We start from the raw sequence: 57,671 nt of genomic DNA on the forward strand, positions 1-57,671 counted from the left end.
ATCAACGAGCTTCGAAAATCAACAATGTTCTTTAACATAGCTTATTTTTAAAAGTTTACTAAATTTTACTCCAATTAATCCCATGTGTAAAGTGTGAATTAATAAATTAATCAGTTAATTCGAAATCAAACTGGAACATATTGTTCATTAATAAAACGTAGATTCTGTATTATCATTGACTTTATAACTAGAGTAGAAACTAGGACAATATCAATTTCACTGCCCCGTTTTGGTGGTGTTGAACCATATTTCGAAAGTGTTTCCTCATCTATTAACTAATAACGTTGATTCAAATTTATCTATTTCTGGGGGGAGTTTAATGCTTAAAAAAATCATATCTGCTTTGTTAACATGCTCAGTTATTCTGGCTGGAAACATCCCTAATTCCATTTTAGAACCAGAGGAGGCTGAAGCTTCCTCCTACAATAAGTTGGCACAGCGCCCTTTTATGGGCTGGAGCAGCTGGAGTTCCATCCGCAAGCAGCCAACTGAGGAAAAAATGAAAGCTGCTGCTGATATAATGGCAGCAAAATTTAAATCGCACGGTTATCAATATGTCAATCTTGATGATTACTACCAGCTCGATTGGACAACAAAAGTGGACAAGTATGGAAGATGGGTGGTAGATCCAAAGAAATTCCCACACGGTATGAAAGCATTGGGGGATTATATCCACAAAAAAGGATTAAAATTTGGCCTGTATGTCACTCTTGGTATTCCGAAAGGAGCCATCGATCAAAACACGCCGATTGAAGGGACAACCTACCACGCAAAAGATATCGTTGACCTAAGCAAGGGGCAAAAAGTTAGTTTTAATTTCGACAATATGTATACTATCGATTTTTCAAAACCTGGGGCACAGGAATATATCGATTCTTGGGCAAAACTATTTGCTTCCTATGGCATCGATTATTTAAAAATTGATGGGGTCCGCAACCAAGACATTGCTGATATTGAGGCATGGGCTAAAGCTTTAAAGAAAACAGGCAGACCGATTCATGTGGAATTATCCAATAACTTGGATATCAAACATATATCTTCCTGGCGGCTATTATCCAATGGCTGGCGGACAGATCACGATGTGGAAGCCTACGGAACGCTTACACACACCAATTGGAAAAAGGTATCCAGAAGATTTGATGATGTTGCAGAGTGGCAGTTTCATGCTGGGCCTGGCGGTTGGAATGACTTGGATTCACTAAATGTAGCGAATGGAAGTAAGGATGGGCTTACAGAAGAGGAAAAACGTTCCTATGTATCTTTATGGGCGATTGCGGCATCCCATTTTGTGATCGGGAGCGACCTTACTAAACTCGACACATATGGTATCAGCCTGCTTACGAATGATGAAATTATTGGCGCGAACCAAAGCGGAATACCAGGGAAACGCTTATTCAAAACAGCCAACACTCAAGTATTCTATCAAAAGCTGCCGGATGGTTCTTACAATATTGGTCTCTTTAATACCGGGGTATCTCCACAAGATGTAAGCGTCAAATGGGCAGATTTAGACATTGAAGGCACGGCTGAAGTGCATGACATGTGGTCCCATCAAGATTTAGGAAGCATGGATTCTGGTTTCACCACACAGCTTTCTTCCCATGATTCCCGTATGATCCATGTGATACCTGCTTTATCGCTAACGGTTTCTCCTAAAAGTGGAGCAAGCGAAATTAATCCTTCTAATGTTTCATTGAATTGGAATGCTCAGAAAGGGACGAACCGCTACCATGTGCTCGTAGCAACTGACTCTAGCTTTAATCATATAGTCTCTGATCAAACTGTTTCTACGTCACCCATCATTTTAGATGCACTTAAGACGGATAAACGCTATTATTGGAAAGTGTCTTCTGTATCAAGCGGGAAAGAAAAACAAATCGGAATCTATTCTTTTTCTACAAAAGTAACAACTATACCTGCCGCACCTGACTGGGTTATGGCAAACAGGAAGTACAAAGATTCTGTGTCACTTACCTGGAATCCGACATCTAGTACATCAACGTATACGGTTTATCGAAAGAAAGTGAATCGTTTTGGACTGGGCAGCAATTATACGCCAATAGCAACTAATCTACCTAACCCTTCCTTTATCGATAAAACAGCCAAGGATGACGAGGGTATCAACTATAAGTATATGGTAACCGCAAAGAATGCAATGGGTGAAGGCGTAAAGTCTATTGAGGTTCAAACCGACCATCAATCCTCATTGCAATTGTTAGTCCCTCTGATTATATTATTAACTCTGGTTATCTTAATAAAAATATTTAATATGGCAAGGGATAAATTCAAATTATCTAGAAGGTCTGTCACTATTGGCGCTCAGATTGATTAACGGTGGCACTTATAAGTACGGTTTAAATAATAGAATTATATTATAGGAGTCAACATCTATCCTGGATTGAGCAATCGTTCCATCGAAAGTTGTGTTTTATCAGCATCATTAATGGACTTAAAAAAGGCAGCTTGCCGTAAAGGGTAAGCTGCCTTTTTGGGAAAATGGCTATTTATTAACACTATTTATTTGGAGCAACAAGTACACGCATGCTATCTTCTAATCGATGAGCAATATTTTGATGAGTTTTTCTAATTTGTTTTAAATAGTTGTCTGTGACAGCTTCCCAAGCATTCAATGCTCCATTTGTATATTCAATGAATGACTCGCTATTTCGTTCAACAAGCTTCTCTGCTCTTTCCACTAAATCAAAGGCTGTGTTAATTGGAGTTAAATAAAGCTCCTCTAATTTACTAGCTGCTTCACTTACTTGATCTTTTAAAGATTCAGTCACTTCTTGAGTAGATTCATTTGTTGTAATGATAGAGTTTTGGGGTAAACCTTTACGCAAATCACTATTAAATTTTGTCGCTTGCTCAAAGAGACCTTTTAATGTTTTGCGGTATACCCCATTGAACTTTGTTGTTTCCTTAATCGCTTTTAAGTAAAGTTCTTGTCGTTGTGCTCTATATTCTCTTGTACGAGATACTGCAACTTCAAATTGATCCCAAAAAGTTTCAATAAATGAATCTGTAACATAGCTTGTTTCTTTTTGCTGATCTACATTTTGAATTTCAACTTTTGGAACCTCCACTTTTTTTACTTCCTTTTTTACGACTTCTTCTTTTTGAATCACCTTTTGAACCATCTTCGTTCCTCCTCATTTACTTTGTATATTTCTCTATTTTATCCCCACTATGAAACGGAGGTATGTAGAGTTCGAGAAAACTAGGTCATTACTAAGCTTTAATAAAATTACTATATATGTATTTTACATATATAAGTCTTATTTAGTCAATTGCATATAACATTAATATGCATAAAATTTATTATTATATGACTATTCAGGAAAATCATTATAAAAAGCTACTTCTATGGTTGGTTTAACAAAAGCTGTCACTGGCAGTTGGATCAAATTTATTACAACTATTAAAGTAAAAATATGATTGACATAGATTTAAGGCTCATTTTATACTTTATTTGTTAACCTGTTCATAAATTTAGTTAACACAAAAATAAGGAGGTATATTATGTTTCAATCACGCAATCAATTAAAAATGTGGATTTTAAGTGCTTTATTCGCTGCCATTATCGGGATTTTGGCTCAGGTTACAATCCCATTGCCACTTGTTCCGATTACAGGACAAACTCTTGCAGTTGGTTTAGCAGCAACCATTTTAGGCTCTAGATATGGGTCTCTTTCTGTTATTTTATATGCCTTCATTGGCGCTGTAGGCATTCCCGTTTTTAGTGGAATGTCAGGAGGGTTTGGTGTGATCGTTGGTCCTACAGGAGGTTATATTATTGGATTCATCCCAGCAGCATTTTTAACTGGTTTTATCTTAGAAAAAACCAGCTTCACTGTCATAAAAGGTATGATTGCAAATACGACCGGAATGCTAGTTACCTTGGCAATTGGAAGCGCTTGGCTAAAATTTGCGGCTGATATGACTTGGCAGGCTGCATTTTCTTCAGGATTTCTTCCATTTATAGTCGTTGGTTTAATTAAAGCATTTTTAGCATCATGGATTGGTATTACTGTCTATAAAAGACTTGTATCAGCAAAGCTATTATCTTCATCTCAACAAGTATCTAGTTAGTTTCATCTTATTTAAAAATAAAAGAGCGATTCTTGAATAAGAATCGCTTAAACTTTGTAAACATTTAAAATTTGAAAGACTTCGCAATTACTTCCCATTGTTCCTCATCAGTTAGTTCATTGTAATCCACTTTCATCTTAAAAAATGACTTCCCACATGATTTTATCAATCTACCTAAGGCATAAATTGGTACGATTTTTCCACCTGTACACATACCAAATTCCCCTCTCATCAAATAGGATAATTGATTCTACACCTAACACCCAATATACTGATAATCAAACTATCATTTATCCATTGTATTTGATTCAATAATTTGGATAAGCTCCTCAATTATATCGTTTAACCTCATCCTGCTGGTATCTTTCCTAAGAATATTAGAAGTTTTTAAAAGCAGTATTTCCTCTTGCTCACTCATAAAAATGCCCCCATTCTTAATAAAATGACAATTTTTAGAATCAAATTACAGAATTTACTCATAGATGTAATTTACACTCATTATATCCTACCTATACTATATATGTAAATTACATATATATATAATCTAAAAATTAACATAGTATATGTAAAAAGGCAAATACCACTTGAAAAGGGTACTTGCCTTTTTTAAAACGCCAATCTATTGTTATCAGATTTGATTGATTCTTTCTTTAGCTTCCACATATTCTTGATAAAGTTTATTTACAAATTCTCCAGCACCAGTAACCTCATTAATAGCTCCAATTCCTTGTCCGGACCCCCATATATCCTTCCACGCTTTTGCCTTCGCTCCACCAGAAAAATTCATCTTAGATGGATCACTTTCTGGAAGCGCATCAGGATCTAAACCTGCTTTTCTGATGGAAGGCGCTAAGTAATTTCCATGGACACCGGTGAACAGATTACTATAAACAATATCATCAGACGTACTGTCAACGATTGCCTGCTTGTACTCATCAACTGCATTCGCTTCGTGAGTGGCAATAAAAGGGGATCCGATATAAGCAAAATCAGCCCCCATAGCCTGGGCGGCGAGGACCGCGCTGCCTGTGGCAATTGAACCAGACAAAGCAAGTGGACCGTTGAACCATTGACGGATTTCTTGTATCAAGGCAAACGGGCTCTTAACACCAGCATGACCGCCGGCTCCTGTAGCAACGGCAATCAGCCCATCTGCCCCTTTTTCGATCGCCTTATGAGCGAATTTGTTATTAATCACGTCATGCATAACAATGCCACCGTAGCTATGTATCGCGGCATTAACATCCTCACGTGCCCCTAAGGAAGTAATAATAAGGGGAACTTTATACTTCTTACACAATTCCACATCATGTTCTAGCCGATCATTCGACTTATGGACGATTTGATTAATCGCAAACGGGGCAGCAGGCCGCTCCGGATTTTGAGCATTGTAGGATGCTAGCTCCTCTGTGATTTCCGCCAGCCATTCATCGAGCATGGATGCGGGTCTGGCATTCAGGGCAGGCATAGATCCAACAATTCCTGCCTTACATTGCGCAATAATAAGTTTCGGATTACTAATGATAAAAAGTGGAGCGCCAATTACAGGAATACGCAACCCTTTAAGTATTGATGGAATATTTGACATATTCTTTTATCCCCCATTCGAAAATTAATTGTTAGTTTTGCTTTCTTCTATTCGTAATACTGATGTAGTACTGTACTGACCATCGGTTATGATTAATGCATTTAGCTGTCCGCCGAAGGCACAGCCGCCATCGATACCGATCACTCGGTTTGGACCAAAATAAACATTGTTTTGATTATGAATTCTTCTAGTTGGGGTATGACCGAAAATGATAGTTTCATGGCCATTGTATTCATAAATAAATTCATCTCGAAGATTGAGAAACTCGATCTTGGATGTTTTTTCCAATCCTTTTTTCGGATTGATTCCCGCATGAACAAAGATTAGGTCTAGTTCCTTTTTAAATAAAGGCAGTGACTGGAGGAAAGAAATTTGTTCTGGAAAATAATCGTAAATAGTCTTTCGTATTTCATTTTCTTTTTTACTGTCATGCAGCAATTGTGAGTATTCAATTGTGGCCATTCCGATTTTTTCTAAACAGCTATTAATAGTTGCCATTCCACCAATCTTGCCATAATAAAAAATAATTTCTTTATCGTCCAGCCAACGTAAGAACAAATCGTCATGGTTACCAAGTAAAGCGGTTGCACCATGCCGACACCATTCCCTTATCCTATCTACTACATCAATACTATCAGGTCCTGAGTCAACATAGTCTCCTAGAAAAATAATCTCTTCTGGTTTAGCGTTTGTCTTTTGCAACAACTGATCAAGTTCCGCTGCACAACCATGAATATCTGAGATCACGATTTTCCTCAAATTTTCACCTCTCTTTTATTGCTTATTCAAAAAAAGACTGATTGATGAATTCTTCTTGTTTTTTTATTTCAACATAATAGTCAGGAATTCCTTTTAATTTTTTATTTTTAATGAAAATTCAGTAAATCTTTCCAAATATAACGACAAAAACTTTCCAATCTTTGTTTTTCGATAGAAGAATTGCTCATAAATGCTCAACATAAGGCAGGAACTATCACATTTCATAAGAAAGTGACGATGAAAACTCAGCATACATAAACAGGAAAGTATAGAAATGATATTGAATTATACTCCTACAGGGAAAATACCCTTGTTACAAATCGGAAAGGTTGTGAGTTTATGAGACTTCTGGATGTACAACCTAAGAAAAACTTCAGCTACATCTTCGTTCAATTTCCAGGAATGAACATGAATGTCCCTTTACTCTCGAGTGATGAAGGAAAGGCGGTGAAAGAAGATGTTGCTTTATGTATCCAACTAAATAGCAAAGAAAAGGTTCATGATATGTACTATGTACGAACCCATAGTATAAGACCCTTTGACTTTGAAGAAATTGGTGCTAAAGCATTTTTTCGAGTCATCAAGAAAAAAGAAGTTTCTCCTGACTCACACGCGAATGAATCCGAAGATTTCGCCATGTGCATAACAGATGAAGTCTCTGTAGTGCAAAAGAAAACAGTAAACGGATATCAGTTCGTCTTAGTAGTAAATAAGCGCGAAATCGGACTTGTCGCCACGATTGAAGAAGAAGTTTTACAATCAAACAAAGAATCATTTCATCGAAAAGAGAAAGTGGAAGAACGTTTCGCAGTTAATGTTAATCGTAAGAAAAATAAGCTGTACTTTGGAGAATGGGCCAAAAAGAAGATATTCTCGGGAGGCAATGTCTTTCAGGCTGAGGTAGTTAATGAGCCAATCCGAATACTTTTAGAGGGCGTTAAAGGAAAAGTTAAAGTCTTTTCTCCTGCCGCATTAGATTTTCTCGGTCCAGGTGATCGGAGCCATACCATTTTTATCATGAGGAGGTGTTGATAGGGCTGTCCATTATGGAATAAAAACTTCATATTAGTAAAAAATCGAAACACAAGGATTCATAGGATAATCCTTTTCGATTATAAGAAAATAGTAAATCCATTTAATATAGAGACTTAACCAAGCGGTTAAGTCTTTTTTACTGGAATGATTTTTTATTATTACACTTGAAGCCGTCTATACCATTGGGCAGCAGCCTCTACTTCATCAAGGGTTAATTGATGTCCTCTATTTTCCCAATGAAGTTCGACATTCGCATTTGCCTTTTCTAATAATGATTGTAGTTCAGACGATTCTAATGGCGAACAGATGGGGTCATTGGTTCCAGCTGCAATAAATACAGACTTCCCTGACAAATCAGGCAGGTCGATCCCTTTTCTTGGCACCATCGGATGATGAAGAATCGCACCTTTAATAGCATTTTGAAAATGGAATAAAAGACTAGCAGCGATATTGGCTCCATTTGAATAGCCGATGGCAATTATATTATCCCGATTAAAACCATATTTTTCAGCGGCTTCATCCAGAAATTCATTTAACTCTTTTGTTCGAAAAACAAGGTCCTCTTCATCAAATACACCTTCCGCTAATCTTCTAAAGAATCGAGGCATTCCATTCTCTAATACATTTCCACGGACACTTAACACAGAAGCTTCATCATCGATTCTTCCGGCTAGAGGCAGCAAATCTAATTCATTGCCACCAGTGCCGTGAAGCAATAACAATGTAGGTTTAGTTGGGTCTTGCCCCTTATTAAATATATGTTTCATTACAAATCTCCCTCCAGATAACGAACTTGTTATAAACTATTTAGGTCTTTCGATTTCAAAAATGTCACCAATTTTAGCGTAATGATTTCCTGCTAATCGGCTAACGGCAGCAAGTCCCCTAGGGTCTATTCTTCCTTTTTCATAAAGGTCATTTTGGATATGAAATTGAACCACTTTCCCGATAATAAAATCACACCCCGGTGAATCGATACCTCCCAATTCTAAGGAATGCTCGAGTGAACATTCCATTCGAATTTTCGCTTCCTTTACACCTGGTACAGAAATCTTAAGACTGTCTACCGGGGTTAATTGTGCTAAATCAATTTCACTCTGATCAGGCGGGAGACTCGCTGCTGTTTTGTTTATTTTTTCAACATTTTGTTCATCCACGATATGAACGACAAACTCTTTGGACTCAAGAATGTTTCTCGCTGTATCCTTCTGTCTCCCTTGTGCCCGTTGAACAGATAAAGAAATCATCGGGGGATTGGATGATACAATATTAAAATAACTGAAGGGCGCCCCATTTAACACACCGTCTTTCGACCTAGTGGTAACGAAAGCAATGGGTCTAGGTATGATGCTTCCTATTAAAAATTTATAATTTTCCCTTTCGGACATTGAGGCCGGATCAATCGAAAGCATTGAAATCATCCCTTCGTAAAATCAGTCTAGTTTTCTTACTTCAATCGGCAGCAACCCTTGTTCAATTTGTGCCCGATGTTGTTCGTACTGGGCAGGGAGCATTAATTTTTCCCCCATTGTGGCTTGTGATTCATCATGTGCAAATCCTGGTGGGTCTGTCGCGATTTCAAACAAAATTTCACCGTGCTCTCTAAAGTAAATGGCATTAAAGTAATTACGGTCCTGAACAGGAGTGACTCCATATCCATTCGCTTTCACATACTTTTGCCATTCTAATTGATCCTGGTTATCTATAGCTCTCCAGGCAATATGATGGACGGTGCCAACTCCCATTTTCCCGCGTCCAATCGGTGTTAGTTTGAGGTCGATAATATTTCCAATTTCAGCGGTGGAGCGATAGCGGACAAAATCTCCCTCTTTAGCCACTAATTCAAGACCCATTACTTTTTCTAACAATTCAGCTGTTTTGTCAGGCTGGGCAGATAATAAGGTTGCCCCTCCAAACCCTTTTATAGCCACATCAGGGGTTACCTCTCCGATAATCCATGGATTAATGTCCCCTTCTTCTCTTTCCACAATCTCCAAGTGCAGTCCATGCGGGTCATCAAATTCCAAATACTGTTCGCCAAAACGCTCTATTTTTGTGTATGAAACCTTAAATTTTTCCAATCTCTTTTCCCAGAACTCCATGGACCCTTTTGGTACAACATAAGACGTAACCCCTACTTGGCCGTCTCCAATTACTCCTTTATATGCGTCAGGCCAAGGGAAGAATGTAATAATAGTTCCTGGTTTGCCGCCTTCATTACCAAAATAAAGGTGATAGGTACCAGGATCATCAAAATTGACTGTTTGCTTCACTAATCGTAAACCTAAAACGCCTGCATAAAAATCTACATTTTCCTGGGGATGCCCAACGATTGCAGTGATATGGTGAATACCCATTGTTTTCTTACTCATTTATTATCACTCCTTTGAGTTTTGAATTTCCGTTATTCCTGATAACTTTATTTTGTTCTAGTCTAGATAATTACAATCTTTGTTTTTTTACTTTAAAATTAATATTCTTTAATTCGAGATATTTTAGAATAAAAATGCATCTAGAGCATATTGACCAGGTCCAGTTAATGCTACACCAATAGCCACTGCAAGCAATGTCAGATTATATTCATATCCATTGGCTGTTGCCCATAATCCATTGGCTGCATGTACTTTCAGAATTGCCATTACCATCGTTCCTGCAATTAGGAGACCTGCGAGTGGAGTTAATAGGCCTAAAGTAAATAAAATTCCACCAATAAGTTCGGCTAATCCAGCGAATAGTGCCATGGTTACTCCTGGTTTCATGCCAATGGATTCAAACCAGCCGCCAGTACCCTTTAAGCCATAACCACCAAACCATCCAAATAATTTCTGAGCACCGTGTCCTACGAATAATACACCAATAACTAAACGAATTATTAATAAACCAATATTTATCATTTTGAAATCCTCCATTTTTTATCTCGAATTCGAGATATTTATTTTTAAAAAAGAAAAAGTTTATATATTATTTTTCACTCTATTCAAAAGCTGCACCAAGGTTTCTGCCTCATCATCATTTAGTGCATCAAACATATGATCAACCAGCTCATGATATTTCGGCATGATTTCCTCCATCATTTGATTGCCTTCATGCGTTAATGTCACATGTATCACCCGCCGATCATCCGGACAGGCATTTCTGCACAATAAACCTTTCTGTTCCAACTTGTCAATAACATAGGTCATCGATCCACTTGAGATTAATATGCAATTCCCAATCTGTTGAATAGTTTGTTTCCCTTTTTGAAAAAGAACCTCTAAAACAGAAAAATCCGTAATACTTAGTTTGTTTTTTGTCATTTCTTCCTTAATACAATCATGAATCGTTTTTGAAGTTTGCATTAAAACAAGAAAAGGTATATTTGTGCACTTTCTTTTCATTTGTTTCACCTCCCAATTAATACCTTGAATTTAAATATCTTGAATCTGAGATAATAATAATATTTTTTTCCTTTCGTGTCAATACCTTTATTGAAAAAGAAGCTGCCCAATTAATATGAGCAGCTCAAGATTAAGTTCAGAAAGCACTAGAAATAAGTAGTATCATCAAATAAAATACATTCGAAATCCGATTAAGATCAGTAAAATATACCGATTAGGAAAACAAAAAGTCACAAACATCTTCTTTCAGGACAAACATAAGATGGAATAACGATTTTTTTGCCGAAAGGGTTGTTCTGCCATGACTAATTATAGGTCGAAACTAACTGCTTCACTATATGCGTTAATGTCCATTAGTTTTTGGGGGGTCTCTTTTGTATCGACGAAGGCGGTATTGGAAAAACTTGATCCTTATTCGTTACTCGTTATTCGTTTTGGGATTGGAGCTTTATTTTTGCTGTTGTTATTACTAATTCAGCGTACCCGGCTATTAGTATCTCTAAAATTCATCCCCCATTTAATTATTCTAGGTATTCTTGGAGTATTTGTTCATCAAGTGCTCCAGGCAACTGCATTGTTGACGATACATGCTTCTTCGGCTGGGTGGCTCATTTCACTTTCCCCCATCTTTACGGTCATCCTATCGATTCTCTTTTTGCATGAGAAGATGAGTATCACCAAGGCTATAGGAATGGTGATTGCTATCACAGGTGTGCTGCTAGTCACAACAACAAGAAGTGGACAAACCTTTCAATTTGCCCTAAACATCGGTTTTTTTCTCATGATTTTAAGCACCTTAAATTGGGCAGTTTATTCGGTACTTTTAAAATCTTTAAATATTCCCTATTCGCCACTTTTAGTGACATTTTATTCAAGTCTTCTAGGCTTAATCCTTACCACACCCTTTATCATCCGAACCAGGGGATGGGAAGCACTTTCACTATTGACCCATACCGAGTGGGCGCATTTGTTGTTTCTTGGAGTTTTCGTTTCTGGCATTGCCTATTGGTATTGGGGGAAGGCACTTGAAGTTTTAGAAGCTTCTAAGGTATCAATGTTTCTATATTTAGAGCCTGTCTCGACATTAATTGCTGCGGTTTTGCTTTTACAAGAAAAGGTTTTATTCATAAGTGCTACTGGAGGAATCATAATTATAATTGGAGTCATTGTCGTTAATGGTCAGCTTGTGCCTTTGTTGTTCAGCCTCTTCAAGAAATAACATCATTAGGGGGAGAGCTTTATGACTTTGACAAGTAGAATAAAGAATGTGCTAGATACCTTAAAAAGTCCTTCTAAAGCGGAGTTAAAAGAAGCTTTAATAAAACTAGATTTGAATGTTGATGATCTTGCTCAATTGCCGAAACCATCCAATGGAAAGCCATACAATCGGAAGCTTCTTTATAAAAATGAAGAAGTCGAGATGCTTGTAATGAATTGGTCTCAATTGGAATGTGCCCCACATGATCACGGCGGCTCCCACGGCTGGATACAAGTCCTCTCCGGTACCTCGCTAAATTCTGTTTATGAAATGACCGGGAGTGGTCTGCCTGCCGAATTATTCCATGAATACCATCATAAAGGGAAACATTTTTATGCACCGAAAAAAGCCGTTCATAAAATGAAAGCTTCCAACAATACAGATTTGGTCACTCTTCACCTTTATTCCCCTCCAATCACTGGGATGATTGTCTACGACTTACAAAGATGTGCCGCTTGCGTTGTATCAGACGATTGCGGAGCATGGTGGCCTAAAGAACAGTTTCAAAAAGTCAAAGAGATACAAATAAAAAAGGATATTGTTACGGAAGAAAGAAATCCTAATTAAATTACAGCTTTTTTAAAAAAGGAAGATCCAAAAAAGGATAATAACTACACCTTTTTGAGTCTTCCTTTCATACCTAACCTACTGGCAAAATAAATTTTATTAAGAAGTTTGCGGATGAACACGTCTTAATTTTCGTTTATTCCTTAAGATTCGCTTTTCCAGATAATAAGTTGGAATGATGATAGCTGCCCAAATGGCAAAGTAATTAAGGACTACTAAGAATGGGTTGCTGCTTCCGCCATGCCCTTCTTTTCCATGAAATTTTTCATCCCGAAAATCTTTGTTTGCCGTTCCTTGATTTGATGTTGAACTCCCTGTGGTACCAGTATTAGAAGACTGCTCACTTTGCTGCATTTGTTTCGGCGCGAATTCACCATTGCTAGGAATTGCTGTTGAGGCAAACCACTGAATTCCGCCTGCCAAAATCGCCAATGACAACACCACTGATGCAATAACACCTTTTCTGAATTTTCCTTCCTTTGTTTTAAAAGCCTTTTTACAAATACTCATGACCCATTGCCAGTGTACTCCAACATGAAGACCAACTAAAGCAAGTGTTGCATCAGCCGAGAAACCATGGAGTTCACGAATCGTATGATTACCTTCAATGGCAAGACTCGGTAAAACTACCCTCGAAATCAATATACCTGTAATGATAACCGCTGCCATTGAAATTAAGAGCAATACGTTTAACAAATAACTAAATCGTGTTTTATTTGGTAGTTTCGGGTCCATAATCTTTTTAGTTGTATTGATCACCCATTGATAGTTCAATCCGATGTGGACTAGAATGGCGACTCCGATTACCAAACCTGCGATCTCATGAAACCGTAAGCCGTCTAAAACTCTTGGATTCATCAGTAGCACAAAAGTGATGGCCAACAGCAAATCCAAGACGATTTTTGTATAATTCTTTTTCATAATAATTCCTCCAAATTCAAATACTAACCTAACTGATTCCCATTTTATTGGGATAACCATAAGAAAACCTTAAGTTCCCAAATTCATTTTTACATTTTTTATTTTCCACAATCTTAATCTGTTCCGTATTTACTTCTTCATCACAGATATAATCCGGTAAGTGACATTCATTGGGGTATTAAGCATATTAGCATGGAGCTACGTGACCGAAACCAGGTTGTTTGGATGATTTTGGTAACTTAGTACGAGTCTACATGACCGCAACCGGGATGTTTGGATGATTTGGGTAACGTAGAACGAGTCTACGTGACCACAACCGGTTTGTTTGGATGATTTGGGTAACGTAGAACGAATCTACGTGACCGCAACAGGTTCTTATGGAAGATTTGAGTAACGTAGAACGAGTCTACGTTACCGCAACCGGGTTATATAGAAGATTTGAGTAACGTAGAACGAATCTACGTGACCGAATCCGATTTGTTTGGATGATTTGAGTAACGTAGAGAAAGTATATGGGACCAAAACTAGGGTCAAAAAGAGTTTTGGGTAACCTAGAATCGGTCTATTTAAAAAAATAACAACAAGAATCTTTAACAAAGCCATTTTATAAAAAAAAGTGACTCCATTTCCCGCTAAGTGCGGAATGAAGTCACCCTTTTGTGAAATATTTTTTAATTTATTTTAATATACATCGCGTAAATAACGTCCTTGGGCTTTCATCTCATCCAGATAAGCTTGAGCCCCTTCTGGAGTCATCTCGCCTTCCTTCTCTATTACGGAAAGGAGTGCTTCATGAACATCTTTCGCCATATATTGCTTATCACCACAAACAAAGAAGTATGCACCATTTTCCAGCCATGCAAACAATTCCTTGCTATTTTCAAGCATTTTATGTTGTACATATACTTTCTTGTCAGAATCACGGGAGAACGCTGTATCTAGTCTTGTCAATACGCCATCTTTTTGATAATTTTCTAACTCCTCATGATAAAGGAAGTCTGAGACAGCATGCTGGTCCCCAAAAAACAGCCATGACCTTCCAGTTGCTTTATTTACTGCACGTTCTTCGATAAAGGAACGGAATGGAGCAATACCTGTCCCAGGGCCAACCATAATGATATCCTTCTCTTGAGTCGCTGGAAGATGGAAATGTTTATTGGGTTGAACAAATACGGAAAGAGTATCCCCTTCTTTTACACGCTCGGCCACTAAAACAGAACATACACCTTTCCGATCGCGACCATGAGCACTGTAACGGACTGCACCAATCGTTAAATGTACTTCATTAGGATGGGCGGCAATGCTGCTAGCAATGGAATAAAGACGCGGTGTCATTTTTCTTAATAGAGATACTGTATCTTGAGTAGAAGCTTTCCATGGACCGAAATCACGTAACATGTCAAGCAAATCACGACCGTTGGTATATTCCTTCAGTTGGTTAGCGTTTTCAACTAACAGCAGCTTTTTTAACTCTTCATTCTCTGTAAATTCCGCTGCCTGCTGCAGGATTTTTTTTGATAATAAAGTTATTTCAAAGTATGTTGTCAAAGCTTCTTTTAATGGGAGTGTTTCACCTTGTTTATTAATGGTTACAATGGTTTCATTATCCCAAGACATTTCTTCTATTAACGAAGCCACAAGTTCTGGGTCATTCATAGGGATAACGCCAAGTGCATCACCTGGGACATAGGAAAGTCCTGAACCATCTAATGATAGCTCAATATGCCTCGTTTCTTTACTAGAACCAGTTCCATTTAAATTTACATTTTTAAGCACTTTCGCTTGAAATGGATTTGTTCTTGAAAATGGTGTTGGTACAGTTTTGTTATCTTTTGGGTTTACTAGAGTAAGTTGCATCATCTTCACCTCAAAAAGTTGACATTAAAAAAATTCTTCCAATTCTTTGTTCGGTCCCCATTTGATAATTTAATTCAACCAGATGGGTCCTTCAACAGTATCTAATACATCTTCGAATAAAACAACTAATTTATTAACATTTCCAACAAAAAGCTATTATTCTTATTTTACACCAAGACTTTTTAATTGAGTGTGTCTTACATCACAATAGCCATATTTAGCCTTCCGCAAGTGTGTTTTCAATATCATAGTCCTTTTTCTTGTCCTCAAGCCAGGTTGTATATTCGGTATCTATTTTTTGCTCTAATAAAGTCTCTTTGATTTGAGCCTTGCTATTATCATAATTTGCTTCTATTGCAGCTTTTTTAGCCTCTACCTTAATTATATGGTAACCATATTCGGTCTTCACCGGGTCACTAATTTGGTTAACCGGGAGTGCAAAGGCAACATTATCAAATTCTGTTACCATTTCTCCTTTTGAAAAATAACCAAGCTCTCCGCCTTGATCCTTCGTACTAGCATCGGTGGAATACGCTTTTGCTAATTCTGCAAAATCACTGCCATTCGCAAGCTTCTGTTTTACTTCGTTTGCGGTCTTTTCATCTGCAACCAAGATATGGCTTGCTTTTACTTGCTCCGCTTGAACAAACGAATCTTTGTTCTCCTCAAAGTATGTTTTCATTTCTTCTTCCGTGATTTCGATTTCCGGTGTAAGTAATTCCTTTATCATCAGGTAATTTTTCATATCTTTTTTTAATGCTTTAAGAGTGGTATTGTTGCTTTCCAGTGCTTGGCTAAATGCTTCCTCTCCACCATACGAATCTTGTAATTTTTGAACCTGTTCTTCCAATTCACTATTAGAAATGGTTATTTTTTGTTTTTTGGCCTCAGCAGCAACAATTTTATCGGCGATTAATTGGTCAACCGTATCTGAACCATATTGTTTCACCATTTCATTATATAATTGATCTTTTGTTATGGCTTCCCCATTAATCGTTGCAATGGCATCGTCTTTTTTCAAAGCAAAACTAAGTATTATTGTCGTTGCTGCAATTAAGATCATGATAACTACTAAAAGCTTTTTCTTTTGTTTTAATATGAACATTCTTTTTAATTCTCCCTTTCTATTATCATATTTAAAATAAAAACCAGAGGTACGCTGGATTATCCTTTCTTGCTTACACGATTGATTATGCAGACCAAACCTTAACTTTTAATTAATTTAGTGTCCTTTTCGTATTTTCGCTTCTTATTCACCTAAAAAAACACAAATTCTTCTAAGAAACCCACATTTTTAGTTCAAAACAGAAATAAAGGAAGCCTATTTAGATAAGCTAAATAGGCTTCCTTTATTTAAACTAATTAAAATGTTAGACCATGTCCAAGTTTATAGATATTACCATCGCTATCTTTATACGCATATGCAAGTCCTTCAGGCATATATTTATCCTTATCATAGCCTGGAACATCATTTCGGGATACACATTCACCATTTTCATCCACGGCAATAACTGCTTCACTTGCAGGCAATGTTAACGGTAACACCCCAACAGGTCGAGTGTTCCCAGCCATTACTTCAACCTGCGCCTTATAGAAAGTATCGTATCCAGCGATCAAGGCGTCTGCCAGAGGTTCAACATTTCCAAGTATCCACGGCATTATTACATTAACGCTAATAATTACTTTGCCTCCACGAACATGAATACTGTCTGCTACTTCCTTTAGATGAGCCATATCACTCAAGGTAGTTTCTTGATACGTTGAACCGTCCAAAGCAGTTTCCGTTTTATCCTCGCAAATTTCAAGCTCTAATAGGCCAGGAGTTGCAGAGAAATATGCCCCGGACTTGGGATGTAAAAACATGATCGCTGTGTCGGCTTCCTCAAAGTTTTCGGTCAAAGTAATTTGTCCTAATTCTTGGCATTCTTTCCTTGCTATTTCGGTATAAGAAGCTGCCCGTTCTGGTTCTTTGTGGAAAACTTCCACGTAAACCTTCTTATTATCTACCTTTTCAGCTGTTAAAGGTAATGTTTGATTATTATTTTTAAGGACTGTTACTGACTTTTTATGAGTTTCATAGGCAGCATCCCAGTTTGCTTGATTACTTACTACTGAAGCAGCATTTTCTGTTGATACATAGGTACGATCATCAAATAATCCTAACGCAAACATTTCAGTAAGGAGTCGTTCATTCGCTTCATCAATACGTTTTTCACTGATCCAGCCATTTTCGATGGCTTTTTTAAGGTTTTCAATATCATTGGTATCAGAAACTAGATCTGTCCCCGCATTAACGGCTTTAGCAAAACGTTCTGCCTCACTTAATGTTTCAACGCCCCAGCTCATTTTATTTGTGACGCCGCTGTCGCTATTAATATAGCCTTTGAACCCTAATTTTTCTCTAAGGATATGCTGCAAGAAATAATGATTAAAAGTAAATCCGACCTCTTCGAATGGAATATCTACACCTTCGAATTCTTGAACCACACTTTTCTTGATACTAGGAATCGAATAATATGGCATCATGGAAGAAGTTCCATGTTCTACCGCTGCCCGGAACGGAGGCAGGTGATACTTTTCTAAGCTTCCTGGAGTTGGGTATAGATTCCATTTCCCTTCTTCATAATGTGGATCGAATCCATTTTCGCGTGGTCCACCGCCAGGAAAATGCTTGGTTGTCATAGCAATGCTATGATTTCCAAGAGCATTCCCTTGAAATCCATCAATAACACGGCCGATGGCTTCTGAGATAAATTCTGGGTCTTCACCAAAAGTACCATATATGCGCTGCCATCTCGGGTCTGTGACCGTATCAGCCATATACATATACCCTTTTCTGATTCCAACGGCATCCCACTCATCATGAGCTATTTCAGCAAATTGGCTGATAAGGGAAGCGTCCCCGCCATTTTTTATCTCACCTTGGGCGGCTGCAGCAAGTCCTAAAGTTCCTGGCCAAGTGGAAAAAATCCCTGCGGCATCATTCATACCAAAGATGAATTCTGTGTTTTCGTTTCTTGAATTGGATGCGATTAAACAAGGAATACCGAGACGTGTTCCTTCACAGACTTCATTCATGGTATTCACCCATTCTGCCATTTGAGCTGGGCTCCAATTGTCTCGAAGAATAAAGTGTCTTAGGTTCATGTTTTCAATGGTATGAGTTGTTCCCCATATTTTTGAAGCAGCAAAAATATTTTCGCCCTTCTCAACGATGCCTTCATCCAGCACGCCATCACGACTGGTCTTTCTCTTATCCTTTTGGGAAAGTCCCATTCCGCGAGTATTAATAAGCATCATACCGACTTTTTCATCGATGTTCATCAATGAGACTAGATTCTTTGCACGTTCTTGTGGACTTAATCGCCAATCCTTATAAGGCTCTAATTTCCCACTATTATTCAAATCTTTAAATTTTAAACCATCCACTTCAATGAGGTCCTTGACTCTGACTTCTAATTCTGGTTGTTTATGGTTATGTTCCAATTTAATGCCTCCTTAAATTGTCTGCGCTTTTATTTTTTATAGTAACAATATAAATGCGGTTTCACACCCAAAATTGCTAACTTTTATACAAAATTGACTGCTTTAATAAAATAAAAAAGCAGACGTACCTTTTCATTCGTCTGCTGTCTTATTATTTTTATATTTGGTGGCTGATATTCCTTTTATTTCCTTAAACACCTTGCAGAAATAATTGTAGCTGTTGAATCCAACCAAATAGCTAATTTCTGTGATGGATAGCTGGTTCTGTTCAAGGAGAAAAACCGCCTCCTCGACGCGCTTTTTTTGAATATAATCAATGACACTGATATTCATTTCATCTTTAAATTTTTTTGCTAAATAGGATCGATTATAGCCGATTTTTTCCGCTACTGTTTGCAAATTAATTGCCTCATGATAGTGCAGATGTATATAAATTAATGCTTCCTTTACAACTGAACTATGACCTTTAATAGCAAAATGCTTTACTGCATCACAATATTCTTCTATCATACTGAATTCTAACCCATCTAATTCGGACATTGTTACCGCTGACTCAATATTAATGGCAAATTTTTCCGAAATGGAATGTAAATAGGGAGGTTCGACCCCACCCTTAGCAGCAGCGAGCCTTAACATTGTATTCAACGAAAAGTTAATATTTTTTCTAGCACGCAATGGATTCCCTGGAACTCGATATAAAAATTCACCTGAATAGACGCGCAATCCCTTCATTGCTTGCTCTTTATCCCCTGTTTCGACAAAATGTAAAAATCGTTTTTCTGTCTCGTACCTTAGTTTAACGTCCGAACCACTAAGATCATGATCCTGAGGCTGGATATTCGATTGCTTATGCTCACTACGGTTTTTTAACGTAATAATTTGAGATTCAATAAGAGGGTTAACGAATATATTGACTAGCAAATTGCCGATTGCTAGGTAGGATTGTGCTAAATAGTCTAATGATTTATAAAACGTCTCCAACGGTTTAAACCAATTATTTTCAAGATGATTGTCCTTGATTACATTCCAGATTAAATGGTCAGTGACCTTCTCATTTAAAAAAGGCCCAACCAAAACCATTCCTTGAAACTGTTCTTCCTCACGTATGGCCACTGCCATATACGAAAGTTGAAAAGAATCTGTATGGAAACATAGACTATTTTTATTTTCCTTTTCTAATGCTTGTTGAAGTTCCACATACATTTTCTTTCGGGCTTCAACAATAATTAGGGGGTCATTATCATCAGATATGTGCAAAATCGTTTGAAATTGATCATCAACCGCATGTACATCTATATGAAAAGCATTTTTAATTAGCCAACATTTACTCAGCAGTTCATCCATGGGACTCACCTTTCAGATTCTCAACCTCGTCTAAATCTCGTCTATGATAACAAATTAACAACTAAACGAACAAGTTCTCAATAGATAATCTTACATCAAAATCTACTAGGCCATAATTGCTGGGAAAACTAAAAAACAACAAAAAAAGACACAATCCAAAACATAACAATACCTTCCTTCGGCTTTGTGATGCTTTAGTTTGTGGCATTCCTGTCACTATTATAATTATCTACTTATTTTTCAACGGGCTCTCCCGCTTTTCCCCAATGAGTTTTAGGTATCTCGGTTACTAAGACTCTAATATTCTCCTTAGGCGAATCCAATGTTTCTGAAACTGTGTTCGTAACATTGCGAATTAATTCAGCCACTTTTTCTTTTGGTCTACCTTCCAACATCTGCACATGAATAATCGGCATAAAACCCCTGCTCTCTTTACAATTTTTAATCCCCTACATTAAATGACACTTCAACGAAACCCTTAACCGGAAATTTATATTTTTCCCACTTATATTACTTTTTCCTCAAAACCTATGTCATTCCCTTTTTTCTTGAAAATAAATTTCCAAGAGCTTCAGGAAGAGCAATCATCGCTGGTAAAAAGACAGGAAGCAGGATAAAGCAAAGCACTACAAGGCCTGTTATGACAGCTATTGCCAATTCAAACAACAGTAGTATTCCGGAAGGCATGAGTGTAGCAAAGGTTCCGCCAAGTATAATGACTGCGGAAATGATTACCCCACCTGTCTGTCTGGAAGCCAAAACGATAGCCTCTTTTGGAGCTAATTGTGGATATTCCTTAAACCGCATCATTAGGAATATACTATAGTCCACTCCCAAGGCAACAATAATAATGAAGGAGAAGAATGGAACGAAGGATGATATACCTTCATACCCCAACAAATCTATGAAAATATAATTGATCATGAACATTGCTGAATAGTATGCTCCTAAGAGAGAGCCCGTTATGAAAATCGGTATCCAGAAAGATCTGATAACAAAGAACAACACAAGTAATACTCCGATAATAACGATCGCAGTTGTTTTATTCAGATCCCTGCTCAAAATATTATTCATATCATTCGTAGTGGCACTTGATCCTGAGACACCAAACTTTGCCTGTGAAAGGCCTGTGCCTTTAAGTCCATCAGAAACAGTTGCATTGATTTTATCAATCGTCCTTAAAGCTTCTTTCGAATAAGGATCAGCTTTCAAGATAATCATCAACTTCGTGACTTTTCGATCATTTGACATGAACACATCTAATGATTTTTTGAAGTCCTTGTTTGTCAAAGCTTCCTTCGGAATAAAGAATGTTTTATTTGATTTAAATTGCGTTAAGAAACCATTTGTCTGGCCTAGTCCATCAGAGATTTGCTCCAATCCGCCGTTCACATCGGACAGCTTTTGCCCAAAAGTACTGAATCCATTCAAGCCATCCACAAGCTGTTGCTGACCTGATTTCATTTGTCCAAGCCCATTGGTTACAGTATTCATATTTGTTACGATTGTGCCTATTCCAGAAGATGCTTTCCCGAGGCCGCTTTCCAGTTTTTTCAAACCAGTTGCCATTTGAGATAAACCGCTGCTCATTGTTACAAGATTTTTATTGGCTGTACCAAAACCAGAAGTAACGGCATTATAATTTTCATTTAATGCTTTTATTCCTTCAGGCGTGATTTGACTTATAGAGGATGATAATTGATCTATTGTTTGCTTCAATGCTTGGTAATTAGCATCATTCCCCGAATCTGCATAACTATTTCCTAAAGCAGCCACCATGGATTGCATTTGAGAAAGTGCACCTTTTACGCCAAGAAGAGCATTTGCTGCATCTTGGTAGTGGGTTCCCATTTCTTTGTAACCAGCCTGCATTTTTCCATAATTATCAGCTAGCACTGCTACACCACTACTCATCTTTGACAGGTTCGTTTCGATTGTCGCTATACCATTGCTAATCGTTTGTGAATTACTTGACCCATCATTGATACCAGTTTGGATTTGCTTTAATCCACTGGTTAAAGCAGCCATACCATCTTGAAGCTTTGCCGTACCATCGACCATTTGACTAACCTTTGAAAAATCTGCTGATCCAAGCTTTTCTTGAGCCAGCTTTAATCCATCATTTATTTGATCCACACCATTTTGAGTTTTTGAAATACCATCCGTTACGGACCCCATTTGACTGTCAACATAGAAATCCTCAATTTGCTCGCCCTGTGGTTGTGTTACCGATGAAACCTGATCAACGCCTTTAATACTTTTGAGTCTTTCAGTTAAGTTATCAATTACGGCAAGAGATTCATTATTATCAAGGGATTTATTATATTCAATCGCCACATTAGCAGGCATAGCCTGGCCTTTACCAAAATGATCGGCAATTATATTAAAGCCTTTAGAGGAAGGATATTTATTTCCAAGTTCTCCAATCGTATCAAAGTTAAGCTTATCCTCATGTAAATAAACCATCGGCCCTATGATCAAAAAGATTAAGACTACTGGTAAAAGAGGATGTTTTGTTGCAAAGGAAGATGTTTTCCCCCAGAATTTGTTTTCCTTATGACCCAATACATTTTTAGAAGGCCAGAAAAGTTTTTGGCCTAAAACTTTCATGATAAAAGGTGTTAAGGTCAAAATTTCCAGTAAAAGGATCGTTACACCGATTACCACCACAACTCCGGATTTATAAATTGGTGATTCAGCGAAAACAAGAGCAAGAAATGCAATAAAAACAGTTAATATACTATAAGCAATCGTTTTACCCGCCGTTTTATAGGTGTTCACAATGGATTCATCTATAGAGTGGCCATGGGATAATTCCTCCCTAAACCGATTAAAAAGAAGAATATTGTAATCAGTACCTATCCCAAAGAGAATAAGGATTAAGAGCATTTGCGTAAGACTTGTAATCGGAAATCCGGCTTTATCAATTAATTGAGCTGCAATTCCCATGGAACAAAGATAGGAAAAGGCTACAGCCACTAAAGATACAAAAGGAGTAACTACCGATCTAAACGCAATGACAAGTACCACTAAAATAAAAATAACTGTCAATGCAGCACTTTTCTCCACACCACCCTGAGATGCTTTCAGATAATCATTATTGATAAAGTCTTCACCGCTTAAGTAGTATTCCACAGGAACTTTACTGAGTTTGCTATCCAGTTCTTTTTTGATGTCATCTACTTCTCTTGATTTCTTATCAAGCTTAAAACTGACCATAAGAGTTGTGCCATCTTTGGAAACTAAAGAGCTTTTGGCATCCGGCATGCTAAAAGGATCGATCATATCTGTAATCCCTAGCACTTTGCTACTATCGCTAATGGCCTTCACAGCGTCACCAATTTTGTCCATTTCACCATCTGAAATTTTATCTTTATTGTAAAAAACGATAAGATCGTTGGTCCCTTTAGCTTTATCAATCTTCTTTAAAATTTTATCTGCGATAACTGAAGGGCTTTTACTATTTGCTCCTTGCTGCCCTTTTTGTCTTAATATTGCATTGATATCTGGCTGAATGACTGTAAGCACAATAGTTGCGATTAGCCATATAGAAAAAATAGCCCAACGGCCCTTTATAATCTTTCTCACCTTGTATCCTCCCAGCGATTTTGTTTAAATTATTTATTTGCCCGCACAACACCACTAGTTATTATTTAAACACTCTGTTGATTTAATGGCACAAAAAAAGTATATTAAATCTAATTGCAGGTAACAATATGCAATTTAAAAACATGTGTTATTAAATAGACATTTTTTTATAATTTGTTCAATAAAAGCCAGATAGAAGAGATTTGGTTTTTCAAAAAGGAGGAGCATAATGTGGTTGGCGTAAAAGGGAACAGACGAACATTGTATAGCAAAAAAGTCATTATTGATGCTTTTTTAATGCTGCTCCAAGTAAAAGACTTAAATAAAATTACGGTTACAGATATTTGCAAAAAAGCAGATATTAATCGAGGAACTTTTTACTCTTATTACAATGATCCGTTTGATTTAATGAGAAGTATCGAGGAAGAAATGATAGAGAAAATGATGAATACCATTAATATTTCAGGGGACGAATCCCTGCAAAATATGCTTAGTGAAATTTTTAATTTGATTTCTGAAAATAAAGAGCTTTGTAAGATTATTTTTAATGAAAAAAATAGCTCTCATGTACTAAGTACTATTTTGAATTCTGCTTATGATCGAACAATTGAAGAAAGAAGAAAACAGTTTCCAAATGCAAATGAGATTCAATTAGATTATTTTTTCACTTATATAACAGGTGGAACGATTGAAATAATAAGAAAATGGATAAATGAGGATATGAAAATTCCTACGGAGGAAGTTGTACATATCTTAGAAAGTCTGTATGCTCCTAATCTCAATACTTGTTAAAAAATCAAGAAACCGTCAAGATTGATCTCGACGGTTTAAACACATTTATTAAGGAATGTATAAAATTAATAAGCGGTCCAACCTGCATCCCCCGTAATAACTTTTTGTGAAAAGTAAATCCGCCAAATATTACTCGGCCTTGTTGGCTACCCCACCCGTTTCTCCATCTAGATTTCGGTCGCCTATCGACCCTATTGGCTACCCAAACGGATACTCCTACTGGATTTCGGTCGTCTATCGGTCCTGTTGGCTACCCAAATCGCCACTCCATCTGGATTTCGGTAGCCAAGCGACCAGAGTTTGGATGTTGGTTATGGTTAGGTCGTTTCCAAGCTTTTTTGTTGTACCTTTCCTAAAGCGGCCTTAGGCTCTACCGCGGAAGCTTGTTTACCCTTCTTGATAAAGAAGGAAAGAAGTAAACCGATGATGCCGATTCCAATTATGACGAGATAGGCGTCATTAATCCCCTGTATAGTGGCTTCTTTAATAAGCTGCCCTTGGTTCAAGCCTTTAGCAGCTGCAGTAGGAATCATATCCTGCAAATGTGATTTCGTACGGTCCGACATTACGGTAACAAGAAGCGAAGTCCCAACGGCACCTGCCACTTGCCGAACGGTATTGCTTATCGCCGTACCGTGTGCATTTAAACTCTGTGGCAGTTGATTCAAACCGGCAGTCTGTAAAGGCATCATCATCAAGGCCATCCCAATACGGCGTCCAGTAGACATGAGAACCAAATAGATATAACTTGTCGAGTCCGTCAAGTTTGTAAAGCCAAGCGTTGTAATTATGGTAATAATCATTCCGATGACAGTTAGCCATTTTGCGCCAAAGCGATCGAACAGTTTGCCAGTAACCGGCATAAGTAATCCCATTATTAGCGCGCCCGGCAGAAGGAGAAGACCGGACTCGATAGGCGAGTAACCACGGATATTCTGAAGATAAAGCGGAAGCAGCATCATATCTGCATACATCACCATGGTAACTGCGATATTGATAATGGTTGTTAATGAGAACATATTGTACTTGAATGCACGCAAGTCAAGCAGTGGATTTTTCGACTTCAGTGCCTTCCATGAAAAAAGTGCGAGCGCCAGGATACCTGTAGCAATCGTACTTAGTACCTCCTTGTCTGACCATCCAAGGCTACCAGCCCGGCTGAAACCATAGAGCAATGCACCGAAACCAATAGTAGAGAGTGCGACACTTAAAATATCAAGTCTTTTCTTAATTGGCTCTGATACATTTCGGAGATAAATGAATCCTAATACAATAACAAGGATCGCAATTGGGATCATTCCGTAAAACATTGTTTCCCATTTATAGTTTTCAAGAATGTAGCCGGCAAGTGTAGGCCCAATCGCTGGGGCGAAAATAATCGCAAGCCCGACCATCCCCATGGCTCCGCCTCTTTTGTCAGGAGGAAAGATTGTCAGAATAACATTCGTAAGCAGCGGCATAATGATTCCTGCACCGGCCGCCTGAATCATGCGTCCGGTCAATAATAAAGGAAATCCCGTTGCTAAGCTTGAAACGACAGTCCCCGCTAGAAAGATAAACATGGAAGCCTGGAAGAGCTGTCGTGTGCTAAACCGCTGCATTAAGTAGGCGGTAATGGGAATCAAGACACCGTTTACCAGCATGTAACCTGTAGTTAACCACTGGGCTGTTGAAGCTGAAATTTTAAACTCAACCATGAGCTCAGGAGTAGCGACGCTCATTACGGTTTGGTTTAAGGTTGCAATGAAAGCACCTAAAATCATAATGAACATAATAGGCCCTTTTTTTATCGAGTTTGTGACAATTTTATGATTATTGTTCAATTTTCTTCTATCCTTTCTAAGGTGAATATAGACTTTTTTTACAATGTGTTTAATAATTAACATTGTATAAATTACATTATAAGTGGAAAGTTAGTTCTGACAACCGTCAATTTCTGAGAAAGTGTATATTAGTTATCATTCTTTTCAGGTTTTGTCGTAAATATCGAAGATAATAGACGGAAATAAAATAATTGTAAATTTACCAATAGAAGGGTGCATTAATAGAGATGGACAATAAAAATCCACGAGTAGATCCTCGGATCATTCGTACGCGCCAATTAATCAAGGATGCCTTAATAGATTTGATGCAGGAGATGGACATTAATAAAATAACGGTTAATCGCATCGCAGAACGCGCTACCATTAACCGTGTTACGTTTTATCTTCATTACAATGATATTCAAGACATGCTGGAGAAAATGGCACAGGAAATGGCCGAGGATATTGAGAGTATCATGAGGAGTACGACAACTAACCAAAATTCCTCTGAAGAAATTGGGTGGTTAAAGCTTGTTGCCCTGCTTGAGTACATTTCCGAAAATGCAAAATTCTATAAAGTCGTTCTTGGGTCCAGACGAACGCCAATCTTTACAGAGCGTTTGTTATCTATACTTACTGAAACCATAACCGAGAAAATTGAGAATAACGCCATACTCACTGCTAATGGCATTCAAAGGGATATTGCAATTTGGCACGGATCGTCGGCTCTAATTGGCACGATTTCGGCTTGGTTACGTAAGGATATGCCGTATACACCGCAGTTTTTGGCTAAACAGCTGTATTTGCTTTTTAAATTAAATAAGGAGAATAGATAATCAACATAAAAAAGCAGGGAATGTCATTTTTTTATGGGGGAAGCTTTATTAAAATGAAGTTAACAATTCAATTTTAAAGGCACACTAAAAAACCCCTTCCCTAATAAAAAATTAGAAAAGGGGTTGAACGGTTTTAATTTGTCTGTTTAATCCGGTAAATGAAGTTACAACCTTACACAGTTTACTTTTAAAGTTGGTTGTTTCTGTATTGAAGTTTCGCCCTGGCACTATTTTATCAACCTTGGCTGGTATTGCTTACCTTTTCCCTGGATAAAGCCTTTTTAAACTGTTCGATTAATACAGGAACAATTTCAAATGCATCGCCTACAATTCCATAATGACAGTTTTGAAAAATAGGGGCTTCTTTGTCCTTATTGATGGCAATGATTAAACCAGAGTTTTTCATTCCGACAATATGTTGGATAGCACCTGAAATGCCAATCGCAAAATAGATTTTTGGCGTTACCGTCACACCGGTTTGCCCAACTTGATGAGGGTGCTCAATCCAACCTGCTTCCACCACATCCCTGCTGGCACCAACCGCTCCACCTAGTGCTTCCGCCAATTGGTGGATTAACTGAAATCCATCAAAGCTCCCCAAACCTTTTCCGCCGGCAACAATAATGTCCGCTTCGTCAATTCGTACTTTTTTAACAGTCGCCTTTACGATTTCCAAAACTTTTGTGCGGATATCTTCTTCCTTTAGGGATATCGTTTCCTCAACCACCTTGCCTTTTCTCCCTGACTCCGGGGTCAGCGCCTTCATGACTTTAGCGCGCACTGTTGCCATTTGCGGCCTGTATTTTTTACATAAAATGGTCGCCATAATATTTCCGCCAAAAGCCGGCCTGCTCGCCAATAGTAACCCAGTTTCTTCTTCTACATCTAGCTCCGTCGTATCCGCCGTCAACCCTGTGGGCATATCGGTGGCTACTGCGCTTGCCAAGTCTTTTCCCGTCGAGGTGGCCCCGAAGAGGATAATTTCTGGTTTATATTTATCCGTACATTCCAGCAGCGCCCTCATGAAAGATTCGGTGCGGTAGTGTTTAAAGATGGGTTGATCATAAACATATACGGTATCTGCTCCATATTCAAAAACGGTTTTTGTTAAATGTTTAACATTTTCTCCGATTAGAATACCCGCCAATTCCACTCCCCGTTTGTCTGCCAACTTTCTACCGGCACCTAGTAGTTCTAGAGATACAGAAGCTACCACTCCATCCTTCTGTTCAATGAATACCCAAACACCTTTGTAATCTTGAAAATCCACTTACATATCCCCCTTTGCTTCAAACAGTTCTTTCTTTTCAAGCAGGATAGAAAGCAATTGCTCTACTTGTGACGCTGGGTTGCCTTCAAAGAATGTTCCCCCTGCCGGTTTTTGTGGTGCCCATACTTTAGAGACAATCGTTGGGGAGCCCTTCAAACCAAGTTGTTTAATATCTACCCCTTCTAGGTCATCAACAGACCAGATATGGGGCTTATATCTGGCAGCTTTGATCATGTTTGGAAGCGGAGAGTACGGTACTTCATTAATTGTTTTTTCAACAGAAAACAAACACGGCAAAGTGGACTTTACGACTTCATAACCTTCCTCTAACTTGCGATGGACAATGGCATACCCTTCTTCATGATTGATTTCCTCTACTTTGTTCACCGAAGTCAGCGGTGGAATATCGAGCCTCCTTGCTATTCCAGGTCCGACTTGCCCGGTATCTCCATCGATGGACATTTTTCCGCAAATAATCAAATCTACTGGCATCGTTTTAGAAATTTTTTCTATTGCCTTTGTCACAGCATAGCTTGTTGCCAATGTATCTGCACCCGCAAACCGGCGGTCCGTTATCAAATAACCCTCATCGGCACCTATTTCAATGCATGTTTTAATCGCGTTAACCGCGGGAGGCGGCCCCATTGTAACAACGGATACGATTCCCCCATATTTTTCCTTTAGACGAACCGCTTCTTCCACAGCATGAGCATCATATGGATTCAATATCGCAGGCGCTGTCCTACGGTCCATCGTGTTTGTTTTTGGATTCATCTTGATAATTTTGGTGTCAGGTACTTGCTTGATGCAGGCTACAATATGTAGCATCAAACCCCTCCTTTTAAAAAAAAGCATATGGTCCTTTTCTTAACCGCAAAAAGACACTCTCCGAATGTTTCCGGGTAAATGGCCTTTTTACGCCCGTTTACAATTACTTTATTAAAAGAGATGGACTTACATTCGAATTTTCTGACAAAATATAAGTAAATGTTGGCAATGAAAAGCATTTGAATAAATGGATAAAATAAAAAGAATAATTTTTTTCGTAAATTTAAGGAGGAATTCACTTGAAATATACCGTTATTACTGGTGCTAGTTCAGGGATTGGATATGAAACCGCTCTAGCTTTTGCCTCTCGGGGAAAAAACTTAGTCTTAGTAGCTCGTAGAAATGTAGAACTGGAAAAATTAAAATCAGAGATTGTAAAAATAACCTCAAACTTAGATGTAGTCATTATCGCAACTGATTTATCTGTTACTAAAAATGTTTACGATCTATACGAAGGTCTTCGAGATTATCAAATTGAAACGTGGATTAATAATGCAGGCTTTGGTAATTTCGCTACAGTTGGAAATCAAAATTTAAATAAGATAGAGACCATGCTCCATCTAAATATTGAAGCACTAACGATTCTTTCCACTCTATATGTCCGTGATTATTTAAATGTTGAAGGGTCACAACTAATTAATGTTTCATCAGCAGGGGGATATCGGATTATTGAAGATTCCGTTACGTATTGTGCAACAAAGTTTTATGTAAGTGCATTTACAGAAGGGCTTGCACAGGAATTAAAAGGACTTGGTGCAAAGATGAAAGCAAAAGTCTTAGCTCCTGCTTCAACTGAAACAGAATTTGCAAAGCATGCCTTTGGTCTTGAAGAATTTAGTTTAAAAGGTGTATTGCCAAAGTATCATACTGCAAAAGAAATGGCTGCATTTATGCTTAAGCTCTATGACAGTGAAAAAATATTAGGATATGTAAGTGGCATTACATACGAGTTTGAACTGAAAGACCCTGTTTTTCCTTATGTTGCAATCAAAAAGAACTAATTTGGATAAATAATTAATTTAAAAAAGACTATCGGCAATCCCGAATTTTTTCGAATTTGCCGATAGTCTGAACTCCATTAATAATTAAAACGATTTTTTAATTCTTCCAGAGTCAGTTCACCCACTTTTTCAACTGGCTTATTGGAGGTTGAGAAATAGGGATTTGATGTCATAAAATTCTTTTCAACATAGTTAAAGTCTAAAATGTCTACAACCCCGTTTTTATTTAAGTCTTCCTTTAATCTATCTCCTGTATTTCCTGCATTATTTGCCACCAACTTTGCATCATAAATGTCAATGACATTATCCCCGTTTACATCGCCTGCTGCTGCTGTATCCGTATATAGGCTATAGTAAATTCCTTGTACTTTTCCATCAATGGTTCTACTTAATTGTAGCTTTTTGTTGTATTGGTAATGCCCTGGAATATTGACCACCAATGTATATTCATCCGTAACTGCAGGAATATCCGTAATCGTCATATAACCATTTTCTGAAATAGATGCACTATATTTTTTACCTTTTTTATCAACAAGATACGCTTTTACACCAATCTTCGAATAGTCTAGATCATAATTTTCAAAGTTTACAGCTTCACCATGATAGTAGCCCTCTAACATGGAGTGCTGAGAGGTGAATTTAAATCGATCTGCAAAGGTTGGTAGCGTAACCTTACTACCAGAACTTGTTTGATAAGCTGATTCTTGATATCTGAATCCACTGTCTACGATGTAATTATGATCATCAATCACTTTTAAATTTATATCTAACAAATTAATATCACCATCAATTGAAACTGGTAATTTCGTTTTTTTGTCAGAAATATCTACTGCGAACGTTGAAATATTCGACCATATGTCTTTTGTTATTACTGGCTTTGCAACTCGAATATCCCAATTATTTTTCTTTGCCAAATCGTCTAATTGTTGTGATGGTTTAACGTCTACGACTTTATAGAAATTCGGAATATCGATGGTTACATTCGCACTTGTTAAATCTTTTCCGTTATGAACGGTAAAAGTATTTACAAATTCTGATCCAAGACTTACTCCCTTTGTTACCGGTTTTAACGTTGCATATTTGGTACCTTTATTGATCATCGTAAAGTCTGGGAAAGTCGGGTTTCCTGCAGTCGCATAGTCATACGTGTAAATTGCGATATTCGTTGGATAGTTCGCATATTCTTCTGGTAAAACACCGAATTTAAAGTCGCCATTTGCAGTAGGGATAAATTGTGCTGTCGGCCAATAAGAGTCTTGATAAGCATACACTGTATTCATTTCTTGTGTAAGATCATGACCTCTACTCTTCAAATAGTCAATGGTATCATCATGAATATTTCCGTGGACCCAGTACGCTGTGTAATCTTGTCCATCATAATTCTCGGTTGTTAAATCATCATTCGAAATTTCATGAAGTCCATATTTCTTATCAAATACTACAGTTGGGGCCGTATTATCGATCACCATGTCATTATCAATTTTATATGTTTTTCCATCTACCCCTGTACCGATATAAGAAACAATGTACTTCCCTTCTTTAAGTGGTTCATATTCAAGTGATAAAGGTTTATTGGGATCACCGGTGAAATATTTTACCTCACCAGAAAATCCGAAGAATATCATGTATTCAGTATCAACAGCAGCTTGCTCTAAATTAAACGTGCCATAATAACCAATTGGTTGCCCATTTAAGTCACTAACAACGACATCAATTGCTTTCATTTGGCTATTTAACTTGAAACTAACTGGTGTAAACGGCTCGATATATGGATGAAAGTTACTAAGATCATTCGTTATGGCATGTTTATAAAATTGTAGTTTTTCAAAACCAGGTTTCGAATAGCGAACATGGAATGGAATTTGATATTCTGAGGTTTTTGATTCATTTTCAATATAGATATAACCCTCATAGATACCAAATTCAGCATTAGCCGGATTGGATAATTCTGCATTAATAGACTTACTTTCATTCCCACCCACTTCAATTGACGACGGTAATTGAATCGTCACACCGCTCTTACTTGCGTCCCTTGATACACCGTCGATGGTTAAAAATTCTACTCTAGTATGATAGGTTTCTTTTTCACTGCTTTCATTTTTAATTTGGATCGAAGTTGTCCGATTTTGAACGTCACTTGATTGTGCGATACTGCCAAATGGCAGCGACCCAGAAATGTCATCAATCTCTTTTTTAATCCCTTCTTCATCCAAAGTAATGGTTTTATTTTGAACTTCTACTAGAGATGTATTGTGGACTGCCTCATAAGCATCTACACGCCCTGCCCCAACTTCATTCACATTGTAGGTACGCCCTTTTAAAGGATCGGCCGTATTCATTAACGCTGCTTTTACATCTGCCACTGTATAGTTTGGATGTGATTGTAATAATAAGGCTGCGATTCCAGCTACATGTGGTGTCGCCATTGATGTTCCACTTAAACTTGCATAGGCGCTAGAATAGTCGATACCCTCTTTTGGATTATTAATATATTCTGGAACGGTAGAAAATGTAGACACCCCAGGTGCTACAACATCTGGCTTTATATCAAAGTTATTATTTACTGGTCCACGTGAGCTAAAATCGGCTAACACATCACCCGTTGTCATATTTGAATGTAAATCTGATATTTTAAGTTTAGTAGTAGGATCCGCTTTTATTTTATCTGAAAGTTTTGCTCCATCACTTTGTAACATTTTAAAGGTTGGGACATATCCATAATTTTCACCCAAGAAAAACGGAATTTCCCCATCCTCATTATTGTATATCAACACGGCTACAGCACCTTTTTCGTGTGCACGTCGAATTTTTTCATCAAAAGATAAAGTACCGCGTGAAATTAATGCCACTTTCCCATCAACTGATTTGTCTTTATAATCCTCTTCCGCTCCAATTCCTACTTCAACCACTTCAAACTCTTTGTCCATTACTTTCAAATAATCCTTACCAAATCCATAGCCCATTAAAGTGTTTTGAACGGAAATATCTCCTAAACTTGTTTTAACAGTCGGAATATCCGTCGGCACATCACTTGCCCCAACAGTTATCGCAAGTGGTGAGGCACCTGGTGATCCCAGCGTACCGGGATTTGGTCCAGCATTTCCTCCGGCTATTACTGGAACGACACCTCTTAATGCCGCATTATTGATGGCAACTGATGTTGCATCGAGAGAATTATTTATCCCATTTCCTAATGATAAATTAATAACGTCCATCCCATCTTCTACTGCCTTCTCAATCCCTGCGATAACCCATGAATCCATCCCGGATCCATAATGCCCCAATACTCGATAGGCAAACAAGTCAACATTTGGAGCCACACCTGTCATGGCATATTCAACATTATTTTTGGGGTTTGACGCAATGGTCCCGGCAACATGGGTGCCATGCTCTGTTACAAATGAAATCCCATCGATAAATTCAGGTTCTCCTGAAGCTACTCGATCTGCTGGAGTGGATTCCATTGGATCGGCATCATTATCGACCAAATCATAGCCGCCTTTGTAAACATCTTTTAAATCGGGATGATGATAGTCAATCCCTGTATCAAGTACTCCTACTTTTATACCTTGTCCATTTATTTTTTCATCGTGTAATTTATCTACTCCTAGATGCGGTAGTGCAGGAGGTATTATTTTCGAGGTTGAATTTTCTTCATTTATGGACTCACTCTTTGGCAGACGGATCACATTATCTTTCCAAATGCGTTTCACGACACCTGTTTGAAGAAGCGTGTTAATTTGATTGGTTGGAATCGTCAAAGACATCCCATTAAATACATTTTCATATGTATTTTTTATTTTGAATTGTAAGGATTCATTTTTTGTTTCCTGGTTAGAATTCTTCTTTTCGAAAATTTTAGCCAAGCGATTTTTAAAGTATTCTTGTTCTTCTCTAATCTTCTCTTTTTTGTTTTTTGATTCGACCTTTGATTTTGTTTGTTGAGTACTCTCAACAGGGGATGTTTTAAGCTCTACAATGACATTGGCTGTCTTGTCTTTTAAAGACAGTAAACTCGGGTCAATGATAAAGCCTTCCTGTGGAGTTAATCGCTTTATTGACTGTCTTTGTTCCTCCGATAGTCCATTTAAAATCGATTCAGCAGAATTTGAGATCGCATAAGATTTATGCTGAGGTATTAAATTTGAAGTAAAAAGGGATGATGCAAGTACCCCTGTTAACATAACAGGCAGGAATTTTTTCTTTCTATCATTCATCAATAAACACTCCCTCTTTTAACAGCTTAAGAAAACGCTTGCAAAATAAAGAAAATTAAGAGAACATAAACAAAAACATTAAATCTACTAAATATCACCCTTTCTGTTAATAAATGAAAATTACGAATTGTTCGAATTAATTGTATAACTACCAAATTACTAAGTAAATTTAAGGTTTATAATAGTAGGTTCATATTTTTTAATATAAAAAATAAAGGAAATTTCATCATTTAGATAATCTCTTACTTATGGAATAAAAGGTGGTCATCCTATGCACATACAAAAACTTGAGGCACTTGTTGAGGTAGCCAGAACAAAATCCATTTCAAATGCAGCGCAAAATCTTCATATGAGTCAATCTGGCATCAGCCAGATTATTACAAAAATAGAAGAGGAGCTCGGAATCAAAATATTCGACCGCTCCCGTCTCGGGGCCATATTAACAGCTGACGGAACTAACATTGTAAAAAAGGCAAATGAGGTTTTGTTAAAATACGAGGAATTAATAGTCGAGGCTCGAAAAAGTTCACTACTTCATTCTGGTATGCTGCGCATCTCAACCGTGCCGGCTTTTATTAACTTTTTATTAAAACCTTTAAATGAAATTAAAAATCTGTATCCTCATTCAAACATTGAATTTTTAGAACAAATTACGGAACGTACAGTTGAATTTGTACGGGAGGATAAAGCAGATATTGGCTTAATCTGCATCTATGAAGACATATTAAAAAATATTGAGGATTTACATTTCGAGGTAATCCTTGAAGGAAAAATGAAAGTATATGTTGGCAGTGACTCCCCTTTTGCCATTAAGAAGAGCATAACCCCAGAAGAAATACTTCAGCAAGAGGTAGTGCTATATAACGGTGATTATATAAGATGGTTCATTCATCATTTTCAACTTACTTTTGGAAAAATGAATATATTATTTTCATCAAACAACACGGAAGAATTAGCAAGATCAATCTCAAATGGTTTAGCAATCAGCTTTGCACCTGATATCGTTATGAAAAACAATACTTTTGTTTTAGAAGGTAATATTGTTGAGGTAGATATCATTAATTACGAACCCATAAATGCGACTCTTGGATTAATTCATCATAAGAAAAAAAAACCTTCTGAAATTGAAAAGCACTATATCCGTTTTCTAAAATATGAAATGCATAAATATATAATCTAAAAATGAATGGGAAGCGGCAATAACGTAATAACGCACTAGTGCTAATTTCACTAGTGCGTTCGATCAATTATCCGTCTATTTAAATATGTTTGTGTGACTTAAAGCAATAATTACATCAGCAACTGACATGGATACTTCTTCTTTATAGAGTAATATACTTCATATCCTTATTCATTAAAATTGCCGCTACCTGTTGGATATTTAACGGGGAGGCGAACGTTTCCATTTTAGAGGTGTCGGACCAGGATTTTGCATTTCCAGCCCATGTATTGGTTGTTCCGCAATAAATTACTTGCCCACCATGGCGCACAAATGTCTGTGCCCATTCATACATATTTTGGGGATGATCTTCATGAAGAAATTCAGGAATGGTCATCCCTAATTGTTCTGTGATGGTTTTTTCCGTATCAGGACTGCCAATCATGGTTGACATCCTTCCCTTAATTAATCCATTGACCCCCTTTCCATTAAAAAACAATGTAACTGGAATTCCATACCGTTGAAAGTATACCGCTGTCACAAAAGCTGAAAAGTAGTTAGGGTTAACCGTTGTCTCAAAGTTCGAAAAGCTGTTTGCAACATTTTCAGGACCAGACGACACATGTATTAAAAGAGGTTGCTGACTTTGATCCGGCAAAAAGTAACTCACTGATTTCCCTCCAGAATGTAAGCTTTTTGCATTTTATGTGATTAGAAGATGATGGGTGTTTATCATCTGCACATTCCAAAATAATTTAAAGGACGATCATGTGGGGCATAATCGTCCTTTCTCGGTTTAATTATTTTAGGGCCTTACTAACTTTTAGCTTCTTTCCTTTTATGGTTGTATTCTCCATAGCTTGTAAAACGAGAGAGCCTTTTCCATTTAGAATATCAACATAGGACATTTGATCCTGGATCGTAATAATCCCAATATCATCGACAGTTACTCCGGGAATTTTCGCAATCGTTCCAACAAAATCTACCGCCCGAAGTTTTTTCTTTTTGCCACCGCTAAAATATAATTTCATAATATCTTGGTTAATTCTTGCGGTCTTATTATTTCTTACGACTCGTCGGCCGCTGATTTTTTCTTCGAAAGCATCCTTCTTACCGGCAACTTCATGTGGCTTTGGTGCATCCATTATTGGAATTTCAAAGCCAATATACCGTTCAATAGCCTTAACGAATTTTCCTTCATAAGGTGTCGCAAACGTAATCGCTTTTCCTATATTACCTGCGCGACCGGTACGGCCTGTCCGGTGGACATAACTCTCTTTTTCCATTGGAACATCATAATTGATAACAAGTGTTACATTATCAATATCAATTCCTCGTGCTGCAACGTCGGTGGCAACTAAATAACGGAAATTCCCCATTTTGAAACCATCCATTACAGCAAATCGATCTTGTTGTTCTAATCCGCCATGGAGTCTTTCACAAGAATAACTGGATTCTTCCAATTCGGTATAGACATTATCAACTTGTTCTTTTGTTCGGCAAAAAATAAGGCAGCTGTCCGGATTTTCAACGACAGTAACACTTTTCAGGAGTGAAATTTTTTCATCTTCCTTCACTTCAATTAGACGATGTTCTATAGTATCCGTCGTAATCCCGCCAGCCTCAATCTCGACATTAATAGGATTTTCCATATACCTATGGCAGAGAGTTTCAACATCTTTAGGTAATGTTGCTGAAAATACCATTGTTACTCTGTCTAGAGGGAGTTCATTTATAATTGCTTCTACTGATTCGATAAAACCCATATTAAGCATTTCATCAGCTTCATCTATTATTAGATACTTTATTTTATCTAAAACCAGCGTTTCTCTTTCAATATGATCCATAACACGTCCTGGGGTACCAACAACTACATGGGTTTTTTGTTTCAATTCTTCTTTTTGTTTCGTAAAAGGTTCTTTTCCGTAAACGGCTATTGCTTTGATCCGTTTAAACCTTCCAATATTCGTAATGTCATCGCGAACTTGAACAGCCAGCTCTCTGGTTGGTGTAAGGATTAAGGCCTGTGGCAATTTTTCTTCCCATTCCATCATTTCGCAAATAGGAATTCCAAAGGACGCAGTCTTGCCGCTGCCTGTTTGAGATTTTACGACGAGATCTTGATCTGCCAATGCTAATGGAATGACTTTACTCTGAACCTCTGTCGGAGCCTCGTACTTTAATACTTCTAAAGATCTTCTTATTTCATCACTTAAATTAAAACCCTCAAATCTTGTTTCACTCATGTATTAACCTCGTTTTTTTGTATTATCCGGCTTATCTATAGGATTTCTATCAAAGAAATATCATATGCATAATCTGAATATGGTTCATTATACATGAAACTTTCGCGGGCATAAACGTTTTAAACAAGACTGTTTACAATTTGCCTGCATATGTGACCTTATTCTCTCCTTTAACGAATATCCGTGTTGATCCCGTTTTTCTTCCCTTCCTTTTGCTTTGTTCTAGCATGAAAAAAGTCTCCTTTGCATTATTGGGTTTCCCAACATAACAAAAGAGGCTCCGCAATCTGGTATGATAGTACCCTATACAGTCTATCTGTTAAACGGTTCTTCCAACCAATTTATTCCACACATTCAAAACGTTGATAAATCCATACCTTTGGAGTCATATTTCTAGATTTTTCTTCATTAGAGATGCTACCTGTATATTACCTTGGTGGGAAGTGTTTTCTAGTTGCTTAATAATTAACTCTTGTCGTTCCACAGGGTGATTTTGGCTTAATTTAGCTTTTGCTTCAATTTTTGTGATTTCTATTCTGAATGCTACAATTCCTTTACTCATTCCTGCGATAAAACTCGGTTCTACATCATTTAAATTGTATGGACTATCTGGACTTTCATATTTATTTACTAAGTCATTTAAAGAATCGAATATCACTTTTTCATCTTCGATTATCTCCATCTTTCCATATACATGGATAGACACATAATTCCATGTAGGTACAGCCATCTTTGTTTCGTACCAAGAAGGTGAAATATAACAGTGTGGACCTTGGAAAACCACAAGAACTTGTTGGTTTTCAGCATCCTTCCATTGTTCGTTAGGACGAGCAAAATGACCATATAAAGCATTGTCAGATTTATTTAACATCAATGGAAGATGTGTAGCGTATGGTTCTCCGTTATGCTGCGAAAATAAAGTTGCAAAGCCGTACTTTTCGATAAAGTCATAAATTATATTTTCATCATCGATTTTAAAATGTTTAGGTATATACAATATGATTCCACCTTTTAAATGATTGTTTTGGTCATAATAAAATCTATTTGTTCCTCATCACCCATATAAAAAGTGTGGGCTCCAGTTTGAACAAAACCCATTTTCTTATAAAAAGCAATGGCATTTTCATTTTTTTCCCATACGCCTAACCAGATTTTCTTTTTATTAAGTTCCAGCGCAATTTCCACAGCTTTATTTAGCAGATACTTACCAAGCCCATGTTTTTGAAAGTTGTTCTTTATATAAATCCTCTCGATTTCAAGTGATTCATCACCCATTTCTTCAGACTGAGCTTCATTGGTATTGACCTTTAAATATCCAGCGACTTCATTGTTAACATAAACAAAAAAGAAATGCGAAGACACATTGACCAATTCTTTTTCTAATTGTTTTAAGTTAAATGCCCTTTCCAAATAGGCATTCATATTTTCGGGTGAATTCTGATCTTTAAATGTCTCATTAAATGTTTCATAGCTAATATCTTGAAGTATGCGAGAATCTTCAATGGTGCACTTTTTAATATTTATAGTCATATTTAATATCGCTCCTTTTATATCATCAATAATTTCTCTTGTTTCCCTTTTTCACCAATTCCCAGTCTATCTCAATATTTTTTCTAACTCTTTGAAGGAGATTAAAAATGGTTTCAACTTCTGTTTCGGAAAATCCCTCTAATGCAACGGTATTGGAATAATCATTTTCTCTTCTTATGAAAGGATAGACCTTTTTCCCTTTCTCTGTTGGAAAGAGTTTTTTTATTTTTTGGTTATGTTCATCATCTTTCTTTTCAATAAACCCATTCATTTCAAGTTTTTTTATAGCACGAGCTGCTGTTGTTCGATCTACTTTAATCATTTCAGCTAACTTTTCCTGAATGATACCAGGGTTTTCACATATCCGTACAAGGTACAAATACTGCCCTTTAGTAAGCTCAAATTCTTTAAATTCAATATTGCTTATAGAATCTAAAGCCCTAGCTATCATTCCAATTTCGCGTAAAATTTCTTTCATGATTAACTCCTTAACCCACATTTTTTTGTTGCATTTACAATAAAAGTGATATAAATTAAATTTAAACTAATATTATTGCATTTGCAACAAAAAATTATTCTAAAAGGACTGAAAAAAATGGATGTAAAAAGAATAACGATTGATGAAGATTTAAGGGCAGCATTTGTTATAAGGAAAGAAGTATTTGTGGAAGAACAAGGCGTACCATTAGAAGATGAATTTGATCAATTTGATACACTGAATGGAGTTTGCGAACACATACTAGTCCATTACAACGAACAACCAGTCGGAACGGGAAGGATAAGGTTTATTGATGGAGTAGGTAAATTAGAAAGAATCTGCATCCTCGAAGTTTACCGTAAATTTGGTCTTGGAAAAATCATTATCAAAGCGTTAGAAGAAATCGCGGAAGAACGAGGGGTCTTGCAGGTGAAATTGCATGGTCAAACACAGGCGGAAGGTTTTTATAAAAAACTAGGCTTTAATACTTCATCTAATATCTTTATGGAAGATGGTATCCCTCATATTCTAATGCTCAAAGATTTATCTTGTAAAAAATGATAATAAGGTCGAGTAAACTCAAATATGTTGTTTATGTATTTGGAATATTAATATTAACCCTTGGTATTTCTTTCACTATACAATCAGACCTTGGAACTTCGCCTTTCGATGCTCTTTTGGTAGGACTATCCATAAATGTGGGGCTTACTGTAGGAAGTTGGGAAATCATACTAGCTTTAATATTGATAGGTTGTAATTCATTTTTAAAAAGACAAAGACCAGAATTTTTGGGGTTGATTACAGCATCTATAACGGGTATTGGTATTGATATGTGGCTTTTTTTATTGCACACTTTGATAACACCTGAACTATGGTACAGCAAAGTTGTTTGTTTTGGAATCGGCTTAGTTGTTATAGGACTAGGAACAGCCATTTATTTACACACAAATTTTGCTCCGATTCCAATTGACCGATTAACCTTAATCATACAAGAATTAACTAGAACAAATATATTTTTTTCGAGAACATTCATTTACCTCGTATTCTTGATAATGGCAATACTCTTAAATGGACCAATTGGCGTTGGAACTTTATTAACTGTTTGTTTAGGGGGAATAATACTTAGTTTCTTTATGCCATTAACTGAAAAAGTATTAGACCGTATATTAACACACGATGGTACATCAACAAACTTTGATAAAGATAAAAACCATTCAATATAGGATGGTTTTTATTGTTCTTGCTCCACTAACCTCCCATTGTTGAATAAAAAAAGCCAACCCATAAAAGGCTGACACAATACATCATATCCGATAATTAAAGGATTACACCTGAAAAATCCCCTTTTAATACTTCTTTTTCATTCTGATTTTTACATATAAAGGGGGCAAAAATAGCTGTTCTATTATTTTCTTGCCTTTCGTATTTTTCAATTTTCACTTCACAAGTTATTGTATCTCCCGTAAATACAGGTCTTAAAAACTCAAAATTCATAGTACGAGCCAACACGTTATGATCGCCGCCTACTTTTGTTGGCAAGGTTGCCGTTAATAACCCTTGAACGACAAGTCGTCCCTGTTCATCCGGGGTTATATGGTGAACGCCTTCATCACCTGAAACCTCCGTGAATAATTCAACATCCCTTACTGTAAAAGTCCGTTCAAACGTAAAAATATCTCCTACTTTTAATGGCATATGAATCTCCTCCTGAAGGTTTTACACAATATGGTTGTTACATTTAGTTATGTGTGAGAAAATCTTGAGGTTTCCAATCTAAACTATTCCCCTAAATTACTTCTCAATTTAAATGTGACATATATTCAAATGCTGTTGTTCCATATACGCTTTTAAAGTGTTTATTTAAATGAGATAAATCAACAAAACCACATTCAGCTACTACTGAATAAATATCTCCATATTTTTGGATTAACTGCTTTGCACGTTCTATTTTGCAGTTAAGAAAGTATTGGTATGGTGAAATTCCAGTATGGGCCTTGAATAATCTAATAAACTGAAACTTTGATAGATTAAGCTCTTTACATATCTCTTCAAGTTTAAGTACATTTTCTAAGTTGGCCTGAAGCATATCCTTTGCTTTTTTAATGAGAGCGTTATCTTTCTTATAGCTTGTAGAAAGATTGGTATGAGTAAGACTATCTGTGAGGGATAAAAGTAATTCACTGCAAAAAGCTTCGTCTTTTTCGCTTAATATGGCATTAGAAAGACTTAAAATTCTTTGTTGTAATCTATCATCATACACAATAGGGGTCGAGAAACGTACGATATCCTTTTTCTCCATAACCTCTAATAGCAATTGCGGTTCAATATATAGCATTACATAATCAAGTCCGTCCTCATGATCATGTGCCATTCCGTCATGTGCCTGTTCTGGATTAAACAGCATAACACCATTTTGATAGGATAATTGTAAACTGCCATCCAGGTTATATTGTTGAATTCCACGTAAGGTTACCCCAATGGCATACTCCTGGTGAGAGTGTTTTTTATACGTAAAATCAGTAATACTCGCTGATATTGCCGTCATTCCTGCAGATTTTTTATAGATAAATTTATCCATGAAATTCACCTCTTTTGCAACTTCCCTACAACCATATCATGATTCCAGAATACGCTAAAAATAATGCCATCATTACATTAACAATCTTACTATGATTCTGTAAAAACTTCTTAAAAATTGTACCGAAAAGAACCCAAGTAATAAATGCCAAAAATCCAATAAGAGTTATGGCGAAAACACTTATAGTCACCGCAGGCATCTCGGTATAGTAAGGCATAATAAAGCTAGGAATAACAGTCATTGTAAATAGGACAACCTTTGGATTTAAAAACTGCATAAGGAAGCCTGTTTTAAAGGAACCAGATTGATTTACCGTTGGTTTTGAAGTATCCGCTTTGTAAATTTGATAAGCAAGATAGAACATATAAATACTTCCGATTATCTGCATAACAATTAAAATTTTAGGTATGACGGTTATAAGCAAAGTATTCAACATAGCAGAAATAACTAGTAATATACCAAAAGCTATCGTTGCTCCATACGTATATTCCATCGCCTTTTTTGTCCCAAAATTATGCACTGTGGATAATATGACGATATTAGTAGGTCCTGGTGTAAAAGTAACTATCATACAATAAATTAAAAAAGATGTCATATTCATGAGGAAAACTCCTTTCAAGGTATTCTCCTATAAATATAATCTTAAGGTTAATTTCCATATAGTATATTATTGCAGGACTATTCAGTAAAGTTAACTCTACAAATCTAGCTGTTCAGTTGGCGGACCTGTTAGTTTCTTTTGGTCTCTATTTACAGGTTTCGCAGATAAATGATGTGTTTTCGCAGATAAGACGGAACTTTTCGCAGATAAATTATTGAGTTTCGCAGATAAAGTGCATTTTTTCGCAGATAAATTTGTTTTTAAAACAATTTTATGAAGGTGGAAGAATTTTTTCAGCGTCAAGTTCAATCCGCTTGGAACTTCTACAAAGATATAGGGGCTTTTCTTCCGATTCACTGCATAGAATGTAGACAAGGGTAAGTAATCTCCCAATGAAAATAGTTAACCTGGAGGTAATAACCTAATGCAATTTATTGAAGATGTTAAAGAAGTGAAATTTAGTTTTTTGGAAAAACCGCCGGCGTCGACTATGACTTATGCCTTTGTTTATGTCAATAATCACAACGAATACTATGCAGTTAAAAATGGAGAGCGTTTGTCACGTAGTGAATTGCGGATTGGCAAATATAAAAAGGTTTATACAGTCAATATGCAGCAGTACACCATAACCTACAAAGAGGAAGTCCCTTCGGCAACAAGAGGAAGAAGGTTTTCTATCAATTTATTTATCGATATTGCTGTTGAACACCCCGAACGGTTAGTTCAACAAAATGCTGGAGAATTTAGCCACCTTATAAACAATAATCTGCCCTTCTGGGTGGAGTCGGAAGCAAGATTTTATCCTATTGAAGAGGATCTGACATTTGCCCGGCATATTGAAGAATTTTTTCAAACCTCGCCATTAGTCAAGGTGTTAAGAGAGGCTGGAATTGTGGTTCGAAATATTCGTGTTTTGATCCGGCAAGGTATTCTGGACCAGCGCCATGATGAGGCAATCGCCGATTTAGACCGGAACGCAGAACTATCTGCCTATCAAGAGGCTCTCGACTTGGAGGAAGCGCGCCGAATTTCGGCCTCAATTAAAGAAGCCCTTCAAGAAGGTGATTTTATCGCTGCAGGGAAGCTGGGTGAAAAGAATGAAATGGCAAAACGGTTAGTGGAATCGGAATTTAGCCAAAATCAAGCCTTCAAATATGAGGTAAACAAACAACTTTTCAACTTGATTAATGATCACTCTATTGACCAGTTTGAAGCAGAACAAAGATTGGCCAAGCTAAAAAAGCTATTTCCCCATCTCCCCGTCAATCTGGAAAACATCAATAGAAAAAAACAGATTCCTGGTCCAAGAAAAGAACTTCTATCCTATTTTAATAAAGGAGAGTAGCGATTGTGGAATCCATTTTAAATCAGCTGTTTGGGATCTGGTCACTTATTTCTCTCCTGCCGAAATGGTTGCGTATTTTTTTGGTTCTCTTTCTGCTCATGCAGCTCACAAGGCTGATTTTGTTGTACATTGTTCCTCCCTTCTTTAACTTGTTGTGCCGTTTGTTGAAAAAAATGCATTATCTGGTATCTTACCCAATCATGGCACTACTTTCCACAATACAAAGAAGACGGAGAGAAGCTGGAAATGAGGGCATTTCCGTTTGGATTGATATCATTGAAGGAATGTTTGCCTTGTTCGAAAGTTCTTTTAACAAAATGATTCAGCTTTTCATGAAACGGAAAAGGAATAAGACCAGGATTAAAAGATGGACCTTTTATTCTGCCACAGCTTTAGTGATTTTGCTTACTGCTGCAATCATGAACAATCCAAATGAGTGGTATTCACAGAAATGGAAGAATGCCGAGATATGGTTAAACCATGAACCTGTGCAAATACAAGTATCCGGGGCTACCCCTGTTCAAAAACAATTCATATTAAATAAAAAATATGAAGATGGCGGCAATATTCGTAAAGAACCCACACTAACCGCGCCACCTCTAGACACGATTACAAATGGAGAAATCCTACATTTTTTGAATGAAGAACAAGTAGATTCCAAAGGAATAAAGTGGCTAAAAGTTCAAACCGCAAACGGAATCGAAGGCTGGATTTCGTCCTTGATTGTCAGGGAAAAATAAAAAACCGCAGGGACGGTTCTCGTGGTTATAACCAACCATGAGAACCTTCCCAGCGGTTTTTCTAAATTAAATAGTTTCTCTTAGAGTAATAATTTCAATGTCTGTACAATAAAAGTGTAAGGTATCATCCTCGTAGTCTATTACTTCATAATTCTTATTTTCCCAACCTCTATCCCTTATATCATAAATTTCGATTGACAATTGATGATAGATACTCCCACTTTCAAAATCGATTTTATTAGGGTTGTTAAAACGAAAGCAGGCAATGTATTGTTTTTCTTTACCCTTAATATTAAAATCAATTTCGAGAAAACAACTGTCCTGCAAAGACCTATTTTGATAGTTCAAAGTGAATCTATCAATGGACTCTATTTTTTGTAATGAAAAATTTTTTATTTTATCGGTTATAAGACTAATATTTTTTATCAACTTGAATCACTCCTTGGTGAATCTTACTTACGTTTTTTGAATTTTCCCCCTTAACCTGCTTTAACGTCGCAACGATCAGAAAGCTAACAATTACTAATAAGACCCATGAGCTCACCTTTCCAAGATGAACGAAACTCCATGCATCGATTTGGTTTAGATATTTCCATGCTCCAAAAAACGTTGCGATATTTTCGGCAATCCATATAAAAAATCCGATCAGCACAAAAGAAAGTGTGATTGGCATACGGTAACGAGTTCCATCAACCTTGAATGTTACCCATGATTTCCAAAAGATGATTATGACAAGACCAAATAACCAAGGGCGGACGTCAATCCAATAATGGTGGGTGAAAAAATTCAAATAAATTGCAGATGCAAGTGGTACAACTATTAAAAACGGTGGCCACTTAATCAGTTCAACCTTAAGCCTTCTCCACGCCTGGCAAAGATAACTCGCTACACTTGCATACATGAATCCGCTATACAAAGGGACCCCCAAAATTTTGAAATATCCTTCCTCTGGATAAGACCAGGAGCCCATATGTGTCTTGAAAACTTCGAGAGTAAGTCCAATAAGGTGGAACAGTGTGATTACTTTTAGTTCATCCCTTGTTTCAAGCCCAGAACGTACCATCCACCACTGCATCAAAAGGGAGATAATGAGCAACCAGTCATACCGCGGCAGGAAGGGAAGTGGGAAAATTTTTGTAATAGCCAAAGAGGCAAAAATAACAACAGGAAACAAACATGATAGAGCTTGCTCCCAACCAAAACGAACGAGTTGTTTTAGAGCAACCATGATTTGTGCCTCAATTTTGGAATGATTATATTCATGAGTAACTCCCCTTTTGTTAAATTCTCTTGATTAATAATCTTGGGTGTCTTCATCACTTCGGTATTCTAAAATATCCCCAGGTTGACATTCTAAAGCCTTACAGATTGCCTCTAGGGTTGTTAATCGGATGGCTTTTGCCTTACCGTTTTTCAATATAGAAAGATTTGCCATCGTGATCCCAACCCTCTCCGAAAGTTCTGTCACACTCATTTTCCTTTTCGCTAACATCACATCAATATTGATTATAATTGCCATTGTTATCACCTCAGACGATTAAGTCATTTTCCGATTTTATATCAATTGCCTCTTGTAAAAGTCCTTGAAGAACAGCAGCGAATATGGCGATTACCATTGAAGCAAAGATAGGGACCATTCCGATTATGATGAGACCTGGTGCATCGTCTAGATCTGCAACGAGATAAACAAATGGCAAAATGATCACATACAACCCACTGATGGTGATTGCACAGAATTTGATATTCCTTAGAGATTTAACAGACAATTCAGAGAAAGCTTGGTTCTTGTCAATATAGCTTAAAAGTTTAAAAGCCTGATACAATGCAACAAAATACGGTATTACTGATACAACCATACCTATTAAAATGGGATATAGTATATGGTCATAATCGGGATTTACTGGATTTTTAGCTAACCAAGGCATTCCAAATACACACAAAGCAATAACAGGAATTCCCATTAGAGTAACAGCCATTTTTAAAAAGAGTGTTGATCCTCGTTTCATAAAAAGCACCTCACTAAATGATTTCAAATTGATTATAAGATAATATTTATCGATTTTCAATAAATTTTTACTCTTTTTTAATATGTTATTATCGATTTTTCAAATCCATTCAATTTTTAAAATTAGGCTCTGTTAAATTTGGCTGTTGATTTCCGCTCCAGGCGCTAAGCAAACCCGCGGGCGTGCCGGGGAGCCTCCTCGGCGCTTTGCGCCTGTGGGGTCTCCCCTACCCCGTACTCCCGCAGGAGTCGAGCACTTTCCGCTCCAATCAACAGAGTATAAAAAACAACATTATCTTTTAACAGAGCCAAAAATAAAAAGCACTCCTCATTACAAGGAAATGCTCTATAACTTTAAACTATTCAATTAATAACTTGTTCAACCTATGGATGCTGTATTATTTATAAGACTCCAATTGGAGGTTTACCACCCATGATTTTTGTTAATGTACTAGAAATCTCTAATACTTTTTTACCATAATAAGATGCATCTAAGTCTGGTTGGCTTGACAGAAATAAGCAACTGATAACAAGTTTTACCTCACCATGCAAATTAAAAATAGGAGCTGCAACCCCGCAAACACCAGCAGTATGCTCCTCATAACTTTCAGCATAACCTTTCATTCTTACATTTTTGAGTTCCTGCTTAAACTCTTCTATATTGGTTATCGTCTTGCTAGTAAATTGCTTAAATCCGTTTTTCTGGATAATTTCATCGGCACGACTCTCATTCATAAATGCTAAATAGCATTTACCAAAAGAAGCACTAGTTAAAGGAAATCGTTGACCTACGCTAACAGTTACTCGAACAGTTAAAGGCGGTTCTTCCTTTGCTACATACATTAACCTGTCATTGGCAGTTGGTTCTAACAAAACAACAGTTTGTTGCGTATCTTCACAAAGCTCCTTTAAGTAAGGTTTACAAAGTTCTAGATAGTCAATGAATTCAAAGGCCCTTGCTCCAAGCACAACAAGGGAAGAACCAAGGCTGTATTGCTTTTTATCCTCGTTGTAAATGACATAGTTATGGTTTTCAAGAACCTTAAGTATTCGATGGCAAGTACTTTTATTGATATTTACACCTTTACAAATATCAGCAAGGCTGCTTGCCCGATGATTGTAACGGCTAAGGTATTCTAATATCTTTATTGTTGCTTCTAAAGCTGGCACCTCGGAACGATCTTTTTTATTTTCCATATAAATACCTCGTTGAAAATTTTATAAATATTCCTGCTTTAACTGCGCTGCAATAATATTTTTTTGAATTTCAGATGTTCCCTCATAAATCTTGGTGATTCTTGCATCACGATAAAAACGTTCAACAGGGAATTCAGCAATATATCCAATTCCTCCGTGAATCTGTACAGCCTTATCTGCGACACGATTATAAACTTCGGACCCCAGCAACTTCACCATGGCCGCTTCCTTAATGACCTTCATCCCCTGGTCTACCATCCATGCCACACGGAAAGTCATGCTCCTTAATGTTTCTATATCCAAGGCCATTTCAGCCAAGTAATGCTGAATAATTTGTTGTTCAAAGATTGGTTTGTTAAACTGAATTCTCTCATTGGCATGATGGAGAGACATTTCAAGCAGTTTTTCAGAGGAACCCAAATTCCTGGCAGCAAGCCCTGCCCGGCCATTTGCTAGAATTTTTAAAGCATTTACATATCCTTGACCTTCTTGACCGAGTACATTTTCTACAGGAACTTCACAATCTTCAAAGAAAATTTCAGCCGAATGGGAACCTCGAAGACCCATTTTCTTTTCGTTTTTCCCTAGTTGGAATCCTGGGAAATCCTTCTCTACAATAAAAGAAGTAATTCCTTTTGCCCCTTTTGATGGATCTGTTACTGCCATCACCGTAAAAACATCCGCGATTGGAGCGTTCGTAATGTAATGTTTGCTCCCATTTAAAATATATTTGTCCCCTTTTCTCACCGCGGTTGTTTTCAGATTCGTAGCATGAGAGCCGGCACTTGGTTCTGTCAAAGCAAACGCACCGATCATTTCACCCGCTGCCATCGGCGGTAAATACTTTTGCTTCTGGTCTTCATTTCCCATTTCCACAATTCCAACTGAACCTATACCAGTATGGGCACCAATAACCGTAGTATAACCATTGTGTGTTCTACCAATTTCTTCATAAATTGCACACTTGCCTACCATTCCAATACCCGTTCCACCATATTCTTCGGGAATACTCAATCCAAATAACCCCATTTCCTTGGACATCTTCATGACCTTTTCCGGAATTTCATCCTTCTCTTCGATTTCCATTGCAAGGGGATCCACTTCGTTATCAATAAAATCTCGAATACTTTTTTTCAAAAACTCAATATCTTCTGGTAATTTAAAATCCATAAAATCCACTTTCCTTCCTATTAATTATTATAATCGTAGAATCCGCGACCTGATTTTCATCCTAAACGTCCTGCTTTCACATATTTTCGCTTCGTTTTATACTAGACAATTCATTCGTCTTGTTACAAAACCTGAAAATTCATTGAATTCGACAGTTTCTTTCCCCATCTTTCCCGCCACTTATTTAACTAATTCTACCGTTGCATTAGACGTATTCAATCCTCGAATGATTTTGATTAATTTCATGCTGTACCGGGTTAAAGAACCATATATGTTACACCGTTCCCCTTACGGAACAATAATACTATTAAAATCGTTTTTTAGTCAATCATATTTTTTAGATAATTCATATATTTCACTCTTCAATATTAGTAGGTTTATATTTTCGATTGTTTAATTTAGAAATAATCAAACTAAGCTAAGGAATAACAATGGTAGAGACCTAAAAAGAAGTGGTTCAGGCTAAACTAAAAAGGAAAGCATTCTGTTCAACACAGAACACTTTCCTATAAGAGAGATTGTATAATCAACCAATTCAGTGGTAACTTTATTCAATAATTATCCTTATGATTTCTTTCATTATTAATCAATACGTCTAATCTTCCATAGTTCTCATTTATGGCAACTGCAGCTTGATGAATGCATTCTTGATTGGCGACATCCATCTCTACACACGAAACATCCAGATCTAACTCCATAAGTTTGTGCAGATTCCTGACCCATTTCAAGATCCCGACTTGCTAAAATCACCTTAAAACCTTTCAACGCCAATTGCTTGACCAGCTCATAGCCAATTCCTCGATTCCCGCCAGTGACAAGCGCAACTAGTTTATCGTGTGACATGTAACTCCTCCATTTCTCGTTCTCTGATTAGTGGCATCTAAAATCCTTATCGGGATACTCTTTAAGCGGAGAGTTGTTTTGTAGGACTATACCTATAAATTCTTAGTAGAATAGTTGCCAAACCAAGTATCAATGATAGAATTCCCACTAATATAACGTATTCTGTACCAATCTCTGATATAAATAATCCTCCTACAGCTGCGCCAAATGTGGTTCCTAAGTTAGCCGACGTTAGAAATAAACCATTAGCGAAATCAGGAGCTTCAGAAGCTGAAGACAAAATCCAATATTGATTGATATTCCCCCCGATACCTGCTAATATTCCCCAAGCTAATGTAATAATTGCCGTTGGTACGCTAAACTGTCCTGTGAAAAATAATATGATATAAACCGCCCCTAATATAAAAGGAAAAGATACGACCAAGTTAATAGCATTATGAGTAAGTAGCTTCCCTGCTACTACGCTTCCAATCATATTGGCTACACCGTAAATGACTAACATTAAACTAATTGTATTCGAAGGCATATTCGTAACCGTTTTTAGATATTCAGCTAGATAACTATAAACTCCAAATACGGCTGAATTTAATAAAATGACAGTCACAATCGAAAGCCAAGTAATTGATTTTTTTAATACCGATAATTGAGTTCCGTAAGAAAGTCTTTCCTCAACCGGCATAGATGGTACAAATAGTAAGGTAGCAATGAATACAATAGCATTAACCATAGCAAAGAATACCATCGCCATTTGTAAAGAAATGGCACTAGCAATAAAATTGCTGATTGGTACACCGACTACCATACCGGCTGATACTCCTATAAATACTTTAGAAACAGCTTTTGGAGCTTCTTCCTTACTTACTGATGCAGCGGCTACAGTAAATGCCAAAGAACAATATATTGGATGAAAAAAGGCAGGAATAATACGAGCAATTAATAGAATGGTAAAGTTGGAGGTAAATATAGATACGATGTTTCCCAAAACGAAAACACCTAGGACAAGTAACATGACCTTCTTCCGATTTATTCCCGAAAACAATAACGGCATCGTTGGACCGGAGACTGCAACAACAAGGGCAAAAAAACTCACCAGCCATCCAGCTTTTGCTATACTGACTTGAAAGTGTTCAGCAATGGACGGCAATATACCAATAACCCCCATTTCTGTATTTAAGATGCCGAAGACTCCAATGGTTAATATGAAAATCAAAAAATTATTTCGTTTAGCCAAAAAAACAACTCCTATTTAGAAAAAGAATGCCCCAAAATCTGAATTTCGGGACATCCTTGATAGTTTCTTCAGATATTTCGCATACAAAACTTACATTGTGCTGGTGTCAATTACGAATCGATACTTCACATCTGAAGCTAAAACGCGCTCGTAAGCTTCGTCAATTTGGTCAGCTGAAATGACTTCAATCTTAGGAACAATGTTGTGTTCTGCACAGAAGTTCAACATCTCTTGAGTCTCACGGATGCCTCCAATCATTGAACCAGCAAATGAACGGCGATGACCGATGAGTGAGAAGACGTTTAATGACAGCGGCTCCGCTGGTGCACCTACGTTGACCAGTGTACCATCCAGCGCCAGTAACGAAAGGTAGGCACTAATATCGATCTTAGCACTTACTGTATTTACAATGAGGTCGAACGAACCGGCCAGTTTCTTAAACGTCTCTGCATCGCTTGTGGCATAGTAGTTGTCTGCGCCCAATTGCAAGCCATCTTCCTTCTTCTTCAATGTTTGTGATAGAACGGTAACCTCGGCACCCATGGCATGTGCAATTTGGACAGCCATATGACCAAGACCACCCAAACCAACAACAGCCACTTTCTTACCTGGTCCAACACCCCAATGGTTTAATGGCGAATATGTAGTAATACCTGCGCAAAGTAATGGCGCTGCGGCATCAAGCTCAATGCTATCAGGTATTCTGACTGCGAAATCCTCAGTTACAACAATATGGGTAGAATAACCCCCTTGAGTTGGCTCGCCGTATTTGTCAACACCAGCGTAGGTGGGTACATTTCCATTGAGACAATATTGTTCTTCTCCTTTACGGCAATTTTCACAATCGCCACAGGAGTCAACCATACATCCGACTCCTACCCGGTCACCGACCTTGTACTTTGTGACCTCCGCTCCCACATCAGTGACAATGCCCGCAATCTCATGTCCTGGTACGAGTGGATAATTCACGGGACCCCATTCACCATGAGCAGTATGGATATCAGAATGGCAAATGCCTGCAAATTTAATTTCAATCAAAACATCACGCGAATCAAGGTCCCGTCTTTTAATTTCAGCAACTCGAAACGGTTTGTCTGGACCGTCTACAGCTCGTGCTTTAGCAGTTATCATTAATAAAACCTCCAATAATTAATATTTTCAAAGAGAATTCTACCTACTTTTTTCTCTTGCAAACCTATATTAATCCTTAGAGTTAACTCTAGGTCAATACCTTATTTTTAAAAATTCTACTTTCACTTATATGTTAAACTAACATTTGACAATTAACATACAAAATGATAAATTCTCTTCATTCATAGAGTTAACTCGAAGTCTATATTTTAAGAATAGGAGAATAATGATGAAGACATATACTATCAGCGAAGTTGCAGAAGAATTGAATCTTACAGTATATACCCTGCGCTACTACGATAAAGAAGGACTTATGCCTTTTGTAGAACGGACATCCAATGGAACACGGCGGTTTAAAGAATCCGATATCGCCGCTTTAAAAGTAATTGAATGTTTGAAATCCACTGGGATGCCAATTAAGGAAATTAAAAACTTTTTTGATTGGTGTTCTGAGGGGGATTCCACGTTGCAGCAAAGATATGACATGTTTTTAGATCGAAAAGCGATTGTAGAAGCACAGATAGAAGAACTAAAAAAAACACTGGAAGTCATCGATCATAAATGCAGCTATTACAAGACTGCTCTGGATGCCGGAACGGAAGATATCCATAAAAATGATAAAATAGGAGTCTCCATAACTAACTAATTAATAGAAAATCTCTGTATCTCACATATGTCCATTAAAAATACAGTTGGTTCTGTTTCTGCCATTCACAATAAGAAAACGGGATCGCCGCAGCCATCCCACTCTTTTACTTTTTAGTTTTACAAGCACCTCTTTTGTTAATGTGCAATAAATTAAATTACATCATAATCTTTATATGAGGTGATTGGAAATGGATAAACATCTTCAACAAGCATTTGATATCCGTTTTTTGAAAATTGGTCAGATGATCAATAGTGGCTGTTTGCAAATTGGTTGTGGGGCTGGTAAAGCTCAGCGAGTCGCTCCTGTTGGATATACTACAGTTGGAACTACATTAGTTCCTTTAGGTGGTATAGAATTTGCTGTCCCATTACAAGCAGCAGTACGTCCGAAATCATAAGATTTGCCCCTATTTTACGCAATGTATGACTTCCTGTTGGAGGTGACGCTCCCCATCCAAAAATGGAGGGGGTTCCACCTTCAAAAATCCTAGGCTCTTCCCACTCTTAGAATGAATCTAAAAGGGGGACTTTACTTTGGTCTAAAAACCTTCGACAGCCGAAATCGTTCTAATGCAAATAATCGAAACAAGACTATTTACATGGGCTCGGATTCCCTTGCCACTCACCACTTATTGAATGTTTCTGGGGACGTCTGCACCGAGAGATTTAACCTGTAATCTCAAAGGGTTTATAAACCAAATGTAGAAATAAACTTTTTTTCCAGCTTTATGTTTTTCATACTTGTTATGCACTCATTCAATACAATAGAAATTTAATCCCAACCTTGTTCTGCTTTTTTTATATTTATTATATTGTTCTTTTCTACATACCTTGCTAGAAATGCACTGTACAAATCACGTTCTGCCATAACCCCGTACTCACATTTATGCTAGCGTTCTTTAAGACTTTTTTCTTGATACGCCCACAATGACAGGTTTGAGAAAGGGTGCGAATCAAAACATCTGCAGGATTTTCTTCTCCTCAAACATTTTAAAGGGAAGGTATTTTCTGCATTAAAAATTTACCATTACTCTTTTTTTCTTTTTAAAATACACCCATTCCTTGAAACCGATTTCTTTTAGACGGGCTTGGACTAGGTCAAACTCGTCTCCAACACGATGCGGGTCATGGGCGTCTGATCCAAAGGTTACCTTTACCCCAAAATGAAGGGCCATTTCTAAGATTTCATCCGATGGATACCAGCCCCCCACATCTTTTGTTTTTCCAGACGTATTGATTTCGATGGCCATATCGCATTCACCAATTACTTTTAACGTATGCTCTACCGCCGCCGTTTGGATGGAGGAAAATGCCGGGTAAAATCCTTTCATGGCATCAATATGACCGAGGACCTGAAACATACCGCTACGGGCCGATTGCTCGATCAAAGAGTAGTAATTTTCCTTTGTCCGAATTTTTTCTTGTTCCGTCAGACCCTCCCATCGTCCTCGTTTAAAAATACTAACCCCATCGACATGATGTACGGAGCCAATAATGTAATCAAACGGATAACGATCAAAACACGACCGATAATGTTCCGCATTTTCTGGAAAGAAATCGGACTCCATCCCCAGGAGTACCTCGATTTTTCCTCTATAGATTTGTTTTAGCTCCAGCACTTCCTTCACGTATTCAGGGAGTTGACTTTTGGCCATTGCGATACGGGGAAACGGCTGATCCTCTTCACTGGAGAAGTACGGAGAATGATCGGCGATTCCAATCACCTTCAACCCCCTCTCAATCGCTTCATTAATATAGTCGTGAATTTTCCCACGCGCGTGACCACAGCGATCATGATGGGTATGTAAATCAAATTTCATCCACTTTCACCTCTTTGGCTATTTGTATAATTTTAAATTTAACACATATTGGATATTCTTTTTTTGCCTGCCCTATAATAAAGAGAATCTTGCTCAAGGTTTTAAACATTATACACCTTCAATAACATCACTATTCCACATAAACACACTTCTGATTTCATCTTTCGCCCATTTCTCAAGCAATTCATATAATTTCTTGTTCGGCTAGCTGGTCAATAGCAACCTTTACAAGACCTACGGCACCGTCGGCAATGGCTTTTCGTGCTGACAAAAAAGCTATGGAACGCCCAAATCGAAGTCATCTTAAAAGAGGCAGCTAATAAGTCAGAGAGATTAAAAAAAGAATAAACAAAGAAGTGGACATAGGGACGGTTGAACCACGAGAACCGTCCCTATGGGTCTTAAAAATCCCACCATGAAGAAATAGGAATGTGCAGGTCTGAATTTAATTGTACAGTTTCACCAATATCAGGGGCGATTAGATTAACTTCTTTTTCTTTTGCCGCTATTATTGATCTTTCTATAGGCTCTGTCCAACCATGATAGGCAAGAGTAAAAGCTCCCCAATGAATTAACATCATATTCTTCCCATTTACGTCTAAGTGTGCCTGTACGGCTTCTTCGGGTGTCATATGGACCCAAGACCATCGTCGATCATATTGACCGCCTTCAATTAAAGTAATATCAAAAGGTCCGTATTTTTTTCCAATTTCCTTGAAATGTTCATCATAACCACCATCTCCGCTGGTATAGAAACGTGTATTCTTTCCGAGAATGACCCAACCACCCCACAGGGTCGAATTCCGATTAAAAAGCCCTCTTCCAGAGAAGTGTTTGGATGGAGTTAATACGGCGGTTAAACCTTGGAATTCCGTTTCATCCCACCAATTAAGTTCTGTAATTTTTTCTTTGGGAACTCCCCATCGAATTAAGTGGTTACTAACGCCGAGAGGAACGAAGAAATGACCGACCTTGTCCTTCAGCTTTCGTATGGATGGAAAGTCTAAGTGATCGTAATGATCATGGGTAATAAAGACTGCATCAATATGCGGCATTTTATCAATAATAGGCACTAAATCTCCAGTGTAGCGTTTGCTTCCTGCAAATGAAACGGGTGATGCTATTGGACCTAGCATGGGGTCTACGAGTATCTTTTTGTTATCGATACTCAGCAAAAAAGAGGAATGTCCAAACCAAGTTAAACTATCTTCTTCACTGTTAATTTTGTTCCAATTAATCTCGGAAACAGGAATTTGACCGATAGGAGTGCGGTCTACACCACCTGAAATAAATTCTTTCATCATGGAGAAGTTATCAGACAAACTCATCTGCAAGTTTGTTGGCACTTCATTGACAAACTTTCCGTTAACATAATTTTTAAGCTTTTTAAATGTCTCTATTTGTTCTTTACTGGTGTTTCCTCCGAATACTGGATGTAGATACAAAAACAATGTAATGACAACAAATATTACAACTAAAAAAACAAATAAATATATCATATTTTTTTCATGATTCCTTTCCTAGCCCTTGGTGCAATAACTTCAATTTTAAATAACAGTAACAGCTTTTTTAATTGCTTGGCTTTTGGTTACTCTTCTATCTACTTTAGACATTTTAGTTCCTCAGTCTTTCCTAAAGATAGTCAACAATTTCAAACTTTTTTTGAATTGCGTTCTATTAACTATTGAAGGTTACGTTGACATTAAACCTCCAGGAAAATGTCCGCTTAACATTAGCAAATAGAAATAACTATACAATTCTCTCTAACAAAATCCCCAATTCTTTTGCAATCACATGAGGCGGATTAGGCATTCCATCCTTTAACCATGATTCCAAAACCCCTACGTAAGCATTTGCTGCGAATTTAACAATTACATCTTCACTTAGACCTCGATTTTTCCTGAATCAACGTCCTGAGCAGGGACGCCTCGTACAGAATGCCCGCTACGGTGACCGTTACGGTGACCGTTACGGTGCGGCTGAAGATTTTGTCACGGCTGAACAGTTCACCAAATATGCACAGGAGCATGATGTGAAACCTGCAACTTTAGCAGTTGCGTGGGTAAAAGCAAATCCCGCTGTTACTGCCCCTATCATTGGTGCACGTAATTTAGACCAGTTGGAAGATTCGTTAGTAGCTGCAAATTTTAAAATGACAGAAGAAATGTACGCTGAAATTTCCAATTTATCTAGGACACCTTCACCTGCAACGGATCGAACAGAGGTATTAACTGGTAAATGGAAATAAGGACGAAAAAGGGTTTTATGTAAATGGTAAAGAAGGATGTATTAATTTGTACATCCTTCTTTTTGACAATTCAAACTTTGCTA

The 57,671-nt window shown here is 37.3% G+C and carries 57 protein-coding genes and 1 pseudogene; 16 read left to right on the top strand and 42 right to left on the bottom strand.

What is annotated here, in order from left to right; translation table 11 throughout:
* Positions 1–319: 319 nt before the first annotated feature.
* A complete protein-coding gene (locus tag ABES02_RS13200) occupies positions 320–2,332 on the top strand; it encodes an alpha-galactosidase (protein ID WP_430135345.1) in 2,013 nt (670 codons plus the stop codon).
* Positions 2,333–2,513: 181 nt separating this feature from the next.
* Here ABES02_RS13200 and ABES02_RS13205 read toward each other — a convergent pair whose 3' ends face one another.
* The gene (locus ABES02_RS13205) at positions 2,514–3,140 is read right to left on the bottom strand and encodes a hypothetical protein (RefSeq protein ID WP_430135348.1); all 627 of its coding nucleotides are present in this window, start codon (positions 3,138–3,140) and stop codon (positions 2,514–2,516) included.
* A 382-nt stretch (positions 3,141–3,522) separates the two neighbouring features.
* Here ABES02_RS13205 and ABES02_RS13210 point away from each other — a divergent pair, with 382 nt between their 5' ends.
* Positions 3,523–4,092 carry a biotin transporter BioY gene (locus ABES02_RS13210; protein WP_430135351.1) on the top strand — a complete coding sequence of 190 codons (570 nt, stop codon included), beginning with the start codon at positions 3,523–3,525 and terminating at the stop codon, positions 4,090–4,092.
* Positions 4,093–4,378: 286 nt separating this feature from the next.
* Here the strand turns inward: ABES02_RS13210 and ABES02_RS13215 are convergent, their stop codons facing one another.
* The 3 genes from ABES02_RS13215 to ABES02_RS13225 all read right to left on the bottom strand — a co-directional run bounded on the left by ABES02_RS13215 (position 4,379) and on the right by ABES02_RS13225 (position 6,439).
* Positions 4,379–4,510 (bottom strand): hypothetical protein, encoded by a 132-nt coding sequence (locus ABES02_RS13215; RefSeq protein WP_430135354.1) that lies wholly within the window; start codon positions 4,508–4,510, stop codon positions 4,379–4,381.
* Between the two features lie 210 nt (positions 4,511–4,720).
* A complete protein-coding gene (locus ABES02_RS13220) occupies positions 4,721–5,680 on the bottom strand; it encodes an NAD(P)H-dependent flavin oxidoreductase (RefSeq protein ID WP_430135356.1) in 960 nt (319 codons plus the stop codon).
* A gap of 24 nt (positions 5,681–5,704) precedes the next feature.
* Positions 5,705–6,439 (bottom strand): metallophosphoesterase, encoded by a 735-nt coding sequence (locus ABES02_RS13225; RefSeq protein WP_430135358.1) that lies wholly within the window; start codon positions 6,437–6,439, stop codon positions 5,705–5,707.
* 339 nt (positions 6,440–6,778) lie between these two features.
* On the opposite strand from ABES02_RS13225, the gene ABES02_RS13230 reads away from it, so the two are divergent.
* Complete coding sequence (locus ABES02_RS13230) at positions 6,779–7,471, top strand: hypothetical protein (RefSeq protein ID WP_430135361.1); 693 nt, start codon at positions 6,779–6,781, stop codon at positions 7,469–7,471.
* A 161-nt stretch (positions 7,472–7,632) separates the two neighbouring features.
* Here ABES02_RS13230 and ABES02_RS13235 read toward each other — a convergent pair whose 3' ends face one another.
* The 5 genes from ABES02_RS13235 to ABES02_RS13255 form a co-directional block, all read right to left on the bottom strand.
* On the bottom strand, positions 7,633–8,241 hold the full coding sequence (locus ABES02_RS13235; RefSeq protein ID WP_430135363.1) for an alpha/beta hydrolase: 609 nt from the start codon (positions 8,239–8,241) through the stop codon (positions 7,633–7,635).
* Between the two features lie 36 nt (positions 8,242–8,277).
* Positions 8,278–8,886, bottom strand: coding sequence for a flavin reductase family protein (locus ABES02_RS13240; protein ID WP_430135366.1), 609 nt, complete (start codon positions 8,884–8,886; stop codon positions 8,278–8,280).
* 21 nt (positions 8,887–8,907) lie between these two features.
* Positions 8,908–9,846 (bottom strand): ring-cleaving dioxygenase, encoded by a 939-nt coding sequence (locus ABES02_RS13245; RefSeq protein ID WP_430135368.1) that lies wholly within the window; start codon positions 9,844–9,846, stop codon positions 8,908–8,910.
* A 123-nt stretch (positions 9,847–9,969) separates the two neighbouring features.
* The gene (locus ABES02_RS13250) at positions 9,970–10,368 is read right to left on the bottom strand and encodes a DoxX family protein (RefSeq protein ID WP_430135371.1); all 399 of its coding nucleotides are present in this window, start codon (positions 10,366–10,368) and stop codon (positions 9,970–9,972) included.
* A gap of 60 nt (positions 10,369–10,428) precedes the next feature.
* A complete protein-coding gene (locus ABES02_RS13255; RefSeq protein WP_430135374.1) occupies positions 10,429–10,851 on the bottom strand; it encodes a MarR family winged helix-turn-helix transcriptional regulator in 423 nt (140 codons plus the stop codon).
* Positions 10,852–11,152: 301 nt separating this feature from the next.
* Between ABES02_RS13255 and ABES02_RS13260 the strand changes: the two genes are divergently transcribed.
* Both ABES02_RS13260 and ABES02_RS13265 read left to right on the top strand, forming a co-directional pair.
* Positions 11,153–12,070, top strand: a complete 918-nt coding sequence (locus ABES02_RS13260) for a DMT family transporter (protein WP_430135377.1) — start codon at positions 11,153–11,155, stop codon at positions 12,068–12,070.
* A gap of 21 nt (positions 12,071–12,091) precedes the next feature.
* Entirely contained in the window at positions 12,092–12,676 is a 585-nt protein-coding gene (locus tag ABES02_RS13265; RefSeq protein WP_430135380.1) for a cysteine dioxygenase, read from the top strand.
* A 99-nt stretch (positions 12,677–12,775) separates the two neighbouring features.
* On the opposite strand, the gene ABES02_RS13270 is transcribed toward ABES02_RS13265, so the two are convergent.
* From ABES02_RS13270 to ABES02_RS13300, 7 genes are all read right to left on the bottom strand, one after another.
* A complete protein-coding gene (locus tag ABES02_RS13270; protein ID WP_430135383.1) occupies positions 12,776–13,597 on the bottom strand; it encodes a DUF4405 domain-containing protein in 822 nt (273 codons plus the stop codon).
* Between the two features lie 681 nt (positions 13,598–14,278).
* On the bottom strand, positions 14,279–15,454 hold the full coding sequence (locus ABES02_RS13275; RefSeq protein ID WP_430135385.1) for a sulfite reductase subunit alpha: 1,176 nt from the start codon (positions 15,452–15,454) through the stop codon (positions 14,279–14,281).
* A gap of 217 nt (positions 15,455–15,671) precedes the next feature.
* The gene (locus ABES02_RS13280) at positions 15,672–16,559 is read right to left on the bottom strand and encodes a peptidylprolyl isomerase (protein WP_430135388.1); all 888 of its coding nucleotides are present in this window, start codon (positions 16,557–16,559) and stop codon (positions 15,672–15,674) included.
* 257 nt (positions 16,560–16,816) lie between these two features.
* Complete coding sequence (locus tag ABES02_RS13285; RefSeq protein WP_430135391.1) at positions 16,817–18,940, bottom strand: glycoside hydrolase family 3 protein; 2,124 nt, start codon at positions 18,938–18,940, stop codon at positions 16,817–16,819.
* A gap of 132 nt (positions 18,941–19,072) precedes the next feature.
* The gene (locus ABES02_RS13290; RefSeq protein WP_430135394.1) at positions 19,073–20,284 is read right to left on the bottom strand and encodes a helix-turn-helix transcriptional regulator; all 1,212 of its coding nucleotides are present in this window, start codon (positions 20,282–20,284) and stop codon (positions 19,073–19,075) included.
* 233 nt (positions 20,285–20,517) lie between these two features.
* Entirely contained in the window at positions 20,518–20,700 is a 183-nt protein-coding gene (locus ABES02_RS13295; RefSeq protein ID WP_430135397.1) for a 4-oxalocrotonate tautomerase, read from the bottom strand.
* Positions 20,701–20,812: 112 nt separating this feature from the next.
* Positions 20,813–23,872, bottom strand: coding sequence for an MMPL family transporter (locus tag ABES02_RS13300; protein WP_430135399.1), 3,060 nt, complete (start codon positions 23,870–23,872; stop codon positions 20,813–20,815).
* A gap of 231 nt (positions 23,873–24,103) precedes the next feature.
* Between ABES02_RS13300 and ABES02_RS13305 the strand changes: the two genes are divergently transcribed.
* Positions 24,104–24,664 carry a TetR/AcrR family transcriptional regulator C-terminal domain-containing protein gene (locus tag ABES02_RS13305; protein ID WP_430135401.1) on the top strand — a complete coding sequence of 187 codons (561 nt, stop codon included), beginning with the start codon at positions 24,104–24,106 and terminating at the stop codon, positions 24,662–24,664.
* A 317-nt stretch (positions 24,665–24,981) separates the two neighbouring features.
* Here the strand turns inward: ABES02_RS13305 and ABES02_RS13310 are convergent, their stop codons facing one another.
* Positions 24,982–26,436, bottom strand: a complete 1,455-nt coding sequence (locus ABES02_RS13310; RefSeq protein ID WP_430135714.1) for a DHA2 family efflux MFS transporter permease subunit — start codon at positions 26,434–26,436, stop codon at positions 24,982–24,984.
* A 278-nt stretch (positions 26,437–26,714) separates the two neighbouring features.
* Between ABES02_RS13310 and ABES02_RS13315 the strand changes: the two genes are divergently transcribed.
* Positions 26,715–27,302, top strand: coding sequence for a TetR/AcrR family transcriptional regulator C-terminal domain-containing protein (locus ABES02_RS13315; RefSeq protein WP_430135404.1), 588 nt, complete (start codon positions 26,715–26,717; stop codon positions 27,300–27,302).
* A gap of 235 nt (positions 27,303–27,537) precedes the next feature.
* Here ABES02_RS13315 and ABES02_RS13320 read toward each other — a convergent pair whose 3' ends face one another.
* Both ABES02_RS13320 and ABES02_RS13325 read right to left on the bottom strand, forming a co-directional pair.
* Positions 27,538–28,572 (bottom strand): electron transfer flavoprotein subunit alpha/FixB family protein, encoded by a 1,035-nt coding sequence (locus ABES02_RS13320; protein WP_430135407.1) that lies wholly within the window; start codon positions 28,570–28,572, stop codon positions 27,538–27,540.
* Positions 28,573–29,400 carry an electron transfer flavoprotein subunit beta/FixA family protein gene (locus tag ABES02_RS13325; protein WP_430135410.1) on the bottom strand — a complete coding sequence of 276 codons (828 nt, stop codon included), beginning with the start codon at positions 29,398–29,400 and terminating at the stop codon, positions 28,573–28,575.
* 239 nt (positions 29,401–29,639) lie between these two features.
* On the opposite strand from ABES02_RS13325, the gene ABES02_RS13330 reads away from it, so the two are divergent.
* On the top strand, positions 29,640–30,401 hold the full coding sequence (locus ABES02_RS13330; RefSeq protein ID WP_430135413.1) for an SDR family NAD(P)-dependent oxidoreductase: 762 nt from the start codon (positions 29,640–29,642) through the stop codon (positions 30,399–30,401).
* 77 nt (positions 30,402–30,478) lie between these two features.
* Here the strand turns inward: ABES02_RS13330 and ABES02_RS13335 are convergent, their stop codons facing one another.
* Positions 30,479–34,618: a S8 family serine peptidase gene (locus ABES02_RS13335; protein ID WP_430135416.1), complete on the bottom strand. Its 4,140-nt coding sequence runs from the start codon at positions 34,616–34,618 to the stop codon at positions 30,479–30,481.
* A 271-nt stretch (positions 34,619–34,889) separates the two neighbouring features.
* Here ABES02_RS13335 and ABES02_RS13340 point away from each other — a divergent pair, with 271 nt between their 5' ends.
* Positions 34,890–35,798 carry a LysR family transcriptional regulator gene (locus ABES02_RS13340; protein ID WP_430135419.1) on the top strand — a complete coding sequence of 303 codons (909 nt, stop codon included), beginning with the start codon at positions 34,890–34,892 and terminating at the stop codon, positions 35,796–35,798.
* 142 nt (positions 35,799–35,940) lie between these two features.
* Here ABES02_RS13340 and ABES02_RS13345 read toward each other — a convergent pair whose 3' ends face one another.
* From ABES02_RS13345 to ABES02_RS13365, 5 genes are all read right to left on the bottom strand, one after another.
* Positions 35,941–36,447, bottom strand: a complete 507-nt coding sequence (locus tag ABES02_RS13345) for a hypothetical protein (protein ID WP_430135421.1) — start codon at positions 36,445–36,447, stop codon at positions 35,941–35,943.
* A 130-nt stretch (positions 36,448–36,577) separates the two neighbouring features.
* The gene (locus tag ABES02_RS13350) at positions 36,578–38,023 is read right to left on the bottom strand and encodes a DEAD/DEAH box helicase (protein WP_430135424.1); all 1,446 of its coding nucleotides are present in this window, start codon (positions 38,021–38,023) and stop codon (positions 36,578–36,580) included.
* Between the two features lie 385 nt (positions 38,024–38,408).
* The gene (locus tag ABES02_RS13355; protein ID WP_430135427.1) at positions 38,409–39,020 is read right to left on the bottom strand and encodes an FMN-binding negative transcriptional regulator; all 612 of its coding nucleotides are present in this window, start codon (positions 39,018–39,020) and stop codon (positions 38,409–38,411) included.
* A 14-nt stretch (positions 39,021–39,034) separates the two neighbouring features.
* Entirely contained in the window at positions 39,035–39,553 is a 519-nt protein-coding gene (locus ABES02_RS13360) for a GNAT family N-acetyltransferase (RefSeq protein ID WP_430135429.1), read from the bottom strand.
* A 25-nt stretch (positions 39,554–39,578) separates the two neighbouring features.
* Positions 39,579–40,031, bottom strand: coding sequence for a MarR family winged helix-turn-helix transcriptional regulator (locus ABES02_RS13365; RefSeq protein ID WP_430135432.1), 453 nt, complete (start codon positions 40,029–40,031; stop codon positions 39,579–39,581).
* Between the two features lie 117 nt (positions 40,032–40,148).
* On the opposite strand from ABES02_RS13365, the gene ABES02_RS13370 reads away from it, so the two are divergent.
* Together ABES02_RS13370 and ABES02_RS13375 are read left to right on the top strand one after the other, a co-directional pair.
* The gene (locus ABES02_RS13370; protein ID WP_430135435.1) at positions 40,149–40,592 is read left to right on the top strand and encodes a GNAT family N-acetyltransferase; all 444 of its coding nucleotides are present in this window, start codon (positions 40,149–40,151) and stop codon (positions 40,590–40,592) included.
* The gene (locus ABES02_RS13375) at positions 40,589–41,254 is read left to right on the top strand and encodes a YczE/YyaS/YitT family protein (protein ID WP_430135437.1); all 666 of its coding nucleotides are present in this window, start codon (positions 40,589–40,591) and stop codon (positions 41,252–41,254) included. The genes ABES02_RS13370 and ABES02_RS13375 overlap by 4 nt, the downstream gene beginning before the upstream one ends.
* Before the next feature lie 94 nt (positions 41,255–41,348).
* Here the strand turns inward: ABES02_RS13375 and ABES02_RS13380 are convergent, their stop codons facing one another.
* The 4 genes from ABES02_RS13380 to ABES02_RS13395 form a co-directional block, all read right to left on the bottom strand.
* Positions 41,349–41,726, bottom strand: a complete 378-nt coding sequence (locus ABES02_RS13380) for a hotdog domain-containing protein (protein WP_430135440.1) — start codon at positions 41,724–41,726, stop codon at positions 41,349–41,351.
* Positions 41,727–41,829: 103 nt separating this feature from the next.
* Positions 41,830–42,609 carry an AraC family ligand binding domain-containing protein gene (locus ABES02_RS13385; protein ID WP_430135443.1) on the bottom strand — a complete coding sequence of 260 codons (780 nt, stop codon included), beginning with the start codon at positions 42,607–42,609 and terminating at the stop codon, positions 41,830–41,832.
* A gap of 25 nt (positions 42,610–42,634) precedes the next feature.
* The gene (locus ABES02_RS13390; protein ID WP_430135446.1) at positions 42,635–43,210 is read right to left on the bottom strand and encodes a LysE family translocator; all 576 of its coding nucleotides are present in this window, start codon (positions 43,208–43,210) and stop codon (positions 42,635–42,637) included.
* 96 nt (positions 43,211–43,306) lie between these two features.
* The gene (locus ABES02_RS13395; protein ID WP_430135449.1) at positions 43,307–43,585 is read right to left on the bottom strand and encodes a hypothetical protein; all 279 of its coding nucleotides are present in this window, start codon (positions 43,583–43,585) and stop codon (positions 43,307–43,309) included.
* A gap of 49 nt (positions 43,586–43,634) precedes the next feature.
* Here ABES02_RS13395 and ABES02_RS13400 point away from each other — a divergent pair, with 49 nt between their 5' ends.
* Both ABES02_RS13400 and ABES02_RS13405 read left to right on the top strand, forming a co-directional pair.
* Entirely contained in the window at positions 43,635–44,555 is a 921-nt protein-coding gene (locus tag ABES02_RS13400; protein WP_430135452.1) for a hypothetical protein, read from the top strand.
* Positions 44,556–44,560: 5 nt separating this feature from the next.
* On the top strand, positions 44,561–45,295 hold the full coding sequence (locus ABES02_RS13405) for an SH3 domain-containing protein (RefSeq protein WP_430135454.1): 735 nt from the start codon (positions 44,561–44,563) through the stop codon (positions 45,293–45,295).
* A gap of 66 nt (positions 45,296–45,361) precedes the next feature.
* Here the strand turns inward: ABES02_RS13405 and ABES02_RS13410 are convergent, their stop codons facing one another.
* The 10 genes and pseudogenes from ABES02_RS13410 to ABES02_RS13455 form a co-directional block, all read right to left on the bottom strand.
* The gene (locus ABES02_RS13410; protein WP_430135456.1) at positions 45,362–45,724 is read right to left on the bottom strand and encodes a hypothetical protein; all 363 of its coding nucleotides are present in this window, start codon (positions 45,722–45,724) and stop codon (positions 45,362–45,364) included.
* On the bottom strand, positions 45,708–46,523 hold the full coding sequence (locus tag ABES02_RS13415; protein WP_430135459.1) for a DUF817 domain-containing protein: 816 nt from the start codon (positions 46,521–46,523) through the stop codon (positions 45,708–45,710). Before ABES02_RS13415 ends, ABES02_RS13410 begins: the two co-directional genes overlap by 17 nt.
* A 66-nt stretch (positions 46,524–46,589) precedes the next feature.
* Positions 46,590–46,814 carry a helix-turn-helix domain-containing protein gene (locus tag ABES02_RS13420; protein WP_430135462.1) on the bottom strand — a complete coding sequence of 75 codons (225 nt, stop codon included), beginning with the start codon at positions 46,812–46,814 and terminating at the stop codon, positions 46,590–46,592.
* Positions 46,815–46,824: 10 nt separating this feature from the next.
* Positions 46,825–47,301: a DUF2975 domain-containing protein gene (locus ABES02_RS13425; protein ID WP_430135464.1), complete on the bottom strand. Its 477-nt coding sequence runs from the start codon at positions 47,299–47,301 to the stop codon at positions 46,825–46,827.
* Between the two features lie 401 nt (positions 47,302–47,702).
* Positions 47,703–48,497, bottom strand: a complete 795-nt coding sequence (locus ABES02_RS13430; RefSeq protein WP_430135467.1) for an IclR family transcriptional regulator — start codon at positions 48,495–48,497, stop codon at positions 47,703–47,705.
* A gap of 21 nt (positions 48,498–48,518) precedes the next feature.
* Complete coding sequence (locus ABES02_RS13435) at positions 48,519–49,667, bottom strand: acyl-CoA dehydrogenase family protein (RefSeq protein ID WP_430135470.1); 1,149 nt, start codon at positions 49,665–49,667, stop codon at positions 48,519–48,521.
* Between the two features lie 551 nt (positions 49,668–50,218).
* Positions 50,219–50,365: a hypothetical protein gene (locus ABES02_RS13440; RefSeq protein WP_430135733.1), complete on the bottom strand. Its 147-nt coding sequence runs from the start codon at positions 50,363–50,365 to the stop codon at positions 50,219–50,221.
* Between the two features lie 55 nt (positions 50,366–50,420).
* Positions 50,421–50,510: pseudogene (locus tag ABES02_RS13445) on the bottom strand (short-chain dehydrogenase); the annotation flags it as partial.
* Between the two features lie 61 nt (positions 50,511–50,571).
* Complete coding sequence (locus ABES02_RS13450; protein ID WP_430135473.1) at positions 50,572–51,741, bottom strand: MFS transporter; 1,170 nt, start codon at positions 51,739–51,741, stop codon at positions 50,572–50,574.
* Positions 51,742–51,831: 90 nt separating this feature from the next.
* A complete protein-coding gene (locus ABES02_RS13455; RefSeq protein WP_430135476.1) occupies positions 51,832–52,872 on the bottom strand; it encodes an NAD(P)-dependent alcohol dehydrogenase in 1,041 nt (346 codons plus the stop codon).
* 229 nt (positions 52,873–53,101) lie between these two features.
* Between ABES02_RS13455 and ABES02_RS13460 the strand changes: the two genes are divergently transcribed.
* Together ABES02_RS13460 and ABES02_RS13465 are read left to right on the top strand one after the other, a co-directional pair.
* Positions 53,102–53,518 (top strand): MerR family transcriptional regulator, encoded by a 417-nt coding sequence (locus ABES02_RS13460; RefSeq protein WP_430135477.1) that lies wholly within the window; start codon positions 53,102–53,104, stop codon positions 53,516–53,518.
* A gap of 190 nt (positions 53,519–53,708) precedes the next feature.
* The gene (locus ABES02_RS13465) at positions 53,709–53,918 is read left to right on the top strand and encodes a hypothetical protein (protein ID WP_430135480.1); all 210 of its coding nucleotides are present in this window, start codon (positions 53,709–53,711) and stop codon (positions 53,916–53,918) included.
* Positions 53,919–54,533: 615 nt separating this feature from the next.
* Here ABES02_RS13465 and ABES02_RS13470 read toward each other — a convergent pair.
* The 3 genes from ABES02_RS13470 to ABES02_RS13480 form a co-directional block, all read right to left on the bottom strand.
* The gene (locus tag ABES02_RS13470; RefSeq protein ID WP_430135482.1) at positions 54,534–55,340 is read right to left on the bottom strand and encodes a histidinol-phosphatase; all 807 of its coding nucleotides are present in this window, start codon (positions 55,338–55,340) and stop codon (positions 54,534–54,536) included.
* A 401-nt stretch (positions 55,341–55,741) separates the two neighbouring features.
* Entirely contained in the window at positions 55,742–56,839 is a 1,098-nt protein-coding gene (locus tag ABES02_RS13475; RefSeq protein ID WP_430135485.1) for an MBL fold metallo-hydrolase, read from the bottom strand.
* A 250-nt stretch (positions 56,840–57,089) separates the two neighbouring features.
* Entirely contained in the window at positions 57,090–57,212 is a 123-nt protein-coding gene (locus tag ABES02_RS13480; RefSeq protein WP_430135717.1) for a TetR-like C-terminal domain-containing protein, read from the bottom strand.
* 28 nt (positions 57,213–57,240) lie between these two features.
* On the opposite strand from ABES02_RS13480, the gene ABES02_RS13485 reads away from it, so the two are divergent.
* Positions 57,241–57,588: an aldo/keto reductase gene (locus ABES02_RS13485; protein ID WP_430135719.1), complete on the top strand. Its 348-nt coding sequence runs from the start codon at positions 57,241–57,243 to the stop codon at positions 57,586–57,588.
* The last annotated feature ends 83 nt before the right edge of the window (positions 57,589–57,671 follow it).

The sequence above is a fragment of the Neobacillus pocheonensis genome (genome assembly GCF_050477905.1).
Classification (GTDB): domain Bacteria; phylum Bacillota; class Bacilli; order Bacillales; family Cytobacillaceae; genus Neobacillus; species Neobacillus pocheonensis_A.

Excerpts from the sequence above, each read along its gene's own strand:
- ABES02_RS13220 (WP_430135356.1), bottom strand. The coding sequence starts at position 5,680 with ATGTCAAATATTCCATCAATACTTAAAGGGTTGCGTATTCCTGTAATT.
- ABES02_RS13365 (WP_430135432.1), bottom strand. The coding sequence starts at position 40,031 with ATGAAAGAAATTTTACGCGAAATTGGAATGATAGCTAGGGCTTTAGAT.
- ABES02_RS13415 (WP_430135459.1), bottom strand. The coding sequence starts at position 46,523 with ATGGTTGCTCTAAAACAACTCGTTCGTTTTGGTTGGGAGCAAGCTCTA.
- ABES02_RS13400 (WP_430135452.1), top strand. The coding sequence starts at position 43,635 with ATGCAATTTATTGAAGATGTTAAAGAAGTGAAATTTAGTTTTTTGGAA.
- ABES02_RS13335 (WP_430135416.1), bottom strand. The coding sequence starts at position 34,618 with ATGAATGATAGAAAGAAAAAATTCCTGCCTGTTATGTTAACAGGGGTA.
- ABES02_RS13460 (WP_430135477.1), top strand. The coding sequence starts at position 53,102 with ATGAAGACATATACTATCAGCGAAGTTGCAGAAGAATTGAATCTTACA.
- ABES02_RS13425 (WP_430135464.1), bottom strand. The coding sequence starts at position 47,301 with ATGAAACGAGGATCAACACTCTTTTTAAAAATGGCTGTTACTCTAATG.
- ABES02_RS13255 (WP_430135374.1), bottom strand. The coding sequence starts at position 10,851 with ATGAAAAGAAAGTGCACAAATATACCTTTTCTTGTTTTAATGCAAACT.
- ABES02_RS13250 (WP_430135371.1), bottom strand. The coding sequence starts at position 10,368 with ATGATAAATATTGGTTTATTAATAATTCGTTTAGTTATTGGTGTATTA.
- ABES02_RS13280 (WP_430135388.1), bottom strand. The coding sequence starts at position 16,559 with ATGTTCATATTAAAACAAAAGAAAAAGCTTTTAGTAGTTATCATGATC.
- ABES02_RS13325 (WP_430135410.1), bottom strand. The coding sequence starts at position 29,400 with ATGCTACATATTGTAGCCTGCATCAAGCAAGTACCTGACACCAAAATT.
- ABES02_RS13435 (WP_430135470.1), bottom strand. The coding sequence starts at position 49,667 with ATGGATTTTAAATTACCAGAAGATATTGAGTTTTTGAAAAAAAGTATT.
- ABES02_RS13380 (WP_430135440.1), bottom strand. The coding sequence starts at position 41,726 with ATGCCATTAAAAGTAGGAGATATTTTTACGTTTGAACGGACTTTTACA.
- ABES02_RS13265 (WP_430135380.1), top strand. The coding sequence starts at position 12,092 with ATGACTTTGACAAGTAGAATAAAGAATGTGCTAGATACCTTAAAAAGT.
- ABES02_RS13215 (WP_430135354.1), bottom strand. The coding sequence starts at position 4,510 with ATGAGTGAGCAAGAGGAAATACTGCTTTTAAAAACTTCTAATATTCTT.
- ABES02_RS13340 (WP_430135419.1), top strand. The coding sequence starts at position 34,890 with ATGCACATACAAAAACTTGAGGCACTTGTTGAGGTAGCCAGAACAAAA.
- ABES02_RS13455 (WP_430135476.1), bottom strand. The coding sequence starts at position 52,872 with ATGATAACTGCTAAAGCACGAGCTGTAGACGGTCCAGACAAACCGTTT.
- ABES02_RS13240 (WP_430135366.1), bottom strand. The coding sequence starts at position 8,886 with ATGCTTTCGATTGATCCGGCCTCAATGTCCGAAAGGGAAAATTATAAA.
- ABES02_RS13200 (WP_430135345.1), top strand. The coding sequence starts at position 320 with ATGCTTAAAAAAATCATATCTGCTTTGTTAACATGCTCAGTTATTCTG.
- ABES02_RS13370 (WP_430135435.1), top strand. The coding sequence starts at position 40,149 with ATGGATGTAAAAAGAATAACGATTGATGAAGATTTAAGGGCAGCATTT.
- ABES02_RS13475 (WP_430135485.1), bottom strand. The coding sequence starts at position 56,839 with ATGATATATTTATTTGTTTTTTTAGTTGTAATATTTGTTGTCATTACA.
- ABES02_RS13245 (WP_430135368.1), bottom strand. The coding sequence starts at position 9,846 with ATGAGTAAGAAAACAATGGGTATTCACCATATCACTGCAATCGTTGGG.
- ABES02_RS13430 (WP_430135467.1), bottom strand. The coding sequence starts at position 48,497 with ATGGAAAATAAAAAAGATCGTTCCGAGGTGCCAGCTTTAGAAGCAACA.
- ABES02_RS13235 (WP_430135363.1), bottom strand. The coding sequence starts at position 8,241 with ATGAAACATATATTTAATAAGGGGCAAGACCCAACTAAACCTACATTG.
- ABES02_RS13295 (WP_430135397.1), bottom strand. The coding sequence starts at position 20,700 with ATGCCGATTATTCATGTGCAGATGTTGGAAGGTAGACCAAAAGAAAAA.
- ABES02_RS13420 (WP_430135462.1), bottom strand. The coding sequence starts at position 46,814 with ATGGCAATTATAATCAATATTGATGTGATGTTAGCGAAAAGGAAAATG.
- ABES02_RS13310 (WP_430135714.1), bottom strand. The coding sequence starts at position 26,436 with ATGTTCATTATGATTTTAGGTGCTTTCATTGCAACCTTAAACCAAACC.
- ABES02_RS13270 (WP_430135383.1), bottom strand. The coding sequence starts at position 13,597 with ATGAAAAAGAATTATACAAAAATCGTCTTGGATTTGCTGTTGGCCATC.
- ABES02_RS13385 (WP_430135443.1), bottom strand. The coding sequence starts at position 42,609 with ATGGATAAATTTATCTATAAAAAATCTGCAGGAATGACGGCAATATCA.
- ABES02_RS13375 (WP_430135437.1), top strand. The coding sequence starts at position 40,589 with ATGATAATAAGGTCGAGTAAACTCAAATATGTTGTTTATGTATTTGGA.
- ABES02_RS13260 (WP_430135377.1), top strand. The coding sequence starts at position 11,153 with ATGACTAATTATAGGTCGAAACTAACTGCTTCACTATATGCGTTAATG.
- ABES02_RS13275 (WP_430135385.1), bottom strand. The coding sequence starts at position 15,454 with ATGCAACTTACTCTAGTAAACCCAAAAGATAACAAAACTGTACCAACA.
- ABES02_RS13390 (WP_430135446.1), bottom strand. The coding sequence starts at position 43,210 with ATGAATATGACATCTTTTTTAATTTATTGTATGATAGTTACTTTTACA.
- ABES02_RS13360 (WP_430135429.1), bottom strand. The coding sequence starts at position 39,553 with ATGACTATAAATATTAAAAAGTGCACCATTGAAGATTCTCGCATACTT.
- ABES02_RS13465 (WP_430135480.1), top strand. The coding sequence starts at position 53,709 with ATGGATAAACATCTTCAACAAGCATTTGATATCCGTTTTTTGAAAATT.
- ABES02_RS13290 (WP_430135394.1), bottom strand. The coding sequence starts at position 20,284 with ATGGATGAACTGCTGAGTAAATGTTGGCTAATTAAAAATGCTTTTCAT.
- ABES02_RS13230 (WP_430135361.1), top strand. The coding sequence starts at position 6,779 with ATGAGACTTCTGGATGTACAACCTAAGAAAAACTTCAGCTACATCTTC.
- ABES02_RS13315 (WP_430135404.1), top strand. The coding sequence starts at position 26,715 with ATGGACAATAAAAATCCACGAGTAGATCCTCGGATCATTCGTACGCGC.
- ABES02_RS13350 (WP_430135424.1), bottom strand. The coding sequence starts at position 38,023 with ATGAGTGAAACAAGATTTGAGGGTTTTAATTTAAGTGATGAAATAAGA.
- ABES02_RS13205 (WP_430135348.1), bottom strand. The coding sequence starts at position 3,140 with ATGGTTCAAAAGGTGATTCAAAAAGAAGAAGTCGTAAAAAAGGAAGTA.
- ABES02_RS13440 (WP_430135733.1), bottom strand. The coding sequence starts at position 50,365 with ATGGAGTTAGATCTGGATGTTTCGTGTGTAGAGATGGATGTCGCCAAT.
- ABES02_RS13470 (WP_430135482.1), bottom strand. The coding sequence starts at position 55,340 with ATGAAATTTGATTTACATACCCATCATGATCGCTGTGGTCACGCGCGT.
- ABES02_RS13210 (WP_430135351.1), top strand. The coding sequence starts at position 3,523 with ATGTTTCAATCACGCAATCAATTAAAAATGTGGATTTTAAGTGCTTTA.